The organism is Leucobacter sp. Ag1, from assembly GCF_000980875.1.
GTDB lineage: Bacteria > Actinomycetota > Actinomycetes > Actinomycetales > Microbacteriaceae > Leucobacter > Leucobacter iarius.
In genome coordinates, this window is sequence record NZ_LAYO01000100.1 from 1 (window position 1) to 57,066 (window position 57,066).

The 57,066-nt window shown below is 70.3% G+C and carries 50 protein-coding genes, 1 pseudogene and 1 riboswitch (1 of these 52 only partly in view); of the genes and pseudogenes, 12 read left to right on the forward strand and 39 right to left on the reverse strand.

The annotated features are described in order from the left end of the window. A pseudogene (locus XM48_RS18290) lies at positions 1-253 on the forward strand (hypothetical protein); the annotation flags it as partial. On the opposite strand, the gene XM48_RS10065 reads toward XM48_RS18290, so the two are convergent. The 3 genes from XM48_RS10065 to XM48_RS17920 form a co-directional block, all read right to left on the reverse strand. Beyond that, positions 235-1,041 (reverse strand): nitrilase-related carbon-nitrogen hydrolase, encoded by an 807-nt coding sequence (locus XM48_RS10065; RefSeq protein ID WP_046455688.1) that lies wholly within the window; start codon positions 1,039-1,041, stop codon positions 235-237. The pseudogene XM48_RS18290 and the gene XM48_RS10065 sit on opposite strands and share 19 nt — an antisense overlap. A gap of 17 nt (positions 1,042-1,058) precedes the next feature. Then, on the reverse strand, positions 1,059-2,381 hold the full coding sequence (gene tyrS, locus XM48_RS10070) for a tyrosine--tRNA ligase (RefSeq protein ID WP_304413616.1): 1,323 nt from the start codon (positions 2,379-2,381) through the stop codon (positions 1,059-1,061). A gap of 350 nt (positions 2,382-2,731) precedes the next feature. After that, positions 2,732-3,400, reverse strand: a complete 669-nt coding sequence (locus tag XM48_RS17920; RefSeq protein ID WP_156175018.1) for a hypothetical protein — start codon at positions 3,398-3,400, stop codon at positions 2,732-2,734. A gap of 153 nt (positions 3,401-3,553) precedes the next feature. Here XM48_RS17920 and XM48_RS10075 point away from each other — a divergent pair, with 153 nt between their 5' ends. Both XM48_RS10075 and XM48_RS10080 read left to right on the forward strand, forming a co-directional pair. After that, complete coding sequence (locus XM48_RS10075; protein WP_046455690.1) at positions 3,554-4,258, forward strand: ABC transporter ATP-binding protein; 705 nt, start codon at positions 3,554-3,556, stop codon at positions 4,256-4,258. Next, positions 4,255-5,589 (forward strand): FtsX-like permease family protein, encoded by a 1,335-nt coding sequence (locus XM48_RS10080; RefSeq protein WP_052961433.1) that lies wholly within the window; start codon positions 4,255-4,257, stop codon positions 5,587-5,589. The genes XM48_RS10075 and XM48_RS10080 overlap by 4 nt, the downstream gene beginning before the upstream one ends. Positions 5,590-5,660: 71 nt before the next feature. Here XM48_RS10080 and argH read toward each other — a convergent pair whose 3' ends face one another. Genes argH through XM48_RS10100 form a run of 4 tightly spaced genes read right to left on the reverse strand, consistent with a single transcriptional unit; the run spans position 5,661 to position 9,260 of the window. Then, positions 5,661-7,082 carry an argininosuccinate lyase gene (argH, locus tag XM48_RS10085; protein WP_046455691.1) on the reverse strand — a complete coding sequence of 474 codons (1,422 nt, stop codon included), beginning with the start codon at positions 7,080-7,082 and terminating at the stop codon, positions 5,661-5,663. Then, positions 7,079-8,005, reverse strand: coding sequence for an ornithine carbamoyltransferase (argF, locus tag XM48_RS10090; protein WP_046455692.1), 927 nt, complete (start codon positions 8,003-8,005; stop codon positions 7,079-7,081). The genes argH and argF overlap by 4 nt, the downstream gene beginning before the upstream one ends. Positions 8,006-8,048: 43 nt before the next feature. Beyond that, a complete protein-coding gene (locus tag XM48_RS10095; protein ID WP_046455693.1) occupies positions 8,049-8,693 on the reverse strand; it encodes a hypothetical protein in 645 nt (214 codons plus the stop codon). Positions 8,694-8,702: 9 nt separating this feature from the next. Next, the gene (locus XM48_RS10100) at positions 8,703-9,260 is read right to left on the reverse strand and encodes a TetR/AcrR family transcriptional regulator (protein ID WP_046455694.1); all 558 of its coding nucleotides are present in this window, start codon (positions 9,258-9,260) and stop codon (positions 8,703-8,705) included. 203 nt (positions 9,261-9,463) lie between these two features. On the opposite strand from XM48_RS10100, the gene XM48_RS10105 reads away from it, so the two are divergent. Next, entirely contained in the window at positions 9,464-10,534 is a 1,071-nt protein-coding gene (locus tag XM48_RS10105; protein WP_046455695.1) for a hypothetical protein, read from the forward strand. A 98-nt stretch (positions 10,535-10,632) separates the two neighbouring features. On the opposite strand, the gene typA is transcribed toward XM48_RS10105, so the two are convergent. From typA to XM48_RS10120, 3 genes are all read right to left on the reverse strand, one after another. Next, positions 10,633-12,543: a translational GTPase TypA gene (typA, locus tag XM48_RS10110; protein ID WP_046455696.1), complete on the reverse strand. Its 1,911-nt coding sequence runs from the start codon at positions 12,541-12,543 to the stop codon at positions 10,633-10,635. A gap of 237 nt (positions 12,544-12,780) precedes the next feature. After that, positions 12,781-14,220, reverse strand: a complete 1,440-nt coding sequence (locus XM48_RS10115; protein WP_046455697.1) for an amino acid permease — start codon at positions 14,218-14,220, stop codon at positions 12,781-12,783. Between the two features lie 51 nt (positions 14,221-14,271). Beyond that, positions 14,272-15,291 carry an arginase family protein gene (locus XM48_RS10120; protein WP_084821111.1) on the reverse strand — a complete coding sequence of 340 codons (1,020 nt, stop codon included), beginning with the start codon at positions 15,289-15,291 and terminating at the stop codon, positions 14,272-14,274. Between the two features lie 126 nt (positions 15,292-15,417). On the opposite strand from XM48_RS10120, the gene hutH reads away from it, so the two are divergent. Both hutH and XM48_RS10130 read left to right on the forward strand, forming a co-directional pair. Further along, positions 15,418-16,989: a histidine ammonia-lyase gene (hutH, locus tag XM48_RS10125; RefSeq protein ID WP_046455698.1), complete on the forward strand. Its 1,572-nt coding sequence runs from the start codon at positions 15,418-15,420 to the stop codon at positions 16,987-16,989. A 150-nt stretch (positions 16,990-17,139) separates the two neighbouring features. Next, complete coding sequence (locus tag XM48_RS10130) at positions 17,140-17,928, forward strand: IclR family transcriptional regulator (protein WP_046455699.1); 789 nt, start codon at positions 17,140-17,142, stop codon at positions 17,926-17,928. A gap of 94 nt (positions 17,929-18,022) precedes the next feature. Here the strand turns inward: XM48_RS10130 and XM48_RS10135 are convergent, their stop codons facing one another. The 11 genes from XM48_RS10135 to XM48_RS10185 all read right to left on the reverse strand — a co-directional run bounded on the left by XM48_RS10135 (position 18,023) and on the right by XM48_RS10185 (position 34,656). Beyond that, the gene (locus tag XM48_RS10135; RefSeq protein WP_046455700.1) at positions 18,023-19,924 is read right to left on the reverse strand and encodes a heavy metal translocating P-type ATPase; all 1,902 of its coding nucleotides are present in this window, start codon (positions 19,922-19,924) and stop codon (positions 18,023-18,025) included. 32 nt (positions 19,925-19,956) lie between these two features. Next, positions 19,957-21,183, reverse strand: coding sequence for an imidazolonepropionase (gene hutI / locus XM48_RS10140; protein ID WP_046455701.1), 1,227 nt, complete (start codon positions 21,181-21,183; stop codon positions 19,957-19,959). Positions 21,184-21,364: 181 nt separating this feature from the next. Further along, a complete protein-coding gene (hutU, locus tag XM48_RS10145; protein WP_046455702.1) occupies positions 21,365-23,092 on the reverse strand; it encodes a urocanate hydratase in 1,728 nt (575 codons plus the stop codon). A gap of 196 nt (positions 23,093-23,288) precedes the next feature. After that, complete coding sequence (locus XM48_RS10150) at positions 23,289-25,019, reverse strand: ABC transporter ATP-binding protein (RefSeq protein WP_046455703.1); 1,731 nt, start codon at positions 25,017-25,019, stop codon at positions 23,289-23,291. Further along, entirely contained in the window at positions 25,016-26,095 is a 1,080-nt protein-coding gene (locus XM48_RS10155; RefSeq protein ID WP_046455704.1) for an ABC transporter permease, read from the reverse strand. Before XM48_RS10155 ends, XM48_RS10150 begins: the two co-directional genes overlap by 4 nt. 1 nt (position 26,096) lies before the next feature. Further along, positions 26,097-27,203, reverse strand: a complete 1,107-nt coding sequence (locus XM48_RS10160; RefSeq protein WP_046455705.1) for an ABC transporter permease — start codon at positions 27,201-27,203, stop codon at positions 26,097-26,099. 103 nt (positions 27,204-27,306) lie between these two features. After that, on the reverse strand, positions 27,307-28,890 hold the full coding sequence (locus XM48_RS10165) for an ABC transporter substrate-binding protein (RefSeq protein WP_369699854.1): 1,584 nt from the start codon (positions 28,888-28,890) through the stop codon (positions 27,307-27,309). A 245-nt stretch (positions 28,891-29,135) separates the two neighbouring features. Then, positions 29,136-30,947 (reverse strand): ABC transporter ATP-binding protein, encoded by a 1,812-nt coding sequence (locus XM48_RS10170; RefSeq protein WP_084821112.1) that lies wholly within the window; start codon positions 30,945-30,947, stop codon positions 29,136-29,138. Beyond that, positions 30,944-31,894: an ABC transporter permease gene (locus tag XM48_RS10175; protein WP_046455707.1), complete on the reverse strand. Its 951-nt coding sequence runs from the start codon at positions 31,892-31,894 to the stop codon at positions 30,944-30,946. The genes XM48_RS10170 and XM48_RS10175 overlap by 4 nt, the downstream gene beginning before the upstream one ends. Then, positions 31,887-32,813 (reverse strand): ABC transporter permease, encoded by a 927-nt coding sequence (locus XM48_RS10180; RefSeq protein WP_046455708.1) that lies wholly within the window; start codon positions 32,811-32,813, stop codon positions 31,887-31,889. Before XM48_RS10180 ends, XM48_RS10175 begins: the two co-directional genes overlap by 8 nt. A gap of 199 nt (positions 32,814-33,012) precedes the next feature. After that, positions 33,013-34,656, reverse strand: a complete 1,644-nt coding sequence (locus XM48_RS10185; protein ID WP_046455709.1) for an ABC transporter substrate-binding protein — start codon at positions 34,654-34,656, stop codon at positions 33,013-33,015. A 253-nt stretch (positions 34,657-34,909) separates the two neighbouring features. Between XM48_RS10185 and XM48_RS10190 the strand changes: the two genes are divergently transcribed. Then, positions 34,910-35,740: a CPBP family intramembrane glutamic endopeptidase gene (locus tag XM48_RS10190; RefSeq protein WP_046455710.1), complete on the forward strand. Its 831-nt coding sequence runs from the start codon at positions 34,910-34,912 to the stop codon at positions 35,738-35,740. A 25-nt stretch (positions 35,741-35,765) separates the two neighbouring features. Here the strand turns inward: XM48_RS10190 and XM48_RS10195 are convergent, their stop codons facing one another. The 3 genes from XM48_RS10195 to XM48_RS10205 all read right to left on the reverse strand — a co-directional run bounded on the left by XM48_RS10195 (position 35,766) and on the right by XM48_RS10205 (position 38,030). Further along, the gene (locus tag XM48_RS10195; protein WP_046455711.1) at positions 35,766-36,344 is read right to left on the reverse strand and encodes a hypothetical protein; all 579 of its coding nucleotides are present in this window, start codon (positions 36,342-36,344) and stop codon (positions 35,766-35,768) included. A gap of 9 nt (positions 36,345-36,353) precedes the next feature. Then, positions 36,354-37,262 (reverse strand): homocysteine S-methyltransferase family protein, encoded by a 909-nt coding sequence (locus XM48_RS10200; RefSeq protein ID WP_046455712.1) that lies wholly within the window; start codon positions 37,260-37,262, stop codon positions 36,354-36,356. Between the two features lie 111 nt (positions 37,263-37,373). Next, the gene (locus tag XM48_RS10205; RefSeq protein ID WP_046455713.1) at positions 37,374-38,030 is read right to left on the reverse strand and encodes a DUF1345 domain-containing protein; all 657 of its coding nucleotides are present in this window, start codon (positions 38,028-38,030) and stop codon (positions 37,374-37,376) included. 167 nt (positions 38,031-38,197) lie between these two features. Between XM48_RS10205 and XM48_RS10210 the strand changes: the two genes are divergently transcribed. Continuing rightward, positions 38,198-39,790, forward strand: a complete 1,593-nt coding sequence (locus XM48_RS10210; RefSeq protein WP_046455714.1) for an isocitrate lyase — start codon at positions 38,198-38,200, stop codon at positions 39,788-39,790. 104 nt (positions 39,791-39,894) lie between these two features. On the opposite strand, the gene XM48_RS10215 is transcribed toward XM48_RS10210, so the two are convergent. Beyond that, entirely contained in the window at positions 39,895-40,515 is a 621-nt protein-coding gene (locus tag XM48_RS10215) for a response regulator transcription factor (RefSeq protein ID WP_046455715.1), read from the reverse strand. Further along, complete coding sequence (locus XM48_RS10220; protein WP_046455716.1) at positions 40,512-41,675, reverse strand: sensor histidine kinase; 1,164 nt, start codon at positions 41,673-41,675, stop codon at positions 40,512-40,514. Before XM48_RS10220 ends, XM48_RS10215 begins: the two co-directional genes overlap by 4 nt. A gap of 168 nt (positions 41,676-41,843) precedes the next feature. On the opposite strand from XM48_RS10220, the gene XM48_RS10225 reads away from it, so the two are divergent. Beyond that, the gene (locus tag XM48_RS10225; protein WP_046455717.1) at positions 41,844-43,001 is read left to right on the forward strand and encodes an ABC transporter permease; all 1,158 of its coding nucleotides are present in this window, start codon (positions 41,844-41,846) and stop codon (positions 42,999-43,001) included. Next, a complete protein-coding gene (locus XM48_RS10230) occupies positions 42,998-43,726 on the forward strand; it encodes an ABC transporter ATP-binding protein (protein WP_046455718.1) in 729 nt (242 codons plus the stop codon). Before XM48_RS10225 ends, XM48_RS10230 begins: the two co-directional genes overlap by 4 nt. 247 nt (positions 43,727-43,973) lie before the next feature. On the opposite strand, the gene XM48_RS18295 is transcribed toward XM48_RS10230, so the two are convergent. The 8 genes from XM48_RS18295 to XM48_RS10270 form a co-directional block, all read right to left on the reverse strand. After that, positions 43,974-44,516 carry a DUF559 domain-containing protein gene (locus XM48_RS18295; RefSeq protein ID WP_052961435.1) on the reverse strand — a complete coding sequence of 181 codons (543 nt, stop codon included), beginning with the start codon at positions 44,514-44,516 and terminating at the stop codon, positions 43,974-43,976. Positions 44,517-45,276: 760 nt separating this feature from the next. Beyond that, positions 45,277-45,525 (reverse strand): hypothetical protein, encoded by a 249-nt coding sequence (locus XM48_RS10240; RefSeq protein WP_231580864.1) that lies wholly within the window; start codon positions 45,523-45,525, stop codon positions 45,277-45,279. A 28-nt stretch (positions 45,526-45,553) separates the two neighbouring features. Then, entirely contained in the window at positions 45,554-48,490 is a 2,937-nt protein-coding gene (gcvP, locus tag XM48_RS10245; protein WP_046455719.1) for an aminomethyl-transferring glycine dehydrogenase, read from the reverse strand. A gap of 8 nt (positions 48,491-48,498) precedes the next feature. Then, positions 48,499-48,873, reverse strand: a complete 375-nt coding sequence (gcvH, locus tag XM48_RS10250) for a glycine cleavage system protein GcvH (RefSeq protein ID WP_046455720.1) — start codon at positions 48,871-48,873, stop codon at positions 48,499-48,501. Position 48,874: 1 nt separating this feature from the next. Continuing rightward, on the reverse strand, positions 48,875-50,032 hold the full coding sequence (gene gcvT / locus XM48_RS10255) for a glycine cleavage system aminomethyltransferase GcvT (RefSeq protein WP_046455751.1): 1,158 nt from the start codon (positions 50,030-50,032) through the stop codon (positions 48,875-48,877). Between the two features lie 140 nt (positions 50,033-50,172). Continuing rightward, positions 50,173-50,269, reverse strand: a riboswitch (glycine riboswitch). Positions 50,270-50,299: 30 nt separating this feature from the next. Then, positions 50,300-50,767 (reverse strand): pyridoxamine 5'-phosphate oxidase family protein, encoded by a 468-nt coding sequence (locus tag XM48_RS18300; protein ID WP_046455721.1) that lies wholly within the window; start codon positions 50,765-50,767, stop codon positions 50,300-50,302. Beyond that, complete coding sequence (locus XM48_RS18305) at positions 50,764-51,627, reverse strand: hypothetical protein (protein WP_046455722.1); 864 nt, start codon at positions 51,625-51,627, stop codon at positions 50,764-50,766. Before XM48_RS18305 ends, XM48_RS18300 begins: the two co-directional genes overlap by 4 nt. A 25-nt stretch (positions 51,628-51,652) precedes the next feature. Next, a complete protein-coding gene (locus tag XM48_RS10270) occupies positions 51,653-52,627 on the reverse strand; it encodes a hypothetical protein (RefSeq protein ID WP_046455723.1) in 975 nt (324 codons plus the stop codon). Between the two features lie 52 nt (positions 52,628-52,679). Between XM48_RS10270 and XM48_RS10275 the strand changes: the two genes are divergently transcribed. Continuing rightward, complete coding sequence (locus tag XM48_RS10275) at positions 52,680-53,228, forward strand: GNAT family N-acetyltransferase (protein ID WP_046455724.1); 549 nt, start codon at positions 52,680-52,682, stop codon at positions 53,226-53,228. 28 nt (positions 53,229-53,256) lie between these two features. Here the strand turns inward: XM48_RS10275 and XM48_RS10280 are convergent, their stop codons facing one another. From XM48_RS10280 to XM48_RS10295, 4 genes are all read right to left on the reverse strand, one after another. Next, on the reverse strand, positions 53,257-53,712 hold the full coding sequence (locus tag XM48_RS10280) for an SRPBCC family protein (protein ID WP_046455725.1): 456 nt from the start codon (positions 53,710-53,712) through the stop codon (positions 53,257-53,259). Next, complete coding sequence (locus tag XM48_RS10285) at positions 53,709-54,341, reverse strand: class I SAM-dependent methyltransferase (protein ID WP_046455726.1); 633 nt, start codon at positions 54,339-54,341, stop codon at positions 53,709-53,711. Before XM48_RS10285 ends, XM48_RS10280 begins: the two co-directional genes overlap by 4 nt. Before the next feature lie 22 nt (positions 54,342-54,363). Further along, positions 54,364-54,759 (reverse strand): zinc ribbon domain-containing protein YjdM, encoded by a 396-nt coding sequence (locus tag XM48_RS10290; protein ID WP_046455727.1) that lies wholly within the window; start codon positions 54,757-54,759, stop codon positions 54,364-54,366. 64 nt (positions 54,760-54,823) lie between these two features. Next, the gene (locus XM48_RS10295) at positions 54,824-55,426 is read right to left on the reverse strand and encodes a GrpB family protein (protein WP_046455728.1); all 603 of its coding nucleotides are present in this window, start codon (positions 55,424-55,426) and stop codon (positions 54,824-54,826) included. Between the two features lie 77 nt (positions 55,427-55,503). Here XM48_RS10295 and XM48_RS10300 point away from each other — a divergent pair, with 77 nt between their 5' ends. Beyond that, positions 55,504-55,902, forward strand: coding sequence for a hypothetical protein (locus XM48_RS10300; protein WP_046455729.1), 399 nt, complete (start codon positions 55,504-55,506; stop codon positions 55,900-55,902). A gap of 34 nt (positions 55,903-55,936) precedes the next feature. Here the strand turns inward: XM48_RS10300 and abc-f are convergent, their stop codons facing one another. Next, positions 55,937-57,066, reverse strand: the 3' portion of a protein-coding gene (gene abc-f, locus XM48_RS10305) for a ribosomal protection-like ABC-F family protein (protein WP_046455730.1). It continues 532 nt past the right edge of the window; 1,130 of the gene's 1,662 nt are visible here — the last part of the coding sequence; its start codon lies off the right edge, out of view; the stop codon is at positions 55,937-55,939.

The following is a 57,066-nucleotide window of genomic DNA, read 5'->3' on the forward strand; positions in this document are numbered from 1 at the left end:
GGTGCCCGAGGAGAAGAGCGAGCGCTACGCGGCGAAGCTGCAGCGGGTCGAGCGCATGGCCCGGCGCACGGCAGCGGACCTGGAGCACGCGCAGACGCAGAGCTTCGGCTGGCGCGGCGCCTTCATCCTCGGCTGGAGCGGTATGCGGGGCGTGGTCACGCTCGCGCACGATCTCGGGCGTGTCCCGTTGATTTCCCGCGGATTCCGGTTTCCCGGGGCGGGAGAAGCCGTATCTCAGGACCAGCGGCGGTAGATCTCAGGGCGCCGATCCGCCAGGTAATCGGCGGCTCCCGGCCGTGCCTCGGCACGATCTGGGATCTCGACGATCAGCAGTTCGCTGCCGCGCCCGGCCATCCCCAGCACGGCCCCCTCCGGGCCGGCCACCGTACTGAGCCCGGCGAAGCCGGCGGTCGGCTCGTCGAGCGGGGCATCCGCCGAGCGCGCGTGGTCGGCGTACGCCACCACGAGGCGGTTCTCGGCGGCGCGGGCCCGCACCAGCACCTCGGCGACGTAATCGGACTCGCCGTCGATGGCGGTCGGGACCAGCAGCAGGTCCGCCCCGCGCGTGGCCAGCGCCCGCGCGGGTTCCGGGAACTCGATGTCGTAGCAGATCTGGAACGCGACCCGACGGCCGTTCCACTCGGCGATGCGCGGCTCCGCGTCGGACGCGGTGAAGGCGAGGCGCTCCTCGGCTCCCCACAGGTGCACCTTCTCGTACCGGAGCACCTCCGCTCCCCCGCGGTCCCAGAGGCCGGCGGCGATCGAGAAACCGCCGTCCATCCGCGCCGCGGGGAACCCCGCGGCTACGGCGATCCCGCGCGCGGCGGCGATCCGGGACAGCTCTGCGGGGAACTCGGCGACGCGTTCGGGGGTCAACCAGGATGCGAGCGAGCGCGGCACGTATCCGGTGACGAAGAGCTCCGGCGCGAGCAGCAGTTCGGCACCGGCATCGAGCGCGGCGGCCGCCGCCGCATCGATCGCCGAGAGGTTCCTCTCGGGATCGAGCGGAGCCGCCTCCGCCTGCATCAGTGCGATCCGCATGCTCGCGCTCCGGAGAGTCAGTCCTGTGCGACCCGGACGCCGGCGAGCGTCTTCTTGCCGCGGCGCAGCACGGCGAAACGCCCGTGCAGCAGATCGGATTCGGTGAGCACCGCGTCGTCCGCGACGAGCTGCACGTTGTTGACGTAGACCCCGCCCTGCGCGATCGCGCGACGGGCCTCGCCCAGGCTGGCCACGAGCCCGGCGTCGACCATGAGCTGGACGATCGCAGTGCCCGCAATGGCCTCCGCCGTCTTGAGCTCCCCGAGCGCGCCGGTCAGCGTCTGCAGATCGAGCGTCGCCAGATCGCCCCGGCCGAACAGCGCCTCGGATGCGTCGATCGCGCCCTGCGTCGCGGTCGAACCGTGCACGAGCGTCGTCACCTCGAGGGCGAGTCGCTTCTGCGCGGCGCGGCGGAACGGCTCCTCCTCGACCTGGCGCGCGTAGTCCTCGATCTCGGCGCGCGACAGGAACGTGAAGACCTTGAGCCGGTCGATCACGTCGGCGTCGGCCTGGTTGAGCCAGAACTGGTAGAAGGTGTAGGGCGAGCACATCTCGGCATCGAGCCAGATCGCGTTGCCCTCGCTCTTGCCGAACTTGGTGCCGTCCGAGTTCGTGATCAGCGGGGTGCCGATCGCGTGCGCCGACTGCCCCTCGACCTTGCGGATCAGATCGGTGCCGCTCGTCAGGTTGCCCCACTGATCGCTGCCGCCGGACTGCAGCTTGCAGTCGTACTGGCGGAAGAGCTCGAGGAAGTCGAAGCCCTGCAGGATCTGGTAGCTGAACTCGGTGTAGCTGATGCCCTCGTCCGAGTTCAGACGGGCCGAGACGGCGTCCTTCTTCAGCATGGTGCCGACGCGGAAGTGCTTGCCGATCTCGCGCAGGAAGTCGATCGCCGACAGCGGGGCCGTCCAGTCGAGGTTGTTGACGAGGCGCACCGCGTTCTCGCCCTCGCTCGAGAGGAACCGCGATACCTGCCCCTGGAGCCGGGTGACCCACTCCGCCACCGTGTCGCGGCTGTTCAGCGTGCGCTCGGCGGTGGGGCGGGGATCTCCGATCAGACCGGTCGATCCGCCGACCAGCCCGAGGGGCTTGTGCCCCTTGAGCTGGATGCGGCGCAGCAGCAGCAGTTGCACCAGGTTGCCGAGGTGCAGGCTGGGCGCCGTCGGATCGAAGCCGCAGTAATACGTGAACGGGGCGCCCTCGAAGAGTTCGGACAGGGCCCCGGCATCGGTCGAGACGTGGATCAGCCCGCGCCACTCCAGCTCGTCCCAGAGGGTCTCGAAGCTGTCGTCGTTGCGCTGGGCCGCCAGGATCTCGGCGCGCTCGTCTACTGCAGTCACGCTCGCCATCGTACCGGGTTCAGCGGTCGCGTCAGCTCGCGGCGCGAAGCTGGTTTCGGAACTGCGCACCCACGCGAGCGCGGGCCACTGAGGGGCCTGGGTCCGACGAGCGCTCACGATCATCCCGAAGGCCCAACCGAATGCGCCCCCGCAAGAGCCAGGCGCTCGCCTCCCCAGCGCCAATGATCGGATCAGGCGATATGGCGAGGCCCCTTCCCAGCCGCACAGGTGCATTAGGCAGGCCAAAACTGTGCTGGTTCCGCAAGGATCATCACAGCTCCAGCCCATTCGGCGCCGCCGAGTGGCGGCCCATCTGCTGCACTGCTTCCGCCCGCATTCTGCGCCTTGGCCTATTCAACGCTCGCTTCGGCGCCAAGGCGCTCAACCACGAGCGCGACACCCGCTCGTCGTACAAACCGATCCCTGCCGTACACAAAGGTCACCGTATTGACCCGATATTTTGGCGATGTCACCACGTCCCAGATGTCAGAGTCTCGGATCAGCCGAGGGAGTTCCCAAGGGTTCTGCCCCTGCTCCGCCTTTCGAAGGGTGAAAGGACGGAAGTGGATCCCCGGCGGCACCTCATCCAATTTCATCACGTAGGAAGCACCGTCTTGCGTGCACTCGACCACGAGATGCGAAGCTGAGAAATCGTTGCTGTTGCACAGCTCGATTCCCCAGAGCTTCCCATCGGATTCGAGGGCACCGTCCCGAAGGATTACCCAACGGGCGCGAATACCACACGCGATTGTTTCCTGCTTCATGCCCGTAGCAACGTCGAGGTCCTGCTGACGTATGCGCGCAAACTCAGCTTTGTCCTCGCTTCGCAAGCGCTCGTTCTCAGCACGATCCTCTTCCCGCAAACGCGCTTGCTCGTCGCGGTCCTCTTCTCGGTTTCGCGCGGCCTCCGCCTTGTCTTTCTTGCGCCATCGAAATACAACAACAGCTCCCAGAGCCGCCGCCGCCGCGAGGAGCGTCGCTACCGCCGTGACGCTATCCGGGTTCCAACCCCACTGCATGTCGCACCTTCCTTGTCATTCCCCCTCCCCAGTTCAATCATACCGGTCTGTCATCCGGTTGCAATTTCAACTCACAAAGGTCGGACCCCGGTGCCACGCGGTCGGCACCGCGGGCCGATCCGCGCGCGCTCACGGCGGAGGAGGCTGGATCCCATGACGAACACGATCCTGCAGGCCGTCGGCCTCACGCAGCAGTACGGACCGACCCGGGCGCTCGACGGCGTCTCCATCGCCTTCGCCGAGGGCACCGCGACCGCGATCATGGGCGCATCGGGGTCGGGCAAGACGACCCTGCTGCATGCGCTCGCCGGGATCCGCACCCCCGACACCGGCACCGTCCACTACGCGGGCTCCGAGATCAGCGGCCTCTCCGACGCAGACCGTAGCCGCCTGCGCCGCGAGCACTTCGGCTTCGTGTTCCAGCAGGGCCTGCTCGTGCCTGAGCTCACCGCGGTCGAGAACGTCGCCCTCGCACTGATGCTGAACGGCACCCCGCGTCGTCAGGCGATCGGGCCCGCGGCCCAGTGGCTCGCGGCGCTCGGCCTCGCGGGCCTCGAGGATCGCCGCATCGGCGAGCTCTCGGGCGGCCAGGCGCAGCGCGTCGCCATCGCCCGAGCGCAGGTCACCGGCGCGCGCATCGTCTTCGCCGACGAGCCGACCGGCGCCCTCGACTCCGTCACCTCCGACGAGGTCATGAACGCGCTGCTCGGGTCGACCGTCGGACGCGGTCAGACGCTCGTGGTCGTGACCCACGATCCCTCGGTCGCCGCCCGCTGCCAGCGGGTCGTGACCGTGCGCGACGGTCGCATCGTCGCGGATCAGCCCACCCAACCGGCCGCCGCGGGGGTGTCCCAGTGATCCTCCGGGTACTCCCCCTGCTGTCCCGGCCGAGCCGCCAGGGCGCGAGCGCCCTCGTCCTGCCGGCGGTCGCGTTCCTCAGCGTGACCGCGCTGCTCGCCATCGTGCTCGGCGGCGCGCAGACCTTCTGGGGCTACTCCGACGAACTCGCGCCCATGTACTGGGCGTTCACCGTCATCGCGCTCGTGCTGCTGATCGTGCCGCTGCTGTCGCTCGGCGCCGCCGCGGCGCGGCTCTCGGCCCGCCGTCGCGACGAGCGCCTCGCGATCCTGCGGCTGCTCGGCGCGACCGGCCGCAGCACCGCGGGTCTCGCGGTCGTCGAGGCCGCCGGCATCGCTCTGATCGGATCGCTGCTCGGCACCGGGCTCGCCTACGCCCTGTCTCCGCTGATCGGGCTGATCCCGTTCCGCGGCGAGCCGCTCGGTGCGGCGGGCGTCGCGCTCCCGCTCTGGGCCTCCGGCCTGCTCGTGCTCGGCGTCGTGCTCGTCGCGACCGTCAGCGCGATCTCGAGCCTGCGCCGTGTCATCATCTCGCCCCTCGGTGTCGCGCTCAAGCAGTCGGCGCCCAAGGTGCCGTGGGTGCAGGCGCTCGTCGCCGTCGCGGCGATCCTGATCGCGTCGTTCGTCGTCAGCAACATCGGCGGCCTCGGCCAGGCCGGCGGAGTCATGGCCCTCATCGCAGGGCTCGGCATCTGCTTCGGCATCGCCCTGCTCGCGCTCGACCTCATCGGCGCCTGGGTGCTGTCGCTCTTCGGCAAAGGCAAGGCCCGCCGCGCGCAGCGCCCGGCCGACCTGATCGCGGCGCGGCTCGTGCTCGAATCGCCCCGCGCGGCCTGGCGCCAGGTGTCCGGCGTCGCCATGTCGAGCTTCATGGCGGTGTTCGCCGGATCCGGGATCGCGCTCATGAGCATGGCCGACGCGGAGGCCGGAGATCTCGTGGGCCCCGAGCGCTTCCTCATCGGAGACATCCGCACCGGCATCGCCATCACGGTCATCGGGACGTTCCTCATGGTCGCCTGCTCGGTCGGGGTGAATCAGGCCGCCCAGATCCTCGACCGACGCGACGTCGCCCGTTCGCTCGACATCATGGGCACCCCGATCGCGGTGCAGGACGCCGCCCGCCGCAAGGCGACCATGCTGCCGCTGCTGCTCGCGTCGGTGGGATCCGCGATCCTCGCGGCCGTGCTGCTGTTCCCGCTGGTAGGGATCGCGGTGATCGTCGCACCGCTCTCGCTCGCCGTGACGCTGTCGACCGTCGCGGTCGGGATCCTCGTCGTCGCCGCCGCACTGCTCGCGACGCGACCGCTGCTGCGGGCCTCCGTGCGGAGCTGATCCGCACGGCTTTCGGAAACGCAGCGAGGGGGTGCCGGTCGACCGGCACCCCCTCGCTGCGTTCGCGGACGTCAGACGCTGCGGAACTCGCCGATCCGCTCGGCGAGACGCGCCAGCTGCTCGTCGACCCGCACCCGAGCGGTACCGCCGGCACCGGTGCGCGAGTTGACGGATCCCTCGATCGTGAGCACGTCGCGCACGCCCGGGGTGAGGTGCGGGGAGACCTGGCTCAGCTGCTCGTCGCTCGGCTCGTGCAGTTCGAGCCCGCGCTCCTCGCAGAAGCGGACGAGCTCGCCCGAGATCTCGTGCGCGTCGCGGAAGATCACGCCCTGCTTGACGAGCCACTCGGCCACGTCGGTGGCGAGCGAGAAGCCCTGCGGGGCGAGCTCGGCCATGCGCTCGGTGTCGAAGCTCATGGTCGCGACCATGCCCGTGAACGCCGGCAGCAGCAGCTCGAGCTGCGCGACCGAGTCGAACACCGGCTCCTTGTCCTCCTGCAGGTCGCGGTTGTACGCGAGCGGCAGGCCCTTGAGCGTCGCGAGCAGGCCGGTCAGGTTGCCGATCAGGCGGCCCGACTTGCCGCGCGCGAGCTCGGCGATGTCCGGGTTCTTCTTCTGCGGCATGATCGACGATCCCGTCGAGTAGCCGTCGTGCAGGCGGACGAAGCCGAACTCCTTGGTGTTCCAGAGGATGATCTCCTCCGAGAAGCGCGAGAGGTCGATGCCGATCTGCGCGCAGATGAACGCGAACTCCGCGACCACGTCGCGCGCCGCGGTACCGTCGATCGAGTTCTCGAGCGGATCGCCGAGGCCGAGCTCCGCCGCGACGAGGCGCGGGTCGAGTCCAAGGGAGGATCCGGCGAGCGCGCCGCCGCCGTAGGGCGAGGCGCTGGCGCGGTGGCCCCAGTCGCGCAGGCGCTCCAGGTCGCGCACGATCGGCCACGCGTGCGCGGCCAGCTGGTGGGCGAGGAGCACCGGCTGCGCGTGCTGCAGGTGGGTGCGGCCCGGCAGGATCGCGTCGGCGTGCGCGAGCGCCTGGTCGAGGATCGCGCCCACGAGGTCGAGCAGCAGGCTGCGGATCGCGTCGGCGTGGTCGAGCAGGTAGAGGCGCACGAGCGTCGCGATCTGGTCGTTGCGGCTGCGGCCCGCTCGGAGCTTGCCCCCGAGCTGCACGCCCGCGATGTCGATCAGGCCGCGCTCGAGCGCGGAGTGCACGTCCTCGTCTTCGTCGCCGGGGAGGAACGCTCCCTCGGCGACCCGACTCGACAGCTCGTCGAGCGCGTCGCGCATGCGCTTCAGCTCGTCGTCGTCGAGGTAGCCCGCGGCGGCGAGCGCCGTGGCGTGCGCGCGGGATCCGCGGATGTCGTACTGCGCGAGCGCCCAATCGAAGTGGGTCGACTTCGACAGCGCGGTGAGCGCGGGGGCGGGGCCGCTGGCGAAGCGTCCGCCCCAGAGGGCTCCGGCTTCGGCGGCGCGGTTCGTGTTCTCGGTCATGCGTCTTCCTTCAACAGCCAGGTCATCAGCGCCTTCTGCGCGTGCAAACGGTTCTCGGCCTCGTCCCACACCACGCTCTGCGCGCCGTCGATCACCTCGGGGGCGACCTCGTACTCGCGGTATGCGGGGAGGCAGTGCAGGAAGATGGCGTCGGACTTCGCCTGCGCCATCAGCTCGGGGGTCACCCGGTACGCGCCGAAGGTCTCGATGCGCTCGGCTTTCTCGCTCTCCTGGCCCATCGACACCCAAGTGTCGGTGATCACGGCGTCGGCCCCGGCGACCGCGGCGGCCGGGTCGGTGAGCACGGTCACGCTGCCGCCCGTGCGCGCAGCGATCGCCTCGGCCTCGGCGATGATGTCGGCGCGGGGATGGTACCCCGCGGGGCCGGCGACGCGGATGTGCATGCCCGCCGTCGCGAAGCCGAGCAGGTAGGAGTGCCCCATGTTGTTGGCGGCATCGCCGACGTAGGTCGCCGTGAGGCCGGCGAGCTCGCCCTTCTGCTCGCGGATCGTCTGCAGATCCGCGAGGATCTGGCAGGGGTGGAAGTCGTCGGAGAGCGCGTTGATGACGGGCACCCGCGAGTGCTCGGCCATCTCCACGAGCCCCGCGTGCTCGAAGGTGCGCCACACGATCAGGTCGACCATGCGCGAGATCACCTTGGCGGTGTCGGAGATCGTCTCCTTCACGCCGAGCTGCGCCTCCCCCGGGTTCACGATCAGGGCGGAACCGCCGAGATCGGCGATGCCCGTCGCGAAGCTGAAGCGGGTGCGCGTCGAGGTCTTGTCGAAGATCACCGCAGCCGTGCGCGGACCTTCGAGCGGCCGCTCCGCGAATCGGTCCTGCTTCAGTCGTGCGGCGAGGTCGAGGACCTCCCGCTGCTCGGCCGGGCTCAGGTCGTCATCGCGCAGGAAATGTCGGTTCACGCGACCAGCCTAGTCGCGCGGCGGGGCCCCGCGATCCTCCGGGCTAGGGCAGCAGGGTCGCGAGCACCACCGGATCGCTCTGCCCCGGCCAGCTCACCCGCAGCGCGTAGGCGTCGCCCGGTTCGCGACCGGGAGCGGCGACCCGGTGCAGCACGAGCATCGCGGTGCCGTTCTCGGCGCGGCTCGACTCCCCCAGGTCGACGACGCTCGCGTCGGCGAGGTCCGGGACCGCGTCCCGCGACGAGCCGCTGCCCTGGATGCGGGTGTGCACCGCGCGCTCGACGACGTTGCCCGCGGCATCCTGCGCGAACTCCGCGGCCTCGTGCCCGCCGTGGACCATCACTTCGGCGATCACCGCCCGGAACACCGGGTCCCCCATGGCGTCGCTCGCCCACCGCTTGCCGAGCACGCCGTGCTGCATCACGCCGACGAGGAAGGCGTCTCCGCCCTCGACCGCCTCTTCGAGCGGTGCCCCGCGATAGCTGAGCGGCACGTGGTAGACGGTGTCGTCGCCCGCGGTGAAGAGGTGCCCCTCGAGCCCGACCTCGCCAGCCGGATCGTCGAGCCGGTACGCGCCCACCCGCTCGAGCTTCGTCGCGTCGCCGTGGAACCAGGGCTGCGTGGGCAGCCATGCCGCCAGCAGTTCGTACTTCGAGGGGACCAGGGTCGTCTCGTGCATGAGTGCCATGGGGCGATCCTACGGCGCGAGCCCGCGCAGGTACACCTCGACGATCCACTCCCGCTGACCGGGCAGCAGCTCGTCGGCGTGCACCGGAAGCGGCCGGGAGATCATGGCGAGTCCGGCGAAGAACCGGGGCGGCTCGACCCCTTCACGCAGCAGCCCGGCTCGAACGGCTCGATCCAGCACGTCCACGAGCCCGGCGAGGATCCGATCGCGCATCGCCATCGCGTCGAGGACGAGGCCGGCGCGCTCCGCGTACGGGGCCAGCTGGAACGCCAGAGCCCCGAACTCGAGGGCGGCGATGTCGCGCACGAAGGCGGTCCAAGCGGCAGCGGGGTCATCGTCCCAGGCGCCGAGACAGGCGTCCGAGAGCGCGCCGACTCGCCGCTCGACCTCTCCGATCACCCCGCGCACCAGGTCCTCGCGAGCCGGGAAGTTCCGGTACAGCGTCCCGATTCCGACACCGGCCTCGGTCGCCACGGTGCGCAGCGAGATCCCGGCGCCGTGCTCGGCGAAGAGCCGCCAGGCGGTATCGAGCAGGTCGCGGCGATTCGCCTCGGCATCGGCTCGCATCTGGCTCCTCCTCGGATCCGGGCTCCGCCCGCTTGATCATCGTCCGCGCTGTCCATCCGACCGTCGGGTCCCGATCGCACGGTGCTCCCATGCTCCCGGAACCGGGCGCGGAACGCCAACTTGCCAGGGTCGAAACGGAGCGTTATGCTCCACTTTATCGAAGCGGAGCAAAATGCTCCACTTTTGTTCGACTGGAGATCCCGATGCCCGAATCCACCACCGCCCCATCGACCGCGGCGGGATCCGCACCCGGCGCGACCGGAACCTCCGGTGCCGCAGATCGCGGCACTACCGCGTCCCCGGCGTCCAAGCCGTGGCTCAAGGTCTTCGGCGTCATCGTCGGGCTCACGCTCGCGGTCTCCGCGATGGTGCTCGCGTTCCTCGCCCCCGCCATCAACTCCGGACCGCACGACCTCCCCATCGCGATCAGCGGCCCCGCCGCCGCGACCGAGCCCCTGCGCGCCGCGCTCGACCAGAAGCAGCCCGGCGCCTTCGATTTCACCGAGCGCGAAACCCTCGACTCCGTCGCCGACGCCGTGCACGACCGCGACGCGGTCGGCGGCATCAGCATCACCGGCGCGGGCACCGCCACCATCACGGTCGCCGGTGGCGCCGGCGCCCCCTACGGCCCACTCATGCGCGGGATCGGCACCGCCCTCGAAGCGCAGGGCCTGAAGGTCTCGATCGACGACATCGCCCCGCTGACCGCCGAGGACCCCAACGGGTCGGGCCTCGCGGCACTCGGCCTCCCGCTCGCCTTCGGCGGCATGATCTCGGCCGTGCTGCTCTCGACCCTGCTCCGCCACCGACCCGTGCACCGCCTCATCGGTTCGGTGCTCGCATCGATCGCCGTCGGCTTCGCGGTGACCGCGATCCTCCAGTTCGGCTTCGGATCGATCGATGGCGACTACGTACTCACCTCGCTCGCGCTCGGCCTCGGCGTCTCCGCGATCTCGCTCTTCGTGCTCGGCATGGAATCCCTCTTCGGGTACGCCGGACTCGGTATCGGCGGCATCACCATGATGTTCATCGCCAACCCGCTGGCGGGCATGGCGAGCGGCTGGCAGTGGCTCCCCGACCCCTGGGGGTTCATCGGCCAGCTGCTCCCCATCGGCGCATCCGGCACGCTGCTCCGGTCCACCGCGTTCTTCGACGGGCACGGAACCGGCATGCCAGTGCTGGTGCTGGGCTGCTGGGCCGCGCTCGGGATCCTGCTCGTCGGAGCGAGCGCGATCCGCAAGCGCCCGGCCCGGGCTCGGGCCCGGGCCGTCTGAGCGGCGCGCTGCCCGGAGAACGAAGAACGGGGCCCCGACGACCATTCGGTCGTCGGGGCCCCGTTCCGTTCCAGGCCCGCGCTGCGGGCCTCGGCGGGTTACTTCGCGAGCTGCTGCTTGAGACGCGACGCCGCGCGTGCGCGCAGGCTCGCCTCGAGCTCCACCTTGCGGATGCGGACGACCTCGGGGGTCACCTCGACGCACTCGTCCTCGCGGGCGAACTCCAGGCACTCCTCGAGCGTCAGAACGCGCGGCGGGGTCATCGACTCGAAGGAGTCGGCCGTCGACGAACGCATGTTCGTCAGCTTCTTCTCCTTGGTGATGTTCACGTCCATGTCCTCGGAACGCGAGTTCTCACCGATGACCATACCCTCGTACACCTCTGCGGTGGGCTGCACGAAGAAGGTCATGCGCTCCTGCAGGTTGATGAGCGAGAACGGGGTGACGACGCCCGCGCGGTCGGCGACGATCGACCCGTTGTTGCGGGTGACGATGGGGCCGGCCCACTCGTCGTAGCCGTGCGAGATCGCGTTCGCGATACCGGTGCCGCGGGTCGTGGTCATGAACTCCGAGCGGAAGCCGATCAGGCCGCGCGACGGGACGATGAACTCCATGCGCACCCAGCCGGTGCCGTTGTTCACCATGTTCTCCATGCGGCCCTTGCGCGCCGCGAGCAGCTGCGTGATCGCGCCGAGGTGCTCCTCGGGGGTGTCGATCGTGAGGTGCTCGTAGGGCTCGTGGGTCTTGCCGTCGACCTGCTTCGTGACCACCTGCGGCTTGCCGACGGTCAGCTCGAAGCCCTCACGACGCATGTTCTCGACGAGGATGGCGAGCGCGAGCTCGCCGCGGCCCTGCACCTCCCAGGCGTCGGGGCGCTCGGTGTTGAGCACGCGGAGCGAGACGTTGCCGATGAGCTCGCGATCGAGGCGGTCCTTGATCATGCGGGCGGTCAGCTTGTGGCCCTTGACCTTGCCGACGAGCGGCGAGGTGTTCGCACCGATGGTCATCGAGATGGCGGGCTCATCGACCGTGATGGTCGGCAGCGGACGCACGTCCTCGGCGTCGGCGATGGTCTCGCCGATGGTGATGTCCTCGATGCCGGCGATCGCGACGATATCGCCGGGGCCCGCCTTCTCGGCCGGGTAGCGGGTGAGCGCCTTGGTGAGCATGAGCTCGGTGATGCGCACGTTCTGGACGGTGCCGTCCTGCTTCACCCACGCGACGGTCTCGCCCTTGTGGATCCAGCCGTTGTGCACGCGGAGCAGCGCGATACGGCCGAGGAACGGCGACGAGTCGAGGTTGGTGACGTGCGCCTGCAGCGGGTGCTCGTCATCGAAGCTCGGCGCGGGGACGCGCTCGATGATGGTCTCGAACAGGGGCTCGAGATCCGGGTTGTTCGGCAGCTCGCCGTCGCCGGGACGCTCGTGCGACGCGGCGCCCGCGCGGCCCGAGAGGTAGACGGTCGGCACGTCGAGCACGGCGTCGACGTCGATGTCCGGGTGATCCTCGGAGAGGTCGGAGGCCAGGCCGAGCAGCAGGTCCTGGGCCTCGCCCTCGACCTCCTCGATGCGGGCGTCGGGACGGTCGGTCTTGTTCACCGCGAGGATCACGGGGAGGTGCGCCTCGAGCGCCTTGCGCAGCACGAAGCGGGTCTGGGGCAGCGGGCCCTCGGACGCGTCGACGAGCAGCACGACGCCGTCGACCATGGACAGCGCGCGCTCGACCTCGCCGCCGAAGTCCGCGTGACCCGGGGTGTCGACCACGTTGATGACGATGGGGCCGTTCTTCGCGTGCTCGCCCTCGTAGGAGATGGCGGTGTTCTTCGCGAGGATCGTGATGCCCTTCTCGCGCTCGAGATCGTTCGAGTCCATGACCCGATCGTCGACCTCGGCGTGCGCGTCGAAGGAGTTGGTCTGGCGCAGCATGGCGTCGACGAGCGTGGTCTTGCCGTGGTCGACGTGCGCGACGATTGCGACGTTCCGGAGGTCTTCGCGGGTGGCAAGAGCCATAAGCAGTGGTGTCCTAACGAGACGGAGAGACGGCGTCGGCGGAGCGGGATGCCGGGACATCGGAGGCACGCGAAACGTGCCGGACGTCACAAGGCCGACGTGCAATTGTAACGGATCGAGGTGAATCGCACATCACCTGCCGGATCCGCACCCAAACGCCCGGCCAACGCACAATTGACACGGATGGGAGTGAATCGCACATCACCTGCCGGATCCGCGCTCGGATGCGCGGGCGACTCAGTCGTCGACGATCACGCCGATCGGAGCCGTCTCATCGACGAGCTCGTGCCGCTGCCGCCCCTTGCCGCGCACCAGCGCGAAGTACCCGACGAGCAGCAACGCGATCCAGATGATCCCGACCACGAGCGCGGGCCGGGTGTCCTCCATCACGCCGATCATCACGATGACGAATCCGATGAAGACGATCGTCGCGATCGAGGCCGCCGGCCACAGGGGCACGGGGAACTCGCTCGGCAGGCGACCGTCGCGATCGATCTCCCGCTTCATGCGTACGTGGGCGACGAGGATCATGAGCCAGACCAGCACCGTCGCGAAGGTCGCGAGGGCGGCGATGAGGAAGAAGATCTGGTCGGGGAACAGCGCGTTCAGCACGACGCCGACGAGCAGCGCGCCGACCATGGTGACCACGGTCAGCCACGGCACTCCGGTGCGGGTGACGCGCATGAACGCCCGCGGCGCCTGCCCCTGCTCGGCGAGACCGTGCAGCATGCGCCCGGCGCCGAAGATGTCGGCGTTGATCGCCGAGAGGGCAGCGGTGATGACGACGGCATTGAGCACGTGCGCGGCACCGGTGAGGCCGAGGGTCTCGAAGATCGAGACGAACGGGCTCGCCTTGCCGTCGATCGTGTTCCACGGCTGCAGGCACATGATGATGCCGAGCGTCAGTACGTAGAAGAGCAGGATCCGGACCGGGACCGAGTTGATGGCCTTCGGGATCACGCGCTTCGGATCCTTGGCCTCGCCCGCGGTGATGCCGATCACCTCGGTGCCGCCGAACGCGAACATCACGACGGTGAAGGAGGCGAGCAGCCCCCAGACGCCGTTCGGCATGAAGCCGCCGTGGTCGACGAGATTGTGCAGGCCCGCGGCGTTCTCGGACTGCGTCGAGATGCCGAAGACGATGATCGCGATGCCACCCGCGATCATGAGGATGATCGCGACGATCTTGATGAGCGAGAACCAGAATTCGAGCTCTCCGAACACCTTGACGCTGATGAGGTTGAGCGCCGCGATGAAGAAGACGACCGCGAGCACCCAGATCCACCGCTCGACGTCGGGGAACCAGAACCCCATGTAGACGCCGAACGCGGTGACGTCGGCGAGCGCCACGACGAACATCTCGAAGGTGTAGGTCCACCCGGTGAGGAATCCGGCGAACGGCCCCACGTAGCGGGAGGCGTACTGGGCGAACGAGCCGGAGACCGGATGTCGCACGGCCATCTCGCCGAGCGCGCGCATCACCATGAACACGGCGGCGCCGCCGATCATGTAGGCGAGCAGCACCGCGGGGCCGGCGGCCTGGATCGCGCCGGCGGAGCCCATGAACAGGCCCGTACCGATGGCGGAGCCGAGCGCCATGAAGCGGATGTGCCGGGCGGTGAGGCCGCGCTTCAGCGCGGTGGGTGCGGGCGCACCCGTATCGAGCGTGGTGTCCATCTTCGGGTCCTTCGGGTCTGCGATCGGCGTGCGTCGGTCTGAGCGGAGGAGTTACCGCTGGAGGCGGTGGGCCAGGCCCACCGCGGCGTCGAGCACGCAGAGCGCCGCGAGGCGCACCGTGCGACCGTCGGCGGAGTCCGCCGTGGCGTCGATCTCGGCGAGGTCGATGCCGCGCACGCGCGGGTCCTCTGCGAAGAGCCGGGCGAAGCGTCGGAGCTCGTGCGCCTGGATGCCCCCGGGGATCGACGCGGGGCAGGCGGGCACTACCGAGCGGTCGCAGACGTCGACGTCCAGGTCGACGTGGATCGGGCCGCCTGCGGCGCCCGCGATCTCGAGCGACTCTGCGACGATATCGCGCAGCGGCCGGTCGTGGAGCTCGTCGCGGTGGATCACGGTGATGCCGAGGTCCTTCGCCCGCTGCCGGTAGGCGCGCGAGTTCGCGAAGTCGGCGATGCCGATCTGCACGATCCGGCGCGGATCGAGCCCCGCTTCGACGAGGCGGCGCACGGGCGATCCGTTGCTGCGGCCATCGCGCAGGTCGTGGTGCGCGTCGAGGGTGATGAGCCCGGCGGTGCCGAGTTCGTCACCGTACACGCCGAGCGCGGCCGGCACCGTGAGCGAGTTGTCGCCGCCGAGCGCGACGACGAGCTGCGCCCGGCGCGCGAGCTCGGCGACCGCCTCGGTCGCTGCGCGCTCCCCCGCCTCGGAATCGGGGTCGTGCAGATCCCCCGCGTCGACGATGCGCAGAGCCTCCTCGAGGATCAGCTCCGCCTCGTCTCCCCGCGCGCCCGGCGCGCCCTCGGTCACCGCGTGGCCGGAGTAGCGGCGCAGCGCCGCCCGGATCGCCGCCGGCGTCTCGTGCGCGTTGGTCGGCGAGAGCGAGGTCTGCGACACCGGGATCCCGACGAGGGCGAGGTCGACCTCCTGACCGGAGTCGGCGGGCCAGCCTCCCGTTCGCGGCCAGGCCGGGTCGACGGAGAGGCCGGCGGCTGCGGCCGTCTCGAATCCCTTCGGATCGACGGCGGGACGCGCGGCGAGGGCGCGGGCTGCGGTGATGGCGTCAGTGCTCATGGGGCGACCGTAGCAAGATTCGACGGCGGGTTCGGAGGGTGCGATCGCGGAGCCCGTCCGGGATACCGGACGGTTCGCGGGCGCACGCCCTGCCGCCGGGGCCGCGCGTGCGGTGGGATCGAAACCATGAACACCACTGCACCCGTGATCCTCGGCGAGGCCTCCCTGACCATCGCCGACGTCGTCTCCGTCGCCCGCAAGGACGCCCGCGTCGAGATCGGCGCCGGCGCCCTCGAACGCATCGCCGCCAGCCGCCAGGTCATCGAGGACCTCGCGAACGACACCCGCCCCCACTACGGCGTCTCGACCGGCTTCGGCGCGCTCGCCAAGGTCCAGATCCCCGTCGAGAAGCGCCAGCAGCTGCAGCGCAGCCTCATCCGCTCGCACGCGGCCGGAACCGGCGCCGAGGTCGAGCGCGAGGTCGTCCGCGCGCTCATGCTGCTCCGCCTCAACACCCTCGCCTCGGGCCGCACCGGTGTGCGCCCCGTCGTCGCCGAGACCTACGCCGCGATCCTCAACGCGGGCATCACCCCCGTCGTGCACGAGTACGGCTCGCTCGGCTGCTCGGGCGACCTCAGCCCCCTCGCCCACTGCGCGCTCACGCTGCTCGGCGAGGGCGACGTGCGCGTCTCGCAGGATCCCCACGACGCCCCGATCCCCGCGGCCGAGGCCCTCGCCGCGGCCGGGATCGAGCCGATCTCGCTCGTCGAGAAGGAGGGCCTCGCCCTCATCAACGGCACCGACGGCATGCTGGGCATGCTCAGCCTCGCGCTCACCGACCTCGCCGATCTGCTCCGCATCGCCGACGTCGCCGCGGCAGCATCGGTCGAGGCCCTCACCGGCACCGACGCCGTGTTCGCCGCCGACCTGCACGCGCTGCGCCCGCACCCGGGTCAGGCCGCCGCCGCCGCCAACATGGCCGCGGTGCTCGCGGAGTCGCACCTGATCCAGCGCCCGCAGGAGGGCGTGTTCACCCGTGTGCAGGACGCGTACTCGCTGCGCTGCGCCCCGCAGGTGCACGGCGCCGCCCGCGACACCGCCGCGTACGCGGCGCAGGTCGCATCGATCGAGCTGCGCTCGGCGGTCGACAACCCGGTCGTGCTGCCCGACGGCCGTGTCGAGTCGAACGGCAACTTCCACGGCGCACCCGTCGCGTACGTGCTCGACTTCCTCGCGATCGCCGTCGCCGACCTCGCGTCGATCAGCGAGCGCCGTACCGACCGGTTCCTCGACGTGTCGCGCAACCACGGGCTGCCCCCGTTCCTCGCGGCCGACGCCGGCCTCGACTCGGGCCTCATGATCGCCCAGTACACCGCGGCCGGCATCGTGTCGGAGCTGAAGCGGCTCGCCGCCCCGGCCTCGGTCGACTCGATCCCGTCCTCGGCCATGCAGGAGGATCACGTGTCGATGGGCTGGGCCGCCGGACGCAAGCTGCGTCGCTCGATCGACGGCCTCGGCCGCGTGCTCGCCATCGAGCTGCTCACCTCGACCCGCGCACTCGATTTCCGCGCCGCCCAGCCCGAGCACGGCGCCCCGGCGCCCGCCACGGCCGCGGTGCACGCCCTGTTCCGCACCGAGATCTCGGCGCCCGACACCGATTCGTTCCTGTCGCCGACCATCACTGCGGCGCACCGCTTCGTCGAGAGCGGTGCCGTGCTCGACGCGGTCGAGAGCGCACTCGGCGCGCCGCTCGCCTGAGCCCGCGCCTCTGCGGGCAGACTGTCCGCAGAGGCACCGGTGCGGGGAGACCCGCTCGATGCTCGGTGGCCCCGTCAGACGCGGGGCCGCCGGAACGGTGCCGCGCGCCGGGGGTCCGCACTGGGGGAACAGTGATTGAGAGGACGAACGATGTCTGACGACTCGCCGAAGGTTCCCGCCGCGGACCAGACCCTGCGGATCCTGAGCCTGCTCGCGAGCTCGCGCGGCCCCATGGCCGCGAGCATGATCGCGACGCAGCTCGGCCTGCCGCGATCCACCGTCTACCACCTGCTGGCCACGCTGCAGGAGCACGGCTTCGTCATGCACCTGCCCGAGGAGCGCCGCTACGGACTCGGCCTCGCCGCCGTCGAGCTGAGCTCGGCCTACGCGCGGCAGGAACCCCTCACGCGGATCGGGCGCCCCCTGCTCGCCGGCCTCGTCGACCGGCTCGGCATGAGCGGCCACCTCGCGGTGCCGCACGGCCGCGACGTGCTCTACGTGATCGAAGAGCGCGCGCCGGGATCCCCGCCCCTCATCACCGACGTCGATGTGCGCCTGCCCCTGCAGCTCACCGCGAGCGGGCGGGCGATCCTCGCCGCCCTGCCGAAGGCGCAGGTGCGCGCGCTCTTCCCGGATCGGGAGTCGTTCGTGCACCGCCACGAGGACCTCGAGGGCATCGACCGCTACTCGCGTCTCCGCACCGTGCTCGACGACACGAGCACCCGCGGCTACGCGCTCGAGCGCGGCTCGGTCACCGCGGGCCTCGCCTCGGTCGGCGTGCCCGTGCTCGACCACCGCGGCTGGCCGGTGGCCGCCATCGCGGTCACCTTCTCGGAATCGCGCGTGCCCGACGACGCGTACCCCGGCCTCGCGGCGGAGGTGCGCCGCACGGCCGAGACCCTCTCGACCCGCATCCACGGGCGCAGCGCGCGGGTGTAGCGCCCGAGCGCGAGCGCGGCACAGGCACGGGTGCAGCCGCAACCCCGACGAGGGGCACCTCGTTGAAGAACACCCGTCGAGCGGAAGAACCGCTTCAGCGCGAGCGGCTCCCACGGGGCGCGATCGCGCGCAGCGCGCCGAGGATCGCCGCGAGGTCCACGACCTCCTGCAGCCAGGCGCCGAGCAGCGCGGGCAGGAAGCCGAATGCCGCGACCAGCATCAGAGCGACGCTCATGACGATGCCCAGCCAGATGCTCTGCATCGCGATCCGCACCGTGTCCCGGCCGATCCGCACCGCGTCGGCGACGCCCGAGATCCGATCGAAGCGGTTGACCACGTCGGCGGACTCGCTCGCCGCGGTCGCGCCGCGCGCGCCCATCGCGAAGCCGACGTCCGCGGCTGCCAGCACCGGTGCGTCGTTCAAGCCGTCGCCGACCATCAGCAGGGGTCGCGGCTGCACGTGCGCCACGATCTCGACCTTGTCGGCGGGATGGCATTCGGCGTGCACCTCGTCGATGCCGAGGCGCTCCCCGATCGGTCGAGCCGTCGCGGCGACGTCGCCCGTCACGATGAGCATCCGCTCGACCCCGAGCGAGCGCAGTTCGGCGAGCGTCTCGGGCGCCTCGTCGCGCAGCCGATCGCGCATCACGATCGCCCCCGCGAATCGGTCGTCCAGCGCCGTGTAGATGGCGAGCTCGCCGGGCGCCAGGTCGACCCGCGCCAGGTCGGCCGCGGTTTCGGCGACCCATGCCGGCTTTCCGACCCGGACGACGGCCCCGGGCCGAGCGGCACCGGCCCCGCCCGCGGCGGCTCCCACCGCGGCGAGCTCGGCGGCCACCCCGTTGGTCGCGCTCTCCGAGGCCTCCTCGACGGCGAGCACGGCGAGCCCTCGGGCCTTCGCCGCATCGACCACCGCACCCGCGAGCACGTGCGACGAGTACACCTCGGCCGCCGCCGCGAGCTGCAGCACGTCGTCCTCGGTGAATCCCGGGGCGGCCACGACGCGCTGGAGCTGCGGCCGTCCGGTGGTGAGCGTACCCGTCTTGTCGAAGGCCGCGGACCGCACGCGCGCCAGCTGCTCCAGCGTGCCGCCGCCCTTCACGATGAGGCCCGACTTCGCGGCCCGGCTCATCCCGCCGAGGAACGCGACCGGAGCCGCGATCAGCAGCGGGCACGGTGTCGCCACGACGAGCACCTCGGCGAAGCGCACGGCCTCGCCGCTGACGGCCCAGGCGATGCCCGCGATGGCGAGCGACAGCACGGTGAAGGGCACGGCGTACCGGTCGGCCAGCCGCACGGTACGGGAGCGGCTCTGCTGCGCCTCGGAGACGAGCGCCACGATCTGCTGGTACTGGCTGTCGGCGGCGAGCGCCGAAGCCCGCATCCGAACCGCCGCGGCACCGTTCACGACGCCGCTCGCGATCTTCTCGCCGGATCGCCGCTCGACCGGGAGGCTCTCGCCGGTGAGGGACGACTCGTCGAACTGGGCGGAGGGGTCGAGCAGCACCGCGTCGACGGGTACGAGCTCGCCCGGACGCACGAGCAGCACGTCGCCGATCGCGATGTCGGAGATGTCGACGGTGTCGAGGCGTTCCCCGCCCGTCGCGTCCGGGTCCGGGTGCACGCGGGTGGCCTGCCGGGGCGCGCGCTGCAGCAGCGCGGTGAGCTCGCGCTTGGAGCGGTTCTCGGCGTAGTCCTCGAGCGCTTCACCGCCCGTGAGCATGAGCACGACGACGAGCGCCGCCCACGGCTCGCCGACCAGTACCGCGGCGACGATGGCCGTGACCGCGAGGATGTCGAGCCCCGCTTTGCCGCCGATCAGCGACCGGATCATGCCGACCGCCTGCCAGGCCGCGATGAGCAGCGCGTAGACGCCGACGAGGATCGGCGCCGCCGCTCTGGCCGGTGTGGCGAGGAGCACCAGGCCCACCGCGGCGACGAGCAGGGTGGTCGCGACCATCGGGTAGGCGCGCAGCGCGCGCTTCAGAGCCGTCATGGCTCCATTCTGCCCGGGCGACGGGCCCGGCCTCAGACCTCGCGGATCCCGGCGCGCCAGACCGCAGCGGTGAGCGGCATGCCCGGCCGGTAGGCCAAGTGGGTGACGGAGGGGGCCTCGAGCAGTTGCAGGTCGGCGCGGGCACCAACCCGGATCGCACCGACCGCGGGCTGCGCGGCGCCCCGGGGATCGATCCAGCCGTCCTCGTGCATGCCGAGGGCGAGCGCACCGCCGAAGGTCGCCGCGCGCACGGCTTCCTGGATCGTGAGGCCCATCTGCAGCACGGCGGTCGCGACGCAGAAGCCCATCGAGCTCGTGTAGGAGGTTCCCGGGTTGCAGTTCGACGCGATCGCGAGCTGCGCGCCCGCGTCGAGGAGGCGGCGGGCCGGCGCCAACGGCATCCGCGTCGACAGGTCGCACGCCGGCAGGACCGTCGCGACGGTGCCTCGTCGACCGGTGCCCCCCGCCCATTCGTCCCACGACGAGGCGAGGGCATCGATGTCGTCGTCCGACAGGAAGCCGAGGTGGTCGACGCTCAGGGAGGCATGCTCCACCGCGAGCCGCGCGCCGGGGCCGTGCCCCAACTGGTTGCCGTGCACGCGCGTCGCGAGGCCGTGCGCGGCCGCGGCCTCGAGCACCCGGGCCGACGCGGCCGCGTCGAACGCTCCGGTCTCGCAGAACACGTCGACGGCGCTCACGTGCGGGGCGACGGCGTCGAGCATCGGGCCGGCGACGAGGTCGAGGTACTCCCCCGGATCCGCGCCCGACGGCACCACGTGCGCGCCGAGGAACGTGACCGCGTCGACGACGTCGCTCGCGACCGTCGCCGAGCGCAGTTCGTCCTCGACGGTGAGACCGTAGCCGGTCTTCGTCTCCATCGTCGTGGTGCCCCAGCGGCGGGCCTCCCCGACGAGCCGCTCGAGGTTCGCGCGCAGCTCGGCATCCGTCGCGGCCCGGGTCGCCCCGACGGTCACGTTGATGCCTCCCGCGGCGTAGGATTCGCCGGCCATGCGCGCTTCGAACTCGGCCGTGCGGTCGCCCGCGAACACCATGTGCGTGTGCGAATCGACCCAGCCCGGCAGCACCGCTCGCCCGGCTGCGTCGAAGTGCTCGTCGGCCGCCGGCGCGGTCGCCGACGCTCCCACCCAGGCGATCCGATCCCCCTCGATCACCACGGCGGCGTCGCGCAGGCGACCGCCATCCGAGTCGTCGTTGGTCGTCAGTTCGCCGATGTTGTCGATCAGCAGGGTGTTGCTCATGGGATCACTCTCTCAGGTGTGCGGCCGATGATCCTGCGACTCGCAAGCTCGCGCAGGATGACGAATCCCCGTCATCCTGCGCGACGGAGGAGTCGCAGGATCTCGGCGCTCGGCCGGGATCCTGCGACTCGTTCCTCTCGCAGGACGACGAGGGTCTCGCGCAGGATGGCGAAGGCGCGGCCTACCAGGCGCGGTCGTGGTTGCGGATGGTCGGCTTGACCGGCACCCGCACACCGCGCTCGTCGGCGACCTCGGCCGCGCGCTCGTAGCCGGCGTCCACGTGACGGATCACGCCCATGCCCGGGTCGTTGGTCAGCAGGCGCTCGAGCTTCTCGGCGGCGAGCTCCGTGCCGTCGGCCACCGACACCTGGCCGGTGTGGATCGAACGACCGATGCCGACGCCGCCGCCGTGGTGGATCGATACCCAGGTCGCGCCCGAGGAGGTCGCGGTGAGCGCGTTGAGCAGCGGCCAGTCGGCGATCGCGTCGGAGCCGTCGGCCATGGCCTCGGTCTCGCGGTAGGGCGATGCGACGGAGCCCGAGTCGAGGTGGTCGCGCCCGATCACGATCGGGGCCTTGACCTTGCCCTCGGCGACGAGCTTGTTGAACAGCAGGCCGGCCTGGTGGCGCTCGCCGTAGCCGAGCCAGCAGATGCGTGCGGGCAGGCCCTCGAACTCGACCCGCTCGGCGGCGGCGTCGAGCCAGTTGTGCAGGTGGGTGTTCTCGGGGAACAGCTCCTTGAGCGCCGCGTCGGTGACCGCGATGTCCTCGGGATCGCCCGAGAGGGCGGCCCAGCGGAACGGGCCGAGGCCCTCGCAGAACAGCGGGCGGATGTACGCCGGGACGAAGCCGGGGAACTCGAACGCGCGGTCGTAGCCGCCCTTGCGCGCCTCGTCGCGGATCGAGTTGCCGTAGTCGAACACCTCGGCGCCCGCATCCTCGAACTCGACCATGGCACGCACGTGGGCGGCCATGGCGGCCTGCGCGTCCTTCGTGAACTGCTCGGGATCGGCCTCGGCGCGCTCGAGGCGCTCCTCGACCGTGTAGCCGATCGGCAGGTAGGAGAGCGGGTCGTGCGCCGAGGTCTGGTCGGTCACGAGGTCGATCGTGACCTCGCCCGCCCGGTGGCGGCGCAGGATCTCGGGGAACACCTCCGCGGCATTGCCGACGAGCCCGACGGACCAGCCGCGCTTCTCGTCCTTCGCCTGCTGCACCTTGGCGAGCGCCTCGTCGATGTCCTCGACGACCTCGTCGAGGTAGCGCTTGCCCGCGCGCCGGTCGAGGCGGGTCTTGTCGACGTCGACGATGAGGCAGGCGCCGTCGTTCAGGGTGACGGCGAGCGGCTGCGCGCCGCCCATGCCGCCGCAGCCGCCGGTGAGGGTGATGGTGCCCGCGAGCGAGCCCTTGCCCTCGCCGGTCTCGATGCGCTTCTGGCCCTGGAGCTTGCGTCCCGCGGCGGCGAAGGTCTCGTAAGTGCCCTGGAGGATGCCCTGGGTGCCGATGTAGATCCAGGACCCGGCGGTCATCTGGCCGTACATCATGAGGCCCTCGGCCTCGAGCTTGCGGAACTCGGGCCAGGTCGCCCAGTCGCCGACGAGGTTGGAGTTGGCGATGAGCACGCGGGGCGCCCACTTGTTGGTGCGGAAGACGCCGACCGGCTTGCCCGACTGCACGAGCAGGGTCTCGTCCTCCTCCAGGTCGCGCAGGGTCTCGGTGATGGCGTCGTACGCCTCCCAGCTGCGGGCGGCGCGGCCGGTGCCGCCGTAGACGACGAGGTCGTCGGGACGCTCGGCGACCTCGGGGTCGAGGTTGTTCATGAGCATGCGCAGCGGGGCCTCCGTCTGCCAGCTCTTGGCCGAGATCTCGGTGCCGCGCGGGGCGCGGACGGGGCGGGCGCCGGGAAGAGCCATGATCGGTCCTTTCGCAGGGGTCTGTGGTGAGGGATCCGCGGAGCGGATCCTGCGGCCGAGCGGCGTCGCTCCGGCCAGCAGTGCTCCCATTCCATCCCCTCCGGAGGCCCGCAACAACGCGACCCCCGCCACCATCGTCCGGGATACCGGACAAACGGGGCGGGGGTCGCGCTGGGACGCTCGATGCGGACCGGGCCTAGGCCCCCGGCACCTCCCGCGTGCGCCGGGCGGCCTCGCGCCGCACGGCCTGCTCCGCCGGATCCGGTACGGGCAGCGACGCCAGCAGCCGCTGCGTGTAGGGATGCGTCGGCGCCCGGAGCACCTCGGCGCAGCTGCCGACCTCCACGAGCTCGCCGTGGTACAGCACGCCGACCCGGTCGGCCAGCGCATCCACCACCGCGAGATCGTGCGTGATGAACAGCGATGCGAAGCCGAGTTCGCGCTGCAGCTCGGCGAACAGTTCGAGCACGCGCGCCTGCACCGACACGTCGAGCGCCGAGGTCGGCTCGTCGGCGATCAGCAGCTTCGGATCGAGCGCGAGTCCGCGCGCGAGCGAGGCGCGCTGACGCTGACCGCCCGAGAGCTCGTGCGGGAACCGGTCGCCGTAGCTGCGCGGCAGCTGCACCGCTTCGAGCAGCTCGTCGACGCGCTTCCGCGCCGCCGCGGGGTTCCGCGCGATGCGGTGCACCACGAGCGGTTCGGCGACGTTGTCGGCGATGGTCAGCAGCGGGTTGAAGCTCGACGCCGGATCCTGGAACACGAACCCGATGTCGCGGCGGGCCGCGCGGAATCTGCGCTCCTTCAAGCCCACCATCTCGTGCCCGAGCACCCGCAGCGATCCACCGGTCGCCGCGGTGAGCCCCGCGATGGCGCGGCCGATGGTCGACTTGCCCGATCCCGATTCGCCGACGAGGCTGTAGACCTCGCCCGCCGCGATCTCGAAGTCGACCCCGCGGACGGCCAGGAATCCCGGCCGACCGAGCCGACCCGGGTACTGGATCTCCAGGCCCTGAGCGGCCACGAGCACCTCTCCGCGGGCGGATCCCGCAGCGGAGTCGCCGTCGGGAACCGCATCGCGGGCTCGGGTCCGGATGCTCCGGTCGCCGAGCCGCAGCACCGCGCCGAGCAGATCCTTCGTGTACTGCTCACGCGGATTCGCGAAGAGCTCCGCCACCGGCGCCTGCTCCACGAGCTCGCCCTGGTACATCACCGCGACGTCGTCGGCCAGATCGGCCACGACCCCCATGTTGTGGGTGATGAGCAGGATCGCGATGCCGAAGTCGTCGCGCAGCTTCCGCAGCAGGTCGAGGATCTCGGCCTGCACCGTCACGTCGAGAGCGGTGGTCGGTTCGTCGGCGACGATGAGCCCGGGGTTCAGCGAGAGCGCCATCGCGATCATGACGCGCTGCTTCTGCCCGCCCGACAGCTGGTGCGGGTAATAGTCCACCCGCTCCTCGGGGTCCGGGATCCCGACGCGGCCGAGCACCTCGATCGCCCGGGCGCGCGCCTCCTTCTTCGAGAGCTTCTCGTGGGCCCGCAGGCCCTCGGCGATCTGCCACCCGATCGTGAAGACCGGATTGAGCGCCGTCGAGGCCTCCTGGAACACCATCGCGACGTCGCGTCCGCGCACGGCGCGCAGCTGCTCGTCGGACAGCCGCAGGATCTCGTTCGATCCCGAGCCGTCGCGGGTGCGCAGCACGACCGCGCCCTGCGACACCGCGGTCTCGGGCAGCAGCCCGAGCACGGTCCGTGCGGTCACGGTCTTGCCGGATCCCGACTCGCCGACGACCGCGAGCACGCGGCCGGGCGAGATCGACAGCGAGACGCCGTCGACGGCCCGCACCGGGCCGTGGTCGGTCGCGAACGTGACGCCCAGATCCTGGATCTCGAGCACTGCTCCGGCACTGTTCCGCGTCGTCGCGCTCATCGTTCGCCCCCTTCGTCCGCAGTGGTTCCATCGGGGGCCGCGGCTCCGGCCGCACCCCGAACCGGCTCGGCCGCGAGCAGCGCGCCGACCGAGGTCGCTGCGACCGCACCGCTGCCGGCCTTCACCCGGCGGCGGCTGCGCAGCCGCGGATCGGCGAGATCGTTGAGGCTCTCGCCCGCGAGCGTCAGGCCGAGCACGATCAGCACGATCGCGAGGCCCGGCCACAGGCTCGTCCACCAGACCCCGTTCGACACGTCGTTCACGGCCTTGTTCAGGTCGTAGCCCCACTCGGCCGCGGAGTTCGGCTCGATGCCGAAGCCCAGGAAGCCGAGGCCCGCGAGGGTCAGGATCGCCTCCGAAGCGTTCAGGGTGAACACGAGCGGCAGCGAACGCGTGGAGTTGCGCATCACATGCGTGAACATGATCCGCCAGCGGCTCGCGCCGACGACGCGCGCCGATTCGACGAAGGCCTCGGCCTTGACGCGGACGACCTCACTGCGCACCACCCGGAAGTACTGCGGGATGAACACCACGGTGATCGACAGCGCGGCCGACCAGATGCCGCCCCACAGGCTCGACTGCCCGCCGGAGATCACGATCGACATGACGATCGCCAGCAGCAGCGACGGGAACGCGTAGATCGCGTCGGTGACGACCGTGAGCACGCGGTCGAGCGCTCCGCCGATGTAGCCCGAGACGAGACCGAGCAGCGTACCGACGAAGATCGAGCTGAGCACCGCGATCACGATGACCAGCAGCGCCGTGCGCGAACCCCAGATGACACGCGACAGCACGTCGTAGCCCGCCACCGTGGTCCCGAAGAGGTGCGTCGACGACGGCGCCTCGAGGGAGCCGAAATCGCCGCTCGGCCCGGACAACTGGTTGAAGCCGAACGGGGCGATGAGCGGGGCGAGCGCCGCGAGCACGATGAACGCGGCGACGATCGCGAGACCGGTCACCAGCATCCCCCGCTGCAGACCGACGCTCTGGCGCAGCTGCTTGATGATCGGCCAGGTGCGCCAGCCGCGGTCCTTGCTGCTGGGACGGGGCGCGGTCAGGATTGCTTCCGTCGTCATCTCAGTACCTCACTCGCGGATCGATGAGCGCGGCGATGATGTCGACCACGAAGTTGCTCAGTGCGACGATCACGGCCAGCAGCGCCACGATCCCCTGCACCGCGATGAAGTCGCGCGCGCTCAGATAGTGGGCCAGCTGGAATCCGAGCCCCTTCCACTCGAAGGTGCTCTCGGTGAGCACCGCGCCGCCCAGCAGCATCGCGATCTGCAGCCCGATCACCGTGATGATCGGGATCAGCGCCGGACGGTAGGCGTGCTTGGTGACGAGCCGGAACTCCCGCACGCCGCGCGAGCGGCCCGATTCGATGTACTCCCTGCCGAGCGTGCCGATCATGTTCGTGCGCACGAGCCGCAGGAACACGCCCGCGGTCATGAGTCCGAGCGTGAGGGCGGGCAGGATCGCGTGCGCGAGCACGTCGCCGACCGCGGCCGGATCGCCGAGCCGAAGGGCGTCGATCAGGTAGATGCCGCTCGGATCCGGCAGCAGCGAGATCTGCAGCTCGGTGCCGACCGAGGCGCGGCCGCTCGTCGGAAGCCAACCGAGCCAGACGCCGAAGATGAGCTTCATCAGCAGACCGGAGAAGAACACCGGGGTGGCGTAGGTGAAGATCGCGAACACGCGCAGGCCGGCATCGGGGGCCCGATCCCGGTAGTGGGCCGCGAGCATGCCGAGCGGGATGCCGACGATGAACGCCACGATGAGCGTGTAGATCGCGAGCTCGAGGGTCGCGGCGCCGTAGGTGAGCATGACCTCGGTGACCGGCAGCTTGTCGCTGATGGTGGTGCCGAAGTCGCCCGTGAAGATACGGCCCAGGTACTCGAAGTACTGCACGAGGATCGGCCGGTCGTAGCCGGCCTCGTGGATCCGCTTCGCGAGTTCGTCGGGCGGCAGTTTGCCGCCCATCGAAGTGGTGATCGGGTCGCCGATGGTCCGCATGAGCAGGAACACCATCGTGACCAGGATGAACACGGTGGGGATGATGAGAATCGCCCGCCAGGCGATGTACCGGCCGAGGCCGCCTCCCCCGCCGCGGGGCTTCTTCGGACCGGGGCCCTTGCCGGGTCCCGGTGACGCGGCCTCGGCCGCGGGAGCGTTGAGCGTCGTCATGAACGAAATCGCTGTTTCAGTGCTGCGCAGATGCGTCCGCCACGCCCGAAGAGCGGAGCCGCACCGATCCGATGCTGCTCCGCTCTCCGTGCACGGCCGTCGACTACTTCTTCGTCAGCGTTCCCAGACGGAACTTGAACGAGGCATCGAGGGTGACGCCCTCGACACCGTCGACGGTCACTGCGACCTGGTCACCCTGCAGCAGCGGGATGATCGGGGCGTCCTTGGCCACGAGATCCTGGATCTGCTCGATGTCCTTGGTCCGCTCGGCCTTGTCGGTGACCGCGCGCTGCTTCTTGATGAGCGCGTCGACCTCCTCATTCGCGTAGTGGTTGTTCGTGAAGCCGCCGCCCTTGGTGAAGAACGGGCTCAGGTAGTTGTCCGCATCGGAGAAATCGGGGAACCAGCCGAGCTGGAACACCGGGTAGACGTCCTTCGGGAAGTCGGCGCTGTACTGGCCCCACTCGGTCGACTGCAGGTCGACCTTGAACACGCCGTCGGCTTCGAGCTGCTGCTTGACGAGCGCGTACTCCTCGGAGGACTTGTCGCCGTAGTGGTCGGGGTTGTACTGCAGCTTCAGCGTGACCGGCATCTGCACGCCGGCGTCCGTGAGCGCCTTCTTGGCGGCGGCGGCGTCGGGGCCGCCCTTCTTGTCGCCGTACTCGCCCTTGAAGGACTCGGTGGCGCCCGTGAAGCCCTGCGCGACCTGGCTGTAGAGCGGGCTGAAGGTGCCCTCGTAGACCTGCTTGGCGATCTTCTCGCGATCGACGAGATCGGCCGCGGCCTGGCGAACCGCGAGCGCCTTCTTCGGATCGGCCTCCGGCGTCTTCGAGCCGAAGGGCTGGGTCTCGAAGTTGAAGACGATGTAGCGGATCGCACCGCCGGGGCCCTGCACGATCTTCAGGCCCTTGGTGTTCCGGAACTTCGCGATGTCGGCCGCAGGCAGGCTGCGGAAGGCCACGTCGATGGCCTTCGTCTGGATGGCCTGGCTGAGGTTCGGCTCCTTGGCGAAGTACTTGACGTTCACGCTGGCGGTCTTCGGCTTGCCCCACATGCCCTGGTAGCCGTCATAGGCCTTGTAGGAGGCGAGCTCGTTCTTCTTGAACGCCTCGAGCGTGTACTGGCCGGCGAAGGCCTTGCCCTTGACGATCTCGTCATCGCTCGCGAGCTTGTCGGCCGGGAAGACCTCTTCGTCGACGATCGGGGCCGCCGGAGTGGAGAGGATCTGCGGGAAGGTCTGGTCGTTGCCCTCCTTGAGGTGGAACACGACCGTCTCCGGATCCTTCGCGTCCACGCTGGCGATGTTCGCGAGCAGGCTCGACGGGCCGCTGGGATCGGCGATCTTGACCTGGCGGTCGAAGGTGAACTTCACGTCCGAGCTCGTGAGATCGTGCCCGTTCGCGAATTTGAGCCCCTTCTTCAGCTTCACCGTGTACTCGGTCGGCGACGTGAACTCTGCCGAGGTCGCGATGTCGGGCTCCACCTCGGACTTGCCGATCGGGTGGTTCATCAGCATCGGGAAGACGTTCGTCATCACCGCGAACGAGCCGTTGTCGTACGAGCCTGCCGGGTCGAGCGCGGTCACGACGTCGGTCGTGCCCACCGTGATCGATCCGCTGCCGGTGCCACCGCCGCCAGTGCCACCGCCCTGTGCGCAACCGGTGAGCAGCAGGGCTCCCGTGGCCACGAGCGCGATTGCGCCAGTTCCAGTCCGTGAAAGTTTCACTCTTGCTCCATTACATGAGTTAGGTCCGCATTCACGTCGACGCATCGATGCGGCGACGTTTCCACGCGGAGAGACAGCCCGATCATAGCGATCCGTCTCCGCTCTCGCGAACCGCGTTGTCGCAATCGTGACAACTTCGGTACCCGGATACGGCAGCGGGGCGGGATCCCGAAGGATCCCGCCCCGCTGCCGCGTCGGTGTGCCGGTCAGAAACCGCCGAGGCTGCCGTCCGTGCTGTGGCGGGCGGCCTCCCCCATCGCGGCATCAGCGGGAGCGCTCCGCTCAGGAGCCGGGTCCTGGTGCGGGACGTAGTCCTCGTTCGCGGTGGGCTCGACGCCGAGTTCGATGCTGGCGCCCGGGATCGCCGCCAGCAGGTTCCTGGTGTACTCCTGCTGCGGGTTCTCGAACACCTCGTCGGTGGTCGCCTGCTCCACGATCTTGCCCTGCTGCATCACGCACACGCGATCCGCGATCAGGCGCACGACCGCGAGGTCGTGCGTGATGAACAGGTAGGTCAGCCCCAGGTCGCGCTGCAGCTCGGCGAGCAGATCGAGGATCTGCGCCTGCACCAGCACGTCGAGCGCCGACACGGCCTCGTCGAGCACGAGGATGTCGGGCTTGAGCGCCAGGCCGCGGGCGACCGCGACGCGCTGCCGCTGACCGCCCGAGAGCTCGTTCGGGTAGCGGGTCGCGACCTCGCGCGGCAGCGAGACCTGATCGAGCAGCTCGTACATGCGCGCCTTGCGGCTCGCCGCATCGCCCACGTTGTGGATCTTCAGCGGCTCCATGATCGTGTTGCCGATGTTGTACAGCGGGTCGAGCGAGCCGTACGGATCCTGGAACACGGGCTGCAGCGTGCGCCGCAGGTTGAACAGCTCGCGGCCGTTCAGCTTCGACGTGTCGCGGCCCTCGATCTTGATCGTTCCGGCGGTCGCGTCCTCGAGCTGCAGCACCATCTTCGCGATCGTCGACTTGCCCGAACCGGACTCGCCCACCAGCGCGAGCGTCTCGCCCCGGTTGATCGTGAAGGTCGCATTGTCGACCGCGACGAAGTCCTCGGAGCCGAAGTTGCCCTTGCGCAGCTTGTAGACCTTGCGCAGGCCCTCGACCTCGATCAGCGGCTCGCCGATCTTGCGCTCCGTGCTCTCGGCCAGCGCCGCGACGTCGAACGTCGAGGTGGGGGCCGCGGGCAGGCTCGCGTCGGCACCGATGCGACGCGATGCGAGGCTCGGAGCCGCGGACACCAGTCGACGGGTGTAGGGGTGCTGCGGGTTCTGCAGGATCTCGCGGCTCGGGCCCGACTCGACGATGTTGCCCTTGTACATCACGATGAGCTTCTCCGCGCGCTCGGCTGCGAGGCCGAGGTCGTGCGTGATGAAGACCACGGCGGTGCCGAGCTCCTTCGTGAGCGTCTCGAGGTGGTTCAGCACCACGCGCTGCACGGTCACGTCGAGCGCCGAGGTGGGCTCGTCCGCGATCAGCAGTTCGGGGTTCGCGGCCAGACCGATACCGATCAGCGCGCGCTGCTTCATGCCGCCCGAGAACTGGTGCGGGTACTGCTTCATGCGCTGCTCGGCGTTCTGCAGGCCGGCCTGCTCGAGCACCTCGACGGCGCGCGCGTGCACGGCCTTCTTGCCCGAGGCGAGCCCGTTCGCACGGATCGCCTCCTCGACCTGGAAGCCGACCGACCACACCGGGTTCAGGTTCGACATCGGGTCCTGCGGCACGAGACCGATCTCGCGACCGCGGATCGACTCCATCTCCTTGCGACCGATGCCGACGAGCTCGCGCCCGTTCCACTGCACCGAGCCGCCGGTCACCTTGCCGGTGCCGGGCAGCAGGTTGATAACCGCGTGCATGGTGGTCGACTTGCCGGAACCGGACTCGCCGACGATCGCGACGGTCTCGCCGGGGTAGACGTCGAAGCCGACGCCGTGCAGCACCTCGTTCTGCTTCTTCTTCGTGCCGAACGCGACCTTGAGGTCGCGCACGCTGAGGATCGGCTGCTGCTCGCTCATCGCTGCGCCCTCGCCTTCGGGTCGAGCGCGTCGCGCAGGAGCTCGCCGAGCAGGATGAAGGCGAGCACCGTGAGCGACAGCGCGATGGACGGGTAGATGAGGTTCATCGGTGCGGTGCGGAGGTCGCCCTGAGCCGCCGCGATGTCGTTGCCCCAGGACATGACGTCGGAGCCGAGGCCGACGCCCAGGAACGACAGCACCGCTTCGGCGACGATCGAAGCCGCGAGCGAGAGCGTCGAGACGACGATCATCGGAGCCATCGAGTTCGGCAGCACGTGGCGCCACAGGGTCGTCCACGGACCGAGTCCCTGCGCCTTGGACGCGGTGACGTAGTCGGCCGGCTTCACGCGCAGCACCTCGGCGCGCAGCACGCGCGCGCTCGACGCCCAGGCGAACAGGCCGATGGCGAGCGAGATGGTCCAGATGTTGCGGTACTCCTTGAACATGCCCATGACGAGGACCGCCGCGAGGATGTAGGGGATCGAGAAGAAGATGTCGCCGATGCGCGAGAGCACGCCGTCGACCCAGCCGCCGAAGAAGCCGGCGATCGCGCCCATGATCGTGCCGAGCACGAAGATGAGCAGCGTCGAGATGAGCCCCACCGACACGGAGGTCGAGGTGCCGTGGACGACGCGCGAGTAGATGTCGCAGCCCTGCTTGGTGAAGCCGAACGGGTGGCCCGCGGTGGGGCCGGTGTTGCTCATCGACAGGTCGCACTTGGTGGGCGAGAAGGAGGTGAACAGCTGCGGGAAGAACGCTGCGGCGAGCACCACGGCGAGGAGGGCGACCGACACGTAGAACATCGGGCGCTTGCGGATGTCGCGCCACGCGTCGATCCAGAGGCCGGAGCGGCGCTCGTCGAGCTTGGGCGCGTCGACCGCGGCGACCGGAGTCTCGTCGACCGGGGCGACGAAGTGTTCGAGCTTCGGGTTCGTGGACTCAGGCATAACGGATCCTCGGGTCGAGCACGGCGTAGAGCAGGTCAACGAAGAGGTTGACGAAGAGGTAGATCAGCACCATCACGGTGACGAACGAGACCACGGTGGTGTTCTCGCCCAGGCGGATCGAGCGGAACAGCGTGTTGCCGACGCCGGGCACGTTGAAGATGCCCTCGGTCACCGTCGCACCGACCATGAGCACGCCGAAGTTGGTGGCGGTGTTGGTCAGCGTGGGGATCAGCGAGTTGCGCAGCACGTGCACGGGGATGACGCGGCTGCGGCTCAGGCCCTTGGCGTACGCCGTGCGCACGAAGTCCTGGTTCAGCGTGTCGATCACCGAGGCGCGTGTGAGGCGCATGCTCGTCGCGTACAGCGAGACGCCGAGCACGAGCGCCGGCAGGATCAGATCCTGGAACGGGGCGCCGACGCCGACCGTGGTGCGGAAGATCGGCCATTTGATGCCGAGGAAGTACTGGCCGACGAACGCGATCACGAAGATCGGCACGCTCATCATGATCAGACCGATGATGAGGCTGATGTTGTCGAAGAACTTGCCCTTGCGCAGACCCGAGATGAGGCCGATCGAGATCGCGAGCACGAGCTCGATCACGATCGCCATGAGGGCGAGGCGGATGGTCACCGGGAAGGTCGTCGCGAGCACCTCGCTGACCTGCTGACCCGAGAAGGTCATGCCGAGGTCGCCGCGGAAGATGCCGCCGACGTACAGCAGATACTGCACGATGAAGGGCTGGTCCAGGTGGTACTGGTGTTTGATCTGGGCGAGCACCTCGGGGCTCGGCGTCTTGTCGCCGAACAGGGTGAGCACCGGGTCGCCGGGCATGGCGAAGACCAGGAAGTAGATGAGGAACGTGGTGCCGAGGAGCACCGGGATCGTTTGCAGGATCCGGAAGAGGACGTATCTCAGCATGCGGCTGCTCCCCTCCCCCGATCGATCTGAGTAGACATGTTGCGTATTCTCTCGCAGTCGGGGCGCAAAACGAATTCCGGACTTCTCTGTCCGCAGTCGTCAGTGTGCTGCGCCGGGCTTGTGGCCCGTCTGGTCTGCCGGATGCGGCGTGACGGGGTGAGGCCCCGGGCGGGTGCGCCCGGGGCCTCATCAGGCGGCGTTACTTCGCAGCCGTCTTGGTGATCTGGTAGTACAGCGGCACCGAGTTCCAGCCGAAGGTGACGTTGTTGACGCCCTCGCCGAAACCGCCCGATGCGTTCTGGTACCACAGCGGGATCGCCGGCAGATCCTTGAACAGGATCTCCTGCGCGTCGTCGAACTTCTTGTTCGCCGCCGCGACGTCCTTCGCGGCGAGACCCTCGGCGAGCGTCTTGTCGAACTCGGGGTTCGAGTAGTCGCCGTCGTTCGAGGATGCACCGGTCTGGTACAGCGGAGCCAGGAAGTTGTACAGACCCGGGTAGTCGCCCTGCCAGCCCGAGCGGAACGCGGTCTGGATCTTGCGATCGGTGATCGACTGGCGGAAGTCGCCGAACAGCGGGTTCGGAGCGCCCGAAGCCTCGATGCCGAGCGAGTTCTTGATGTCGTTGGTCACGGCATCGACCCAGCCCTGGTGGGGGCCGTCGGCGTTGTAGGCGATCTGGAACTTGCCCGACCACTTGGAGATCTTGTCGGCCTCGGCCCACAGCTCCTTCGCCTTCTTCGGGTCGTACTTCAGCACGTCAGCGCCCGCAAGATCCTTGCTGTGACCCTCGATCACCGGAGCCGACCAGTCGGTCGCCGTCTGGCGGGTCTTCGAGAAGATCTTGTCGGTGATCTGGTCGCGGTTGATCGCGTGCGAGATCGCAGCGCGGCGCAGCTCGCCCTCCTTGCCGCTGAAGTGCGGCAGGCGAGCCGGGATCGTGAACGACTGGAAGATCGCAGCGCCCTGGTTGACCGCGCGGTCGCCCAGGTCGGTCTGGAACGTCGCAGCGGCCGAATCCGGGATCTGGTCGAGCACGTCGAGGTGACCGCCCTGCAGGTCCGCGTACGCGGCATCGAACGAGTCGTAGAACTTGATCGTCACGCCGGCGTTCTGCGCCTCGCGGTCACCCTTGTACTCATCGTTCTTGACGAGCTCGATCTGCTGCTTGTGCACCCAGCCCTTCGGCGCGACCTTGTAGGTGCCGTTGCCGATCGGGTTCTGACCGAACTCCTTGGTCACGTTGCCCTGGGCGTCGAAGCCCGACTTCGGGACCGGGTAGAACGACGAGTAGCCGAGCTGCAGCGGGAAGTCCGACTGCGCCGACTTCAGCGTGACCTCGAAGGTGGTCGGATCGACGACCTTGAGACCGGTGAGCTTGGCGTCCTTCTTGTCGTCGAAGCCCTCGATGTTGGCGAACCAGCTCGAGTTCTTGCGCGCGTTCGACAGCTTCGCAGCGTCGTTCCACGCGTTGACGAACGAGTCGGCGTCGACCGGGTCACCGTTGGTGAACTTCTGGTCGGCCTTCAGCTTGATGGTGAAGACCTTCGAGTCCTTGGTGTCGATCGACTCGGCGACCTCGTTGTGAGGCTTGCCCTTCGCGTCGTAGTACACCAGGCCGGCGAAGATCGCGTCGAGGATCTTTCCGCCGCCCACCTCGTTGGTGTCGCTGGGGATCAGGCCGCTTTCCGGCTCGGATCCGTCAGTGGTGATGATGGCCGACGCGTCGCCCTTGGGCGTCGATCCCTTGTCTCCGCCGGTGCTCGACGACGAGCAGCCCGCGAGTGCAAGTGAGCCCGCTGCGGCGAGGGCGATGAGCCCCAGGCCGATCCGAGTTCGCTTCAAGATATTCCTCCTTGTTCAGATTCCGCGGAGGTGCCCCGGGCATCGAAAACGCCCCATCGCACTCCGCGGAGTTCAACCGACCAGAGCCTAATCGGAAGGCGTCTGCACAAACGGCCAACGCGCGCGAATCGCGACCCAATCGTGACGAAGGTCCAGGAAGTCACAGCGCGACCCCCAGAACGCGGAGACGGTTTTGTCGAGTTCGAACAGTTCTCGCGGATTCGTCCGAGCCTCTCGCCGGTACGCTGAGCGCGTGCTCCCCTCCGAACGCGTTCCGGGCTCCGCGGCCCCGCAGCTCTCCCCAACCCGGCTCCGCTGGGAGATCGCCATCGTGCTCGCGCTCTCGCTCGGCGCCTCGGCCGTCTACGCGATCGTCGCCATCGTCGAGCGGCTCACCCGCACGACCGCGCTGTCCTCGCAGACCGCGACCATCAACTCGCCGCTCGACGAGCGCCCCCTGTTCGACCTGATCTACCAGCTGCTCTCCTTCGGCTTCGGTCTAGCCCCGGTCGCCCTGGTCGCCTTCCTGCTCTGGCACGAACGGGCGCCGCACCTGGGCGCGCTCGGACTCGGCGCCCCGATCCAGGTCCCCGGTTCACCGCGCGGCCCCTGGTGGGCACGGGAGTCGGGCAGCGGGTTCCTGCTCGCCGCCGCCATCGGGATCCCAGGTTTGGCGTTCTACGTGCTCGCCAAGGCGATCGGCATCAACGCGACCGTGATCCCGACCGCGCTCGACGCCGCCTGGTGGACGGTGCCCGTGCTGGTGCTGCAGGCGCTGAAGGCCGCGCTGACCGAGGAGCTCATCGTGGTCGCCTACCTCTTCGAACGCCTCAAGCGCCTCGGTGTCGGCCCAGTCGCCACGATCGTGTCGAGCGCGCTGTTGCGCGGCACCTACCACCTGTATCAGGGCTTCGGCGGCTTCATCGGCAACGTCGTGATGGGCCTCGTCTTCGGCTGGTGCTACCAGCGCTGGGGCCGGTCGCTCCCCCTCGTCGTGGCGCACTGGATCCTCGACATCGTGAGCTTCGTCGGCTATCCGCTCGCGGTCGCCATCTGGCCCGCGCTCTTCGCCGCCGCGAAGTAGCGCGGCGCGGCCGCGCGGGCGTCACTCAGAGCGGCTTGATCGTCTTGACGGTCTCGGCCAGCTGGCCCCAGATCTCGTCGTAGAGCTCGGGCGCCTCGGCGCACTTCTCGCCGGGCCGCAGCACGACGTACTTGCCGTCGGTGCCCTTCGTGATGCCGAACTGCTTGCGCATGGCCGCGCAGGACTCCGGCAGCTTCTCGATCAGCGGCGAGGTGAGCACCAGGTTCTGCTGCGCATCGATCGAGTACTGCGAGCTGCCGAACTTGTTGGACAGCTGCGCCTGCACGCCCCAGGGCTCGATCGCGAGCCGCTGCGACGGTCCCATCGTGACGGCCGGCACGTCGTCGGTCTTGGGTGTCTCGGTCGGGGTCGGCGTCTCGCTGGGAGTCGTGGACGGCGACGGCGAGGTCGTCTCGGACGTCGACGGCTTCGGATCTGCGGTGGGGGCGATGCTCTCGGCCCGACCGAAGGTCACCAGGAGGATCGACACGACGATCGCGACGACGGCGATCGCGCCGACCGTGATCCACGGCACCAGGTGCGGATTGCGCTCCGGCACCTCGACCTCGGTCTCGACAAGCTCGGGAATCAGCGGATCAGTCACCCGGACAGCCTAGCGACTCGAAGCCGGAGCACCCCGCAGGAGTCCTGCGAGTGCGTCGATGTGCGGCGCATCGGTACCGCAGCAGCCGCCGAACACTCGCGCGTTCGGGGCGAGATCCCGCAGGGCGAGCACGCCGGCGGCGAAGTCCCCCGGCTCGTCGCCGGCCCCGTCGTCGCCGTCGCGCGCGGCGTTCAGCCGGAACCCGGCGATCCGGCTCAGGGCGGCGGAGCCGTCGCCCAGGCCCGCGGCGACCTCCGACGGGTGCGCGCAGTTGACGAGGTAGGCCTCGATGCCGCCGCCGGTGGCCGCATCGCTCACCGCGATCGCCTCCGCGATCGAGGATCCGTCGGCCAGCCGTCCGTCGGCCCCGACCGTGAACGACACGTACGCGGGCACCCGGAGCGCCATCGCCGCGCGGGCCACCCCGATGCCCTCCGCCGCGTCGAGCGCCGTCACCGCGGTGATCCGATCCGCACCGGCCGCCGCGAGCGCGGCGACCTGCGGCGCGTGATAGCTCTGGGCCTCTTCCGCGGTCATCCGCTGCTCGGCCTCGAACTCGTCGTACCGCGGGCCGACGCAACCGTTCACGACCACCTCCGCATCGGGAGCGAGCTCGTCGGCGACCTCGCGCACGAACGCCGCCGCGTCCTCGTTGATCCGCTCGAGGTGCGCGTCGTCGGCACCGAGCAGCGCGCCCCAGTCGGGGTTCGCGCGCCAGGTCGGAGTGTCGAGCACGATCGGGAGGCCCGCGGCATCGGCGAGATCGACGAAGGGCGCGTAGTACTCGCGCAGCGCCCGGCGCCCCTCGGCGCTGTCGAGCAGCACGAACGCGGCGAACTCGGGCAGGTCCTGCCCCAGGCGGTCGACGAGCGCGGTCTCGATGCCGCCGTCGGTGATCCACTGCTGGGTGTCGTGCATTCCGGTGCTCCCTCGCTGCCGTCGATCCGGTTCGCCTCCATCCTCACACGACGCCGCCGGTCGCGGGACGCCCGCGCGGCGCGCATCGCGTTCCGGAGCGACCGCGACGCGTCAGCCGAGACCCGAAACCAGGTTGATGACGGTCGCGAGGATCCCCGCGCCGAAGAGGTAGGCGAGCGTCGTCTGGGCGATCACGATGCGGCGGATCTCGTTGCGCGTCACGTTCGTATCGGCGACCTGGTAGGTCATGCCCAGTCCGATGGAGAAGTAGGCGAAATCGGTGTACTCCGGCGGTTCCTGCTGGTTGAAGTCGATGCCCCGCTTGAACTCGCCGTCGCCGCGATCCTCGTAGTAGCTGCGGGCGAAGTGCAGCAGGTAGTTGATCTGGATCAGCGCCCACGACGCCACGATGCTGACCACGGCGATGCCCGCGAGCCAGTAGGTCGCCGCTCCGCTCGCGTGACGCGCCTGGATCATCACGATCACGACGGCGGCCAGGCTCACCACGCTGCCCGCGATGGCGATGAGGCGCGCGATCCGCCGGCTCGGATCCTCCGCGGTCGCGTGAGCCCGCGTCGCGTCGGCGTCCATGGGCCATACCTGCAGCAGCACCCAGATCGTGCTCACGCAGGCGAGCGCGCCCCAGCCCGCGAGCAGCCCCGCGGCGAGACCGAGCGCCGGTCCCGCGATCGCTCCCGCGGCGATCCCCAGCAGGACCGCGATCCCCCACCGCAGCCGCAGCTGCGCCCGATCCGAGAGTCCGCTCATGCCGCGATCCTAGTGCGACCGAAACCGCCCTTCGGGTCGCCTCGCAACCCGGAAATTTTCCGTCGAGCAGAAATACGCCGAATCTTCACCCCAGAAATGGCCGATTCGGGCGCCCGGGCTCGGTCATTGTGGAATCAATCACCGAAGATCCACGTCAAGGAGTCATCATGACCGCGTTCCAGAACGACATCGAAGCCGCACGAGGCCTGAAGGACCAGAACGGCTCCGGCTGGGATGCGATCAACCCCGAGCACGTGGCCCGCATGCGCGCGCAGAACCGGTTCCGGACCGGCCTCGAGATCGCCCAGTACACCGCCGACATCATGCGCCGCGACATGGCCGAGTACGACGACGACTCCTCGGTCTACACCCAGTCGCTCGGCGTCTGGCACGGCTTCGTCGGCCAGCAGAAGCTGATCTCGATCAAGAAGCACCTGAAGACCACCAACAAGCGCTACCTGTACCTCTCGGGCTGGATGGTCGCCGCGCTCCGCTCCGAGTTCGGCCCGCTGCCCGACCAGTCGATGCATGAGAAGACCGCGGTGCCCGCGCTCATCGAGGAGCTCTACACCTTCCTCCGCCAGGCCGACGCCCGCGAGCTCGACCTGCTCTTCACCCAGCTCGACGACGCCCGCGCCGCCGGCGACGAGACCGCGGTCGAGTTCCTGCAGTCGCAGATCGACAACTACGAGACGCACGTCGTGCCGATCATCGCCGACATCGACGCCGGCTTCGGCAACCCCGAGGCGACCTACCTGCTCGCGAAGAAGATGATCGAGGCGGGCGCCTGCGCGATCCAGATCGAGAACCAGGTCTCGGACGAGAAGCAGTGCGGCCACCAGGACGGCAAGGTCACCGTGCCGCACGAGGACTTCATCGCGAAGATCAACGCGGTCCGCTACGCGTTCCTCGAGCTCGGCATCGACAACGGCGTGATCGTCGCGCGCACCGACTCGCTCGGCGCCGGCCTCACCCAGAAGCTCGCCGTCACCAGCACCCCCGGCGACCTCGGCGACCAGTACAACTCCTTCCTCGACGTCGAGGAGATCTCCGAGGCCGAGCTCGGCAACGGCGACGTGGTGATCAAGCGCGACGGCAAGCTGCTGCGCCCGAAGCGCCTCGCATCGAACCTCTACCAGTTCCGCAAGGGCACCGGCGAGGACCGCGTCGTGCTCGACTGCATCACCTCGCTGCAGAACGGCGCGGACCTGCTGTGGATCGAGACCGAGAAGCCGCACGTCGAGCAGATCGCCAGCATGGTGGATCGCATCCGCGAGGTCATCCCGAACGCGAAGCTCGTCTACAACAACAGCCCGTCGTTCAACTGGACCCTCAACTTCCGCCAGCAGGCCTTCGACCAGCTCGTCGAGCAGGGCCAGGACGTGTCGGCGTACGACCGCGACAAGCTGATGAGCGTCGAGTACGACGAGACCGAGCTCGCCCGCATCGCCGACGAGAAGATCCGAACCTTCCAGCGCGACGGTTCGGCACGTGCCGGCATCTTCCACCACCTCATCACCCTGCCGACCTACCACACGGCGGCGCTGTCGACCGACAACCTCGCGAAGGGCTACTTCGGCGACGAGGGCATGCTGACCTACGTGCGCGACGTGCAGCGCCAGGAGATCCGCCAGGGCATCGCCACCGTCAAGCACCAGAACATGGCCGGCAGCGACATCGGCGACAACCACAAGGAGTACTTCGCCGGCGACGCGGCCCTCAAGGCCGGCGGCAAGGACAATACGATGAACCAGTTCTGATCCGAGGATCGAACACGGGGAGGGCCCCGGCTTCGGCCGGGGCCCTCCCCGTGTTTCCGGGGTCCCGGCCGATCCGGCGGGTGGAACGGTCCCGCGCGGAGCGGCTAGCGCAGCACGCCGAGGTCGCGCGCAGCCGCGACGGCGGCGGTGCGCGACGAGACGCCGAGCTTGGAGAAGATGTGCACCAGGTGCGACTTCACCGTGGCGTCGGAGATGTGCAATCTGGCCGCGATCGCGCTGTTGCTCTCGCCATCGGCGACGAGGCGCAGCACCTCGGTCTCTCGCGCGCTGAGGCTCGCCTGCGGGGTGCGGATCCGCGCGAGCAGGCGCCCGGCGATGGCCGGCGCGAGCGCGCTCTCCCCCGCCGCCGCCGCGCGGATCGCGGCGATCAGCTCCGCCGGCGGAGCATCCTTCAGCAGGTAGCCGCTGGCACCCGCTTCGACGGCGCCGAGGATGTCTCCGTCGGTGTCGTAGTTGGTGAGCACCAGCACGGCCGGAGCGCCCGCGAGCGCGCGGATCCTGCGGGTCGCGTCGGCGCCCGTCTGGTCCTGCCCGAACTGGAGGTCCATGAGCACGACATCGGGCCGGTCGGCTGCGGCGAGCGCGACGGCCTCGTCCGGCGTCGCGGCCTCCCCGACGATCTCGAGCTCGGGGTCGCCCTCGAGGAGGGCTCGGATGCCGGCGCGCACCACGGGGTGGTCGTCGGCGAGCACGATCCGGATCATGCGTCTCCCTTCTCGAGGGTCACGGACAGCAGGGTGCCTCGTCCGGGTTCGGATTCGACGACGAGGGTGCCGCCGAGCTGGCGGGCGCGCTCGGCGATGGCGCGCAGGCCGAAGCTGTCCGCCGAGCCGCCGCCGGCTGCGACGTGCTCGGGGTCGAAGCCGACGCCGTCGTCGTGCACGGAGAGCGTGACCCGGCCGTCGATCGCCTCGACCAGGATCTGGGCCCGGCCGGCGGCGGCGTGGCGTACGACGTTCGACACGGCGCCCTGCGCGATCCGCAGCAGGGCGGTCTGCGTGCTCATGGGCAGGTGCAGTTCGTCGGGCGTCTCGACCGAGATCACGAGGCCGGAGCGGCGACTCTGATCCTCGGCGAGGCGCCGGAGCGCGGCGGCGAAGCCGTCGTCGAGCGACGGGGGTGCGAGCTCCCGGATGAACCGCCGGGTCTCGGCGAGGCTGTCGGCCGCGGTCTCCCGGGCCAGGCGCACGTGCCGCGCTCCCGGGCCGGCCGGGTCGTCGCGTTCGGCGGCGTGCAGCAGCATCTGGATGCTGGAGAGCCCCTGCGCGACGGTGTCGTGGATCTCTCGTGCGAGGCGGGAGCGTTCGGCGAGCGCGCCCTGTTCGCGTTCCGTCGCCGCGAGCCGCTCGCGGGTGCGCAGCAGTTCGTCGAGGAGCTGCTGCCGTTCGGCCGCTTCGCGGGCCAGCGCCCGGTAGCCGAGACCGATGAGGATCGCGGCGCCGGCACCGACGAGCGGGCCGATGACCCCGCCGATGCTGAAGCCGAGGTGCAGGCCGAGCGCGAGGATCGCGATCGCGGTCGAGGCGATGACGGCGATGATGCCGCCTGCGCCGGGCAGCACGTGCAGGTAGAGGAAGAAGAGCGGGAACACGAGGTAGGCACCCTCGGGCGCGAGCCAGACGAGCACCGCCCACAGCAGGGTGAGCGCGGCGACCCAGAGCGTCGCGGGTACCCGCTTCCTGGGGAGCAGCACGCCGCCCGCGTAGACCGCGACGAAGAGGATCGCGATGAGCAGCGCCCAGGGCGCGCTCGAGCGCTCGGTGACGAACCCGGGCACGACGGCGAACGCCGCGAGCCCCACGAGCAGCACGTGCAGGCCGACGCGGAGCCCGACGAACACCGGGGTGAGAGTCGCGTGGGCCATGGATCTCCAGCGTAGGCGCGGGGCCGCGAAGACGCATCCTCCGAAAGTTGGAGCGTGGGCCATCCTTTCGACTCGGGAAGACCGACCGAAGCGGCGATGACGCGAGGGCGCCGCGCGAGGAGCCTGGAATGGTGCTGCTCGCATCGAGCGGCCGGAAGGAAGCCACTCGTGTTCGTCGCCTGGAGAGACCTGCGGTTCGCCCGCGGACGATTCCTGCTCATCGGGGCCGTCGTCGCCCTCATCACCCTCCTCGTCGGGTTCCTCGCCGGGCTGACCGGCGGGCTCGCGTCGCAGAACGTCTCGGCGGTGCTGGGGTTGCCCGGCGATCGGCTGGTGCTGCAGGATCCCTCCTCGGGGTCGCCGTCGTTCGGCACCTCGGAGATCGACGCGAAGGCCGTGCAGGGGTGGCGCGACGCCCCCGGCGTCTCGTCGGTGCTGCCGGTCGGGATCGCGCAGGGCCGGGCGCAGCTCGGTGGGGCGGGCGTCGATTCGTCCGGCTCTGCGAGCTCGTCGGCGACTTCGAGCGGCTCTCCGGTCGGAGTCGCGCTCTTCGGGTTCCCCGCGCCGTCGTCCGGCGGGTCCGGCGGGTCCGGCGAATCCACCGACCTGGTTCGGCTCGCGCCTGTGAAGGACGACGAGGTCGGCCTGTCGGCGGGCGCGGCGAAGGACCTCGGAGCCTCGGCCGGTGACCGGATCTCGATCGCCGGTTCCGAGTACCGCGTCGCGAAGGTCGGCGGGGATGCCTGGTACAGCCACACCCCGGTCGTGGCGATGACCCCGGCCTCCTGGCAAGCCGCATCGCAGCGCATGGGCGGATCCGGCGGAGACGCGGTGACCGTGCTCGCCGTGTCGGGCTCCCCCGATTGGGACGCGGTCGCGTCGTCAACGAAGACCGTCGCCCAACCGACGCTCGCGAGCCTCGGCGCGCTCGAGACCTTCAAGTCGGAGATCGGTTCCCTCGGCCTCATGATCGCCATGCTCTTCGGTATCTCGGCGCTCGTGGTCGGCGCGTTCTTCACCGTCTGGACCATGCAGCGTGCCGGAGACATCGCGGTGCTGAAGGCGCTCGGCGCCACCACCGGATCGCTCGTGCGCGATGCGCTCGGCCAGGCGCTCGTGGTGCTCGTGCTCGGCATCGGCGTCGGTCTCGCCCTCGTCGTCGGGCTCGGCACCCTGGCGGGCGGCGCTCTGCCGTTCCTGCTCAGCCCGCTCACCACGGCGCTCCCCGCCGTGATCATGGCGGTGCTCGGTCTCGCCGGCGCCGCGTTCGCCCTCCGTTCCGTTACTTCAGCCGACCCCCTCACCGCACTCGGGAGCCACCGATGATCCAGCTCGACAACGTCACCCTCACCTTCCCCGACGGCGACGACCGCATCACGGCGGTCGACCGCGTCTCGCTCACGGCCCGATCGGGCTCCGTGGTCGGGATCACGGGCCCGTCCGGCTCGGGCAAGTCGAGCCTGCTCGCCGTCGCCGCTACGCTGATCCGGCCCGATTCCGGGCGCGTGCTGATCGGCGACGGCGCGGACGCGATCGACGCCGCAGCGCTCTCCCCCGCCGAAGCGACCTCGTTGCGCCGCGAGCGCATCGGGATCGTGTTCCAGCAGTCGAACCTGCTGCCGTCGCTGACCGCACGGGAGCAGCTGTTCGCGATGGCGGAACTGGGCGGGGGCCGGTCCGCCCGCTCCGCACGGCGTACTGCGATCCGCGCTCGAGCGGACGAGCTCCTCGATGCAGTCGGGCTCGCCGCCCATGCGGACAAGCGTCCCCATCAGCTCTCGGGCGGACAACGGCAGCGTGTCGCGATCGCCCGGGGTCTGGTGCACGACCCGGAGGTGCTGCTGGTCGATGAGCCGACGAGCGCGCTCGACCAGGAACGCGGTGCCGAGATCATGGCGCTCATCTCCCGTCTCGCGCACGAACGCGGCACGGCGACGCTGCTGGTCACCCACGATCTCGTGCATGCCGGCGCCCTCGACGAGCTCGTGACCGTGGTCGACGGCCGCATCGAAGCGCGAGAGTCGATCTCGGAGCGGGCGCTCGCGGCGTAACCCAAGGGCCGGACGGGGCCAGGGCCGGGCCGGGGCCAGGGCCGGGGCCAGGGCTCCGTCGAGCGGCCCCTGTCGGCCCCGGCCAGCACCTCACCGGGGCCGGCTGGGCTCGGCTCGGCGCGGACCGGACCGGCTCGGACCGGACCGGACCGGACCTGGCTAGCACCTGGATCGGCTTTGGAATCGACTCTCGACACCGTTCCCCTCGAGGGTTCGGCGCGGTGCAGCTCTCGCATCTGCGCTCCCATCAGCATTCCGCGAAGAGCCTCGCCAGATGCGGGGCGACCGGGACCGGAGCGCGGCCGAGGAACTCGCACAGTCTCCGCCGTGTCGCGTCCAACCGCTCCGGCCGAAAGTCTTCCTTGTGTAGACGCAGAATCCGGTAGCCGGCCTCCCGCGCCCGTTCGAGCCGCCGAAGGTCCTTCAGGTACTGGGCGCGATCCGTTCGATGCTGCTCGCCGTCGTACTCGATGATGAGCTTCCGTATCCGGTCGACAAGGTCGAATCGCCCGATCCAGTACCCCTCGTGGTCGCAGACGTCGACCTGCAGCTCGAGGTCGTCGAGCCCCATTCTGGCCAGCTCGAACCGCACGAGAGTCTCATACCTCGACTCCGCGCCTTCTCGCGCGACCTCGGCCGCCGCACGGAGTCGAACGATGCCCCGGTCTCGTCTCTTCCGTAGCGTTTCGATGAGATCCCGCGCTGACACCATTGCGCTCGATTCGCCTTCCCTACCGCGCGAGAGAAGCAACGCGTCGATGGCCACCACCAGCTCGCGGAAGGTGAGCAATGCGGCTGATTGGAAAAGCGCAGTCAGCGGTGAAACGCACCGGAGACCCTTCACGTCGTGGAGGGCAAGTGGTGCTGAAGCCCGATGGCCGAAAACGTGCGGTCGTCGCACTTGTCCGTATGGAAGCGGCGCGACGACGTGAACCGCCAATGGCGCCCGGATCGGGACCCCGTGGATGAGCAGCGCACAAGTATGGCTGAAACCCTCACCCGCGCGCAGCAGCGGTGCATACTCGGCAGCCAGAGCACGCATGCGCGTCGTATCGGTCCGCATTTGAATTCCGTCTCGACCCGACGTAGGTGAATTGGGGTGGCGCACTCTGGCAATGCCCCGATGCGGACGCGTGAATCTGGGATGTTGCGTTACGCCCCTGCTGAGACACCCCGCGCCATGGCGCCCGACGGAGAGTGGACGGCCTCTCAGCTCAGGTGGGATCCGGGTCAGTGATCTGGTCATGCGTACGAGCCTGGCCCCGCGTCAGGGCGGTCGTAGCGGATTCCACAGTCGTTGGCGCCAAAGAGGGTGGTGAGTGCTCTAAACGCCCCGTGTGAGGGATCTCCGATGGAGCCGACGACCTCGGAGAACCAGGTCGAGTGAACGCTTGTACATGAAATGAGGAGTCTTTTCATGTACAAGCGTTCACTCGACTCTTGGGGCGGCAGGACCACGCCGGGTGGGTGAAGCGCGCGCGAACGGGCGCGAGCGCTCAGCGCACGAGCGGGCGCACGAGCGGGCGCACGAGCACACGCGCGAGCACCGCTCAGCGCCGCTCGTTGCCCCGCCGGTAGTTGCCCGTCGCCTTCGCGAGCAGCAGCTGGTCCTGCACCGGGTCGACGCCCAAGCGGGCCGCGAGGCGCTCCCCCGCGGCCCCTCCGAGCACCGTCACCACGTGCCCGCCGCGCGTGATCCTGACCTCGCCCGACTTCGTCACGCGATAGTCGAACGGGTCGTCGGCGAGTCCGCGCGGCAGCTCGCCGCGCGGACCCGCCTCACCGGTACCCGAACTCACCGGTACCCGAACTCACCGGCACCCGAACTCACCCGGCGACGGCCGAGGCGTCGAACGCCTCGTCGAACGCCTCGGGCGGCGGGCACGCGCACACGAGGTTGCGGTCGCCGTGCGCGTTGTCGATGCGGCGCACGGGCGGCCAGTACTTGCGGCGCACGATCCCGGGCACGGGGTACGCGGCGAGTTCGCGCCCGTACGGGTGCGCCCACGCGTCGGCGATCACGGAGCGCGCCGTATGGGGCGCCCCGCGCAGCGGGTTGTCCTCGGCGGGCCACTCCCCGCGCCCGACGGCGTCGGCCTCGGCGCGGATCGCGATCATCGCTTCGACGAATCGGTCGAGCTCGGCGAGATCCTCGCTCTCGGTCGGTTCGACCATGAGCGTACCCGCGACGGGGAACGACATGGTCGGCGCGTGGAAGCCGTAGTCGATGAGGCGTTTGGCCACGTCGTCGACGGTCACGCCGGTCTCGTCCTTCAGGGGGCGCAGGTCGAGGATGCACTCGTGCGCGACGAGCCCGTCGGGGCCCGAGTACAGCACGGGGTAGTGCTCGCGCAGCCGCGACGCGACGTAGTTCGCCGCGAGCACTGCGGATGCGGTGGCCTCGGCGAGCCCGTCGGCGCCCATCATGCGCACGTAGGCCCACGAGATCGGGAGGATCCCGGCGCTGCCGTAGGGGGCTGCCGAGATCGGTCCGCCGCCGTGAGCGATGCCGCCTTCGGGGTCGCCGAGCAGTGCGTGCTCGGTCGACTGCGCGAGCGGGTGCCCCGGCAGGAACGGCGCGAGGTGCGCCTTCGCCGCGACCGGCCCGACGCCGGGCCCGCCGCCGCCGTGCGGGATGCAGAACGTCTTGTGCAGGTTCAGGTGCGAGACGTCGCCGCCGAACTCGCCGAAGCGGGCGGCGCCCACGAGCGCGTTGAGGTTGGCGCCGTCGATGTAGACCTGGCCGCCCGCGGTGTGCACGGCGTCGCAGATCTCGGTGACCGCCCGCTCGTAGACGCCGTGCGTCGACGGGTAGGTGATCATGAGGGCCGCGAGGCGCTCGGCGTGCGCCTCGATCTTCGCGCGCAGGTCGTCGAGATCGACATCGCCGTGCTCGTCGCACGCGACCACCACGACGCGCATGCCGGCGAGCACCGCCGAGGCCGCGTTCGTGCCGTGCGCGCTCGACGGGATCAGGCAGACGTCGCGCTCGGTGTCGCCGTTCGCGCGGTGGTAGCCGCGGATCGCGAGCAGGCCGGCGAGCTCGCCCTGGCTGCCCGCGTTGGGCTGCAGCGAGACCGTGTCGTAGCCGGTCGCCTCGGCGAGCCACGACTCGAGCTGGCGCACCAGCTCGAGCGTCCCCGCGACGTCCTCGGCGGGCGCGAACGGGTGCAGCTCCTGGAACTCCGACCAGCTCACGGCGGCCATCTCGGTCGCCGCGTTGAGCTTCATCGTGCAGGATCCGAGCGGGATCATGCCGCGGTCGAGCGCGTAGTCGCGGTCGGCGAGCTCGGCCAGGTACCGCATCATCGAGGTCTCGGATCGGTGCGCGTGGAACACCGCGTGCGTCAGGTACTCGCTCGTGCGGCGCAGTCCCTCGGGCAGAGCATCGCCGTCGACCGCGAATGCGTACGCGAACGAACCGCCGACGAACGCACCCACGACCTCGACCAGGTCTTCGCCGGTCGTCGTCTCGTCGACCGCGATCTGCACCGTATTCGCGTCGACGCGCCAGAGCAGGATCCCGGCCTCGTGCGCGCGCGCCACGACCTCGGCCGCGGGATCGCCGTCGCCGGTCACCCGCACGCGGATCGTGTCGAAGAAGTGCTCGTGCACGATCTCGAAGCCGCGCTCGGCGAGCAGGCCTGCGAGGGCCCGCGCGTTCCCGGCGACCTCGGTCGCGATCCGGCGGATCCCCTCGGGCCCGTGGTAGACGGCGTACATCGACGCCATGACCGCGAGCAGCACCTGCGCGGTGCAGATGTTCGAGGTCGCCTTCTCGCGGCGGATGTGCTGCTCGCGCGTCTGCAGGCTCAGCCGGTAGGCCGGCGCGCCCTCGGCGTCGACGCTCACGCCGACGAGACGGCCGGGCATCTGGCGTTCGAGGCCCGAGCGCACGGCGAGGTAGCCGGCGTGCGGGCCGCCGAAGCCGAGCGGCACGCCGAAGCGCTGGGTGGTACCCACGGCGATGTCGGCGCCGAGCTCGCCCGGGCTCGTGAGCAGCGCGAGCGCGAGCGGATCCGCCGCGACGACGCCGAGACCGCCCGCGTCGCGCACGGCGGCGAGGATCCGCGAGGGATCCCACACGCGGCCCGACGCCCCGGGATACTGCACGATGACGCCGAACGCCTCCGGCAGCGAGGCGGGATCCGCATCGGCGAGCTCGATCTCGCGCACCTCGATGCCGAGGGGCTCGGCCCGGTGATGCACGAGCGCCCGGGTCTGCGGCAGGGCGTCGGCGTCGAGCAGGAACACCTGCGACGACGACCGCGAGGCGCGCCGCGCGAGCAGCATCGCCTCGACGACGGCGGTGCCCTCGTCGAGCATCGATGCGTTCGCGGTCGCGAGCCCGGTCAGGTCGGCGACCATGGTCTGGAAGTTGATGAGCGCTTCGAGCCGCCCCTGCGAGATCTCGGGCTGGTAGGGCGTGTAGGCCGTGTACCAGCGCGGATTCTCGAGCACGTTGCGCGCGATCACCGACGGGGTCCGGGTGCCGAAGTAGCCGAGGCCGATCATGGATCGGCGCACGGTGTTGCGCGAGGCGAGCTCGCGCAGTTCGGCGAGCGCCTCGGCCTCGGTGGCGGCCGCGGGGATCGCGCTCGGCGCATCGGCCTCGGCCGCGGCGTCGATCAGGATCGTCTCGGGGATCGCGGCGCGCATGAGCGCGTCCAGACCGTCGACGCCCGCGACGCCGAGCTGCGCGAACATACGCTCCCGGTCGGCTGCGCGGGTGCCGATGTGGCGCGATGAGAACTGTTCGGGCACCGCGCGCCTCAGCCGTCGATCTCGGCGGCGTACGCGTCGGCGTCGAGCAGGTCGTCGGGCAGTGCGTCAGGGCGCACACGCACGAGCCAGGCCTCGCCGAAGGGATCCTGGTTGACGAGCTCGGGCGCATCGACGACCGCGTCGTTCGCCTCGACGACCTCGCCGTCGAAGGGTGCGAAGAGCTCGCCGACCGACTTGGTCGACTCGATCTCGCCGATCACGGATCCGCGGCTCACTCGGGTGCCGGCGGCGGGCAGCTCGACGAACACGACGTCGCCCAGCTGGTCGGCCGCGTGCGAGGTGATGCCGACGGTGGCGACGTCGCCATCGAGGCGGATCCACTCGTGCTCGCGGGTGTACTTCAGCTCTGCGGGAAGGCTCATGTCAGGCCTGCTTTCGGGTGTAGAACGGGAGGGGGGTCACGGTGGCGGGGAGCACGCGCCCCCGCACGTCGATGCCGAGCGCGGTGCCGGCCTCGGAGTATTCGGGATCGACGAAGGCCATCGCGATCGGGTGGCCGAGCGTGGGCGACAGCACCCCGCTCGTGACGATCCCGATCGGTCCGGCGCCGTCTGCGCCCGGTTCGACGCCGTCGGCGTAGATCTCGGCACCGGCGCGCGCAGCGCGGCGGCCCTCGGCGGTGAGCCCGACGAGCACGCGCGCCGAGGCGGCGTCGAAGGCTTCGACGGCCGCGCGCCCGACGAAGTCGTCGGGCTTGCTCAGCGCGACGACGCGGCCGAGTCCGGCCTGCGCGGGCAGGATCTCGGGCGAGAGCTCGTGCCCGTGCAGCGGCATACCCGCTTCGAGGCGCAGCGTGTCGCGCGCCGCGAGCCCCGCCTGCACCAGGCCGAAAGGTTCGCCGGCCTCGAGCACGGTGTACCAGAGGTCGAGCGCGTCGATCGCGGGGATCAGGATCTCGAAGCCGTCCTCGCCCGTGTATCCGGTGCGCGCGATGAGCACCGGCGCCACGTCGAACGCCCCCGGAACGCCGAAGGTGCCGCCGAGGCTCGCGTAGTAGCCGAGCTCGGAGAGCGGGGCGTCGGGGACCAGGGTGTCGACCGTTTCGAGGATCTTCTGCGCTTCGGGCCCCTGCACGGCGATCAGCGCGTAGGTGTCGGAGACGTCCTCGACCGTGCGGTCCCCCGAGCCCGCCTCCGCGGCGGCCGCGAACGCAGCGGCGACGGCGTCGCGGTTGCCCGCATTGGCGATGATGAGGAAGGTGCTCTCCGCCGTGCGGTAGACGATGAGGTCGTCGACCACGCCGCCGCGCTCGTTGAGCAGCAGCGAGTACTTGGCCTTGCCGACGCGCATGGTCGAGATGAGGCCGGCGAGCACGCCGTCGAGGAACGCACCGGCGTCGGGTCCCTCGACGAGGAACTCCGACATGTGCGAGATATCGAAGAGGCCTGCGGCACGGCGCACGGCGTGGTGCTCGTCGAGATCGCTCGTGTAGCGGACGGGCATCTGCCAACCGCCGAAGTCGGTGAAGACGGCTCCGGCGGATTCGTGGGCGGGGAAGAGCGGGGTACGGCGTTCGGTCACGACGAGTTCTCCGGTCCATTCGGACGCCCGAGCACCGTGCTCGGGCGAGAACTCCCCCTCTGTCATTGGCCTGAGAGCTTCGCGCGGCGTCGCGCTTTCACCGTCGGCGGGGACATCGGTGTCCCGCTTTTCAGAGTGGCCTCGCCTGCGCGGTACTGGACCTGAGAGATTGGCGGGGAAGCTTGCTCCTTCGGTGCCGCTCGACGGTTGTTCGAGCGGCTCTCCCGCGCTGGTGAATGGGCCGGATATTCGGTTGCTGCGGCCAGCCTAGCCGGTCTCCGGCCCCGTTCGCACCCCTCGGGTCTCGGAGATCCGGGGCGGCTCGGTCCGGTAGTCGCCGAGGCGCGCCCAGTCGAGTCGGATCCGCACGACCGCGATATCGGCGCGCTGCAGCGAGTCTGCGAATTCGGGGAACGCGGCGGCGTACGCGTCCGCCGCCGCGGCGCGATCCGCTCCGCCCGTCACGACGGCGGTGCCCTCGCACTGCAGCGACGCGCCGTCGGCGCCGCCGATCACGACCGCGACGCGGGAGTCGCGTGCGAGGTTGGCGATCTTGCGCGACGCCGTGCGCGCGTCGAAGACGAGATCGCCCGCGTCGGTCGCCGCGAACGGCAGGTACGCGGCCTGCGGCGCCCCGTCGGGGCCGAGCGTCGAGACGACGCCGTCCGGGCGCTCCCGGACGAAGGCGACGATCTCCGCGGTCCCGAGCGGTTCGGCGCCTCGCTCCGGCTTCATCCCCTGGCCGCCGTCCCGGCGTCGGGATTCCCGGTCCAGCGGAACGCCCCGAGACCCCCGAGCGGAACGGCGCGCGCCTGCCCGACGGTGCCGCCGGTCAGGAAGCCGCGCCGCCCGAGCGCGTCCAGGGCCGCGTTCCGATCCGCGAGCGCGCGCTCCCGATCTTCTTCCGGCAACGCCGCTGCGAGCTCTACCGCGTCGGGTCCGGCTTGCGCACCGTGGCCCGGCTGCCCGCGATCCGCCCCATCCGACGCACCCGCGCCGTCGGGCGTCCGGTGCCGCACGCGCAGCAGCACCGCAAGCCCGACGACCGCGGCGACGATCAGCGCGGCCCGGACCGGCCAGAGCCAGCCGGCCAATCCCGCGAACTCGTCGCGCGCAGCCACGTTGGCCAATCCGATCGTCGCGAAGCCCGCCATGACGAAGGAGAGCACGGCGTAGCCGAGCAGGGCCGGGTTCCAGCGCGCGCCGCGCACGAGCCAGACGATCGCCCCGACGAGCAGCACCGCCGCCGTGATCCCGAAGCACCAGCTCGAGATCGGGATGGCGGTCCGCGCGGCGACGGGAGGAACGCTGGTGAACAGCACCCCCGGCGCCTCCGCGTAGATCGCGACCCCCAGGATCGGCGCGACGCCGATGGCGCCGAAGAGGAGGAGGCCCGCGATGCAGGAGAGGGTTCCCCGACGCTCGTTCGCGCCCGGCCGGATCCGTTCGGCGAGCACCGCGCCCTGCGGTCCGAGCGCGGCGACGATCTCCGGGTGCCGCTGCAGCGCGTAGGCCTCGAGCGTCTCGAGATCCGGGTCGACGGACAGCGACAGCTCCTCGGCCCATTCCTCCGCGGTCTCGTAGCTCAGGCTCATGATGCCGGTCAGGCTAGCAGCGGGATCAGCGGAGCGCAGCGGCGACGCGCTCGACGTCGCGACCGCCGTCCGCGTGGATCCGAGCCAGGACCTCGACCGGGTCGAGCCCGTCCGCTGCGGCGAGAGCCGCGAGGATTCCGTCCGACTCCGCTCCCGCCGGAGCGCCTCCGGCTCCGGTGCCCGCGGCGCGACGCGCTTCCCGGTCGAGGCGTGCGCGCCAGTCGTCGCGCACCGCCTGCGGGATCCCGCCCGCGGCTTCCACGATCGTGCGCAGCGCCGCGACGAGCGCGTCCGCGCCGGGCGGCCGGGGCCGCTGGGACCCTCGGAGGCGCTCCTCGGGCGAGAGCCGTGCGCGTCCGCGCCGCCACCGCCACGCGAGCAGCCCCGTGAGCAGCGCGACGGTCGTGGCGCACAGGAGCCAGAGTCGGATCTGCTCCGGGGCGTACTCGGTCTCGCGCCAGTGCAGGCCGAAGGCGCGATAGAGGATCACGAGCACGAGCATCCCGGCGCTCAGCCACGCGCAGACCTCGGCGACGTAGAGCGGATACCCCCGCCGCGGCGACGGCAGCAGGTGCAGCAGTGCGGCCGTCGAGAGTGCGACGATCCCTGCGACCACCGCGATCGCCCAGGGGACGTCGGGCCTCGTCGACGAGAAGTGCTTGATCGGCCCGAATGTGGAAGCGAGCGCGATCAGCGCGACCATCAGCGCGATGCAGAGCGTGCCCCACAGGATCCGCGTGCCCCGACCGGGGCGTTCCGGTGGCGCGCCTCGGCCCTGTGCGGCGCGACGCGCACCGGCGGCCGCATCCGCCCTCGCTCGCCGGGCGATCGCGTGGGTCGCAGCCAGGCGCGGCGCCAGGGTTCTCCGCAGCTCGCGGTCGACGCTCACCGATCTCGCGGCGAGGATCCCGATCCGTTCGACGGCTTCGGCCGGGAGATCGCCGGGGAAGCCGAACGGTTCGGTCCGGTCGCCGCGGCCCCGGCGGTCGGGTGTGCGCATGGTGTCACGCTACTGCACGGTGACGCTGAGCCGACGGTGCGAGACTGGACGGATGATCCTCGAGACCGAACGCCTCCGCCTGCGCGAGATGACGGCGGCCGACCTGCCCGCGCTGCGCGCGATCCTGCAGGATCCCGTCGCGATGACGGCGTACGAGGGCGCGTTCGACGAGGCGATGGTGCGCGACTGGTTGGATCGGCAGCTCGAGCGCTACCGGAACGATGGGTTCGGTCTCTGGGCGGTCGAGCTGCGCTCGTCGTCCTCTGGCGGACCCGACAGCGCGGGAGACGGTGCTCCGGTGATCGGCCAGTGCGGGATCACGCGGCAGCGCATCGACGGCGACGACGTGCTCGAGGTCGGGTACCTCTTCAATCGTGCGCACTGGCATCACGGCTACGCGACGGAAGCCGCGGCCGCGTGCCGGGATCATGCCTTCGCCGTCCTGGGCGCTGATCGCGTCCACGCCCAGGTGCGCGACACGAACCTCGCCTCGATGAACGTCGCGATCCGGCTCGGCATGACCGTGCGCAGCCGGTTCGTGAAGCACTACCGCGGCATCGACATGCCGCACCTGGCGTTCGCGGTGGATCGGGCGGCGTAGACGAGCCCGAAAGACCGAAGGGCCGCGCTCAGTGCCGCGCTTCGAGCGTCTCGCGCAGCCAGTCGTTGCGACGTTCCAGCAGGCGGGTCAGGTACCGCCGCAGCGCGATCCGCTCGGCGATCCGCCCGAACGGGCCGAACGGTGCCGCGAACTCGACCAGGTCGAGCATGCGGGTGCCGTCGCCGTCCGGCTCGAAGCGATGCTCGTGGTGCCAGCGCGCGAACGGGCCGGCGACCTGCTCGTCGACGAATCGGTGCGGCGCGTCGTAGGCCGAGATGAGCGAGGTCATGCGCCACGGGATCCCGAAGTGGACCGCGCGCCAGGTCACCGTCTGCCCCGCGCGCATCTCGCCCGAGGTCACTCCCCCGACGGCGCGCTCCCGGGAGTCGCTCATGGAGGAGGTGTGCGCGTCGACCGACAGGCTCAGCGCGAAGCACTCGGCCGGGGTCGCGGCGATGCGGGTCTCGAGCCGCAGGCGGATCATGCCGCGACCTCGCCGACCCGCTCCGCGAGGTACTCCGCGTGCGGTCGGCTGCCCGGGTCGGTTCGGGTGCGCACCGAGCGGACCGCGAAGCCGGCACGCTCGAGTTCGATGCGTATCTCGGCGACCGGCCAGAAGTAGGCCGTGGTCACGGCGTGGTCGAACGCTTCGAGTCGCGGTCCTTCGAAGCAGCCGAGCAGCAGGGAGCCGCCCGGCCGCAGGACGCGGGCGAACTCCCGCAGAATTGCCGGAACACCATCGGGCGGCGTGTGGATGACGGAGTACCAGGAGAGCAGTCCGCCGAGCGCGGCGTCCGCGACGGGCAGCGCTTCGAGCGCACCGACGCGGAACCGCGCCTCGGGGAACCGGCTCCGCGCGATGTCCACGAACTCCGGGGTCAGGCCGAGGCCAGTGATATCGATGCCGAGCGCCCGAAGATGCTCGGTCCAGTGCCCCGGGCCGCAGCCGGCGTCGAGCACGGGACCGTCGATGCCCGCGCCCCAGGTCGAGATCGTGTCGCGATCCTGCGCAGCGAGCGCCTCGACCGAGCCGAGCAGCTCGGTGTACTCGGCCGCCCGGGCGCCGTAGGCCGCGCCGACCGCTTCCCGGGCTCCCGTTCGCTGCTGATCCACCGCCGGCCCCGGCCCGTCCGACCTAGGAGACCCGCTTGACGACGCTCGACTTGAGCTGCAGCTTGCCGAACCCGGGAACGCGCGCGTCGATGTCGTGATCGCCGACGCCGTCGGTGATCAGCCGGATACCCGTGACCTTCGTGCCGACCTTGATCGCGCCACCGCCGCCGCCCGAGACCTTGACGCTCTTCACGAGGGTGACCGTATCTCCGTCGGAGAGGACGTTGCCGACCGCATCGCGCACGACGCGCTCGCCGTCCGCCGAATCGCCGTCGGCGCCGTTCGCGGCGCCATCGGCCGGAGCCCACTCGTGCCCGCACATGGGGCAGACCAGCAGCGCGCCCGACTCGTACGCGTACTCGCTCCCGCACTCGGGGCAGGGCGGCATCTCCGTGCCGGTCTCGGTCGTCTCGGTCATGCTCGCGCGGCCCTCCGTCGATTCGTTTCGTATGCCGCCACCAGAATACCGGCTCGGCCGCGCCTCAGATCAGCCCGGCGGCGCGGAACGCGCGGGCGTAGATCTCGCGGATCACCTCCTGCTTGCGCAGGTTGTAGTCCATGGTGGTCTCGCCTCGTCGATTGGCCTGCTCGGCCGCCGCCCGCTTGACCGAAGCGTAGCGCTCACGGTCCCGGGCGTCACGGCGCAGGTGGTCGCGGAACACGCGGTGCTTCCACGGTTCAGCGGACTCGGGCCCGAACACGTGCAGGTTCGTCGCCGGATCCCCCGACCGGAGCATCCGGTGCCCCTGCCACCAGGGCTCCCGCACCCGCAGCTCGAATCCTGCCGCCTCCAACGGGGGCAGCCAGACCGCCTCGTCCGACGGGTCCGCCACGATGAGGTCGACGTCGATGATCGGCTTCGCATCGAGGCCGGGCACCGAGGTCGATCCGACGTGGTGCAGTTCGAGCGCGCGCGGGCCGAGCGCCGCGCGCACGCGATCGGCGACCGCGTCGAACCGTGCGGGCCAGCTCGGATCCGCCGCTCCCACCTCGATGCGTTCCGTCACCCTCGGGCCGACCCACGGGGATGCGCCCGGAGGTGCCGGGTCTTCGGAGAAATCGACGATCTCGCGCGGAGTAGGCATGGGGACCAGGCTAGCCGGGCCGGGTGCACGAGCATCGGACGGGTGCGGGATCCCTCGGTCGAACGTAGACTGCGCCCATGTCAGTCTTCGATAAGATCCTGAACTCCCGCTTCGTCGATCAGTACGGCCCGGCCTTCGCTCCATCGTTCGACTTCGTCGATACCTCGGCGGAGGCTCAGATCGAGCTGCCGAACGATCCGGCCTCGGTCAGCGCGGCCGTCGAACGGGTCATCACCGAGGCCGGGCATCAGATCGTCGGCGTCAGCGACGACCGTCTCGCCTTCGCCGTGGTCACGAAGAAGACGCTGCTGAGCTGGGAGCTCGCGACGGGGATCGAGATCACGCCGACGCCCCAGGGATCGCGGCTCTCGATCTACCTGGCGAACCTGGCCGGGCGCCCGAAGGCGCTGCTCGACGGGCCGAAGAACAAGAAGGTCGCGCAGAAGCTCGCCGAACGGATCCGCGCGGCCGTGTGACCCGGCCGCCGGCGCGAGCGCCGGCCGCCCGCGCTCAGACGATGCGGTCCTCGACCCGTCCCGCCTCGACGTGCCAGCGCCGGTCGAGGCGCACGTTCTCGAGCATCCGCCGGTCGTGGGTGACGAGCAGGAGCGCGCCCTCGTAGGCCTCGAGCGCCTGCTCGAGCTGCTCGATCGCCTCGAGATCGAGGTGGTTCGTCGGCTCGTCGAGCACGAGCACGTTGACACCGCGCGCCTGCAGCAGCGCGAGCCCGGCGCGCGTGCGCTCTCCCGGCGACAGCGCGTCGAGCGGTCGCAGCACGTGATCGGCGCGGAGCCCGAACTTCGCGAGCAGCGTGCGCACCTCGGCGCTCGTGTACTCGGGCACCAGGGATTCGAACGCCTCCGCGAGCGGAGCGGATCCGGTCAGCAGCGTGCGGGTCTGATCGATCTGCCCGATCGCGACCGAGGATCCGAGGCTCGCCGAGCCCGCGTCGGGAGTCCGCTCGCCGAGGAGCAGCCGCAGCAGCGTCGACTTCCCGGCGCCGTTGGGGCCGGTGATCCCGATCCGCTCGCCGGCGTCGACCTGCACCGAGACCGGGCCGAGCACGAACTCGCCCTGACGCACGACGGCCTCGTTGAGCGTCGCGACGACCGAGCTCGACCGGGGCGCAGCCCCGATCGTGAATTCGAGGCGCCATTCCTTGCGCGGCTCCTCGACCTCGTCGAGGCGCGCGATCCGGCTCTCCATCTGGCGCACCTTCTGCGCCTGCTTCTCGCTCGACTCCATCGACGCCTTGCGCTTGATCTTGTCGTTGTCGGGCGCCTTCTTCATCGCGTTGCGCACGCCCTTGCTCGACCACTCGCGCTGCGTGCGGGCGCGGCCGACGAGGTCGGCCTTCTTCGCCGCGAACTCCTCGTAGTCGTCGCGCGCCTGCTGACGCAGGATCGCCCGCTCCTCGAGGTAGGCCTCGTAGCCGCCGCCGTAGACGCGGTTGGTGTGCTGCGCCAGATCGAGTTCGAGCACGCGGGTGACCGCGCGCGCGAGGAACTCTCGATCGTGGCTGACGAGCACGACGCCCCCGCGCAGCCCCTGCACGAAGGCTTCCAGCTTGGCGAGCCCGTCGAGGTCGAGGTCGTTGGTCGGCTCGTCGAGCAGCACGATGTCGAAGCGCGAGCACAGCA

Excerpts from the sequence above, each read along its gene's own strand:
- XM48_RS10065 (WP_046455688.1), bottom strand. The coding sequence starts at position 1,041 with ATGCGGATCGCACTGATGCAGGCGGAGGCGGCTCCGCTCGATCCCGAG.
- XM48_RS17920 (WP_156175018.1), bottom strand. The coding sequence starts at position 3,400 with ATGCAGTGGGGTTGGAACCCGGATAGCGTCACGGCGGTAGCGACGCTC.
- XM48_RS10075 (WP_046455690.1), top strand. The coding sequence starts at position 3,554 with ATGACGAACACGATCCTGCAGGCCGTCGGCCTCACGCAGCAGTACGGA.
- argH (WP_046455691.1), bottom strand. The coding sequence starts at position 7,082 with ATGACCGAGAACACGAACCGCGCCGCCGAAGCCGGAGCCCTCTGGGGC.
- XM48_RS10095 (WP_046455693.1), bottom strand. The coding sequence starts at position 8,693 with ATGGCACTCATGCACGAGACGACCCTGGTCCCCTCGAAGTACGAACTG.
- XM48_RS10100 (WP_046455694.1), bottom strand. The coding sequence starts at position 9,260 with ATGCGAGCCGATGCCGAGGCGAATCGCCGCGACCTGCTCGATACCGCC.
- XM48_RS10105 (WP_046455695.1), top strand. The coding sequence starts at position 9,464 with ATGCCCGAATCCACCACCGCCCCATCGACCGCGGCGGGATCCGCACCC.
- typA (WP_046455696.1), bottom strand. The coding sequence starts at position 12,543 with ATGGCTCTTGCCACCCGCGAAGACCTCCGGAACGTCGCAATCGTCGCG.
- XM48_RS10115 (WP_046455697.1), bottom strand. The coding sequence starts at position 14,220 with ATGGACACCACGCTCGATACGGGTGCGCCCGCACCCACCGCGCTGAAG.
- XM48_RS10120 (WP_084821111.1), bottom strand. The coding sequence starts at position 15,291 with ATGAGCACTGACGCCATCACCGCAGCCCGCGCCCTCGCCGCGCGTCCC.
- hutH (WP_046455698.1), top strand. The coding sequence starts at position 15,418 with ATGAACACCACTGCACCCGTGATCCTCGGCGAGGCCTCCCTGACCATC.
- XM48_RS10130 (WP_046455699.1), top strand. The coding sequence starts at position 17,140 with ATGTCTGACGACTCGCCGAAGGTTCCCGCCGCGGACCAGACCCTGCGG.
- XM48_RS10135 (WP_046455700.1), bottom strand. The coding sequence starts at position 19,924 with ATGACGGCTCTGAAGCGCGCGCTGCGCGCCTACCCGATGGTCGCGACC.
- hutI (WP_046455701.1), bottom strand. The coding sequence starts at position 21,183 with ATGAGCAACACCCTGCTGATCGACAACATCGGCGAACTGACGACCAAC.
- hutU (WP_046455702.1), bottom strand. The coding sequence starts at position 23,092 with ATGGCTCTTCCCGGCGCCCGCCCCGTCCGCGCCCCGCGCGGCACCGAG.
- XM48_RS10150 (WP_046455703.1), bottom strand. The coding sequence starts at position 25,019 with ATGAGCGCGACGACGCGGAACAGTGCCGGAGCAGTGCTCGAGATCCAG.
- XM48_RS10155 (WP_046455704.1), bottom strand. The coding sequence starts at position 26,095 with ATGACGACGGAAGCAATCCTGACCGCGCCCCGTCCCAGCAGCAAGGAC.
- XM48_RS10160 (WP_046455705.1), bottom strand. The coding sequence starts at position 27,203 with ATGACGACGCTCAACGCTCCCGCGGCCGAGGCCGCGTCACCGGGACCC.
- XM48_RS10170 (WP_084821112.1), bottom strand. The coding sequence starts at position 30,947 with ATGAGCGAGCAGCAGCCGATCCTCAGCGTGCGCGACCTCAAGGTCGCG.
- XM48_RS10175 (WP_046455707.1), bottom strand. The coding sequence starts at position 31,894 with ATGCCTGAGTCCACGAACCCGAAGCTCGAACACTTCGTCGCCCCGGTC.
- XM48_RS10180 (WP_046455708.1), bottom strand. The coding sequence starts at position 32,813 with ATGCTGAGATACGTCCTCTTCCGGATCCTGCAAACGATCCCGGTGCTC.
- XM48_RS10200 (WP_046455712.1), bottom strand. The coding sequence starts at position 37,262 with ATGCACGACACCCAGCAGTGGATCACCGACGGCGGCATCGAGACCGCG.
- XM48_RS10205 (WP_046455713.1), bottom strand. The coding sequence starts at position 38,030 with ATGAGCGGACTCTCGGATCGGGCGCAGCTGCGGCTGCGGTGGGGGATC.
- XM48_RS10210 (WP_046455714.1), top strand. The coding sequence starts at position 38,198 with ATGACCGCGTTCCAGAACGACATCGAAGCCGCACGAGGCCTGAAGGAC.
- XM48_RS10215 (WP_046455715.1), bottom strand. The coding sequence starts at position 40,515 with ATGATCCGGATCGTGCTCGCCGACGACCACCCCGTGGTGCGCGCCGGC.
- XM48_RS10220 (WP_046455716.1), bottom strand. The coding sequence starts at position 41,675 with ATGGCCCACGCGACTCTCACCCCGGTGTTCGTCGGGCTCCGCGTCGGC.
- XM48_RS10230 (WP_046455718.1), top strand. The coding sequence starts at position 42,998 with ATGATCCAGCTCGACAACGTCACCCTCACCTTCCCCGACGGCGACGAC.
- gcvH (WP_046455720.1), bottom strand. The coding sequence starts at position 48,873 with ATGAGCCTTCCCGCAGAGCTGAAGTACACCCGCGAGCACGAGTGGATC.
- XM48_RS18300 (WP_046455721.1), bottom strand. The coding sequence starts at position 50,767 with ATGAAGCCGGAGCGAGGCGCCGAACCGCTCGGGACCGCGGAGATCGTC.
- XM48_RS18305 (WP_046455722.1), bottom strand. The coding sequence starts at position 51,627 with ATGAGCCTGAGCTACGAGACCGCGGAGGAATGGGCCGAGGAGCTGTCG.
- XM48_RS10270 (WP_046455723.1), bottom strand. The coding sequence starts at position 52,627 with ATGCGCACACCCGACCGCCGGGGCCGCGGCGACCGGACCGAACCGTTC.
- XM48_RS10275 (WP_046455724.1), top strand. The coding sequence starts at position 52,680 with ATGATCCTCGAGACCGAACGCCTCCGCCTGCGCGAGATGACGGCGGCC.
- XM48_RS10280 (WP_046455725.1), bottom strand. The coding sequence starts at position 53,712 with ATGATCCGCCTGCGGCTCGAGACCCGCATCGCCGCGACCCCGGCCGAG.
- XM48_RS10290 (WP_046455727.1), bottom strand. The coding sequence starts at position 54,759 with ATGACCGAGACGACCGAGACCGGCACGGAGATGCCGCCCTGCCCCGAG.
- XM48_RS10295 (WP_046455728.1), bottom strand. The coding sequence starts at position 55,426 with ATGCCTACTCCGCGCGAGATCGTCGATTTCTCCGAAGACCCGGCACCT.
- XM48_RS10300 (WP_046455729.1), top strand. The coding sequence starts at position 55,504 with ATGTCAGTCTTCGATAAGATCCTGAACTCCCGCTTCGTCGATCAGTAC.